Source organism: Xaviernesmea rhizosphaerae (assembly GCF_001938945.1).
In the GTDB taxonomy this organism is placed as follows: domain Bacteria; phylum Pseudomonadota; class Alphaproteobacteria; order Rhizobiales; family Rhizobiaceae; genus Xaviernesmea; species Xaviernesmea rhizosphaerae.
In genome coordinates this window covers 94268-150813 of the sequence record NZ_MKIO01000033.1, presented here as the reverse complement: position 1 = coordinate 150813, position 56546 = coordinate 94268, and the positions used below count along the sequence as shown (strand labels likewise).

Here is a 56546-nt window from a genome sequence, read left to right as displayed (position 1 = left end):
TCAGTTGTTGGTCGCCGGAGCAGCCGGAGCCGGAGCTGCGCCGCCTGCGGGAGCCGCCGTCGACGAGGTCGTCGAGGCATCGACATTGCCGTTGTTCGATTCCGCCATCTGCTGCGAGCGGGTCTTGAACTCCGGCGCATTGCGCAGCGAGTCCGAGGTTTCCTGCGTGGTCAGCTTCATGTCGTTGGAATTCGGCACTTCGGCTATGGTGATGGTTTCCAGCGGAACGGCGACGTTCTTTTCGCCGATACCCAGGAAGCCGCCGACACCGATCACGGCTGCCTCGACCGAGCCGTCGGTCGAGAAGATCACGTCGTTGATCTCGCCGATGCTCTCGTCATTGGAGTTGTAAACGGACTGGCCGATATAGCGGTTGGCCGAAACCTGGTTTGCACCCTGCTCGGTAATGTAGTTGCCCGTCTTGGCGCCGGCATCGGCAGCCTGGCCAGCAAGCGGTTTGGCGGCGTTGTCGCCCATCTGGCCGGTGGTGGCGTCATTGGTCATCGGCGCGGGCTGCATGGCGTTCGGCTGCGCCGGCTGAGCGGCGTCCTGCGCGAAGCTTGCGGGAGCGAAAGCGACGAGACCGGCGAAGAGGGCGCCTGCGGCAACAGAAGCAGTGAGTTTCTTGGTCATTTCCAACCTACCTTTCCTTGTTCTTTGTCGATCAGGGCGCGGGTTCGTTTCCGCACCGGTGATGCCTTGAGAACGCCAAAGGCTGGAACTGGTTCCGATAAAAATGTCGACGAAAATCGAGTGGAATCAGCGAAATTGCATGGAACTTTCGGAAAATGCGGGACGAGCGATGCGGGCGTTTCGGTCACCTCTTCGTGAGATTTGCGTGTCCAGCGCGCTGGCGCCGCACAACCTTTGCGGTGCGGCGCCGAAAAGCATGCGAGTACCGCCGTGCTCAGAGAATGTAGGCCGGCTCGAACCTTCCCTCGACCGAACGGCCAAGCTCGAAAGTCTTGCCGGCATTCGGATCCTTGTCGCGGGCGGCGGCATCCATGCCTTCATAAGCAGAGGTGACGAGCATCCGGTCCGCCTTGGCGCCGATGAAGGCGGGGCAGCTGGTCTGGCTGGCGGGAAGATGGTGGCGTTCGAGCCGCCGGCCGCTGTCTGCGTCATAAACATCGACCGCGCCGGCACCCCAGCGCGCCACCCACAGCCGGCCGTGCGCATCGCAGACCGCGCCGTCGAACCCGCCCTCGGCTTGCCCTTCCTCAGCCAGCAGCGTCGGCGCGCCGGTCGGCAGGCCCGTCGCCGGATCGAGCGCCACTTTATAGAGCCGGTTGGCCATGGTGTCGCTGTAATAGGCCGTGGCGCCGTCGGGCGAGAAGCAGATGGCATTGGGAATGGTGATGTCGCCGATCAGACGGGTGACCTTGCCGCGCGCCACATGATAGATCGCGCCGGCCTTGTCCTCGGCCTTGCGGCCCATGGTGCCGATCCAGAGCGCGCCGCTCTGGTGCACGCGCCCGTCATTGGAGCGGTTGGCCGGATTGTCCTCGATCGTCAGGAGCTTCTCGAAGCGCCCGTCGGCGCGATGGCGCAGGAACAGGCCCTGATCGCTCGCCACCACCTGGCTCTCGGCATCGACTCGGGCCAGCACGCTGCCGAGGAAGGGCAGGGACTGCACCGCGTGGCGGCCGCTCTCCAGATGCAGCGAATGCAGTTCGCGGCCAAGGATGTTGAACCACCAGGCCGTGCCGGTGTCCGGGTCGTAGCTCGGGCCTTCGCCCAGCTCCAGCGTCTCGTCAAAGAGGATGCGGCCGGCAAATTCGGTTTCGAGGGTCATCGTCGTCATGCTCCGTAGACGGCGTCATAGGCCTTGATGGTCGCGTCGGCGCGTGCGCGCACCTCCGTCGCCGTCATCCCGGGTTTGAACAGGCTGGAGCCGAGGCCGAAGCTCTTGACCCCGATCTTCGCATAGTCGGCGAAGTCGGTCTCCGAGACTCCACCGACGGCCGCGATCTCCAGCTCCTTCGGCAGGACCGCGCGGATGGCGGAGATGCCGGAAGCGCCGAGCACGCTGGCGGGAAAGAACTTCAGACCGGTCGCGCCGGCCCGGGCGGCAGCCAGAGCTTCCGTCGGCGTGAAGACGCCGGGCAGCGTCACCATGCCCTTGGAAGCGGCATGCGCGATCACGGGCGCATCGACATTGGGCGAGACGAAGAGACGGCCGCCGACCTGATCGAGCCGATCGACATCCTCCGTGGTCAGCACCGTGCCGGCGCCGATCAGCGCATCCTTCGGCGCCATTTTCGCGGCGATTTCGATCGAGCGGAAGGGATCCGGCGAATTGAGCGGGATCTCGATGGCGCGCAGGCCTGCCTCCAGCAGCGTGCCGACGACGGCCTCGGCCTCCTCCGGCTTCAGGCCGCGCAGAATAGCGACCAGCGGATAGCGCATGGGCGGAAAGGGAATACGGGACATCATAACACTCCTCAAGATGGCCAGACGGCGCTGGCGGCGGCATGCAGCCCTCGGCGCACAGCCTGATCGGCATCGATCACCGTGGCGCCAAGCGTGGCGGCCTCGAGCGCCGCCGTATAGAGCGCCGCCATGGCGCCCGACGCGATGAGCTGCACATGGAGAGCATCCGGCGCGGTGTCGCGCGCGCCGGCGATTTCAAGCCCGATCAGAAGGCCCGAGAGCCGGGCCTTGGCCGAGGTCGCATCCAGGCCATGTAGAAGCTGGCCCGAGCGCAGCGAGAATACCAGGTTGCTGAAGCGCGCCGACGAGATGCAGGCGGTCTTCACCGCATCGAGAAAAGCCGGATGGCTGCCGTCGAAGGGGCCTGCCCCCTCGATCGCATGGCGCAGGATCGACTGTTTGCCGATGACGTCGAAGAGCTCGCCGGTCATGAAGGTCGAGAAGCCCTCGACCGCCCCGTCGCGCAGGCGCACCCATTTGGAATGGGTTCCGGGCATGCACAGGAGATGGCTGCCGGGCCCGAGATCGCCCGCCGCCCCCATAAGCTGGGTTTCCTCGCCGCGCATCACGTCCGGCGCCGCTTCGAGCCGTTGCGCAAGACCCGGCAGAATGCGGATGTCGCGGTTGGGGTCGGGGACGGTGACCGCGCGGCCGACGATCGCGTCGAGCCGGGCCGGCACGTCGAGATAGCCGGCATCCATCCAGCCCTGGCGCGCGCCGGCCATGCCGCAGATCATTACCGGCAGATGGGCCGGCGCGTCCAGCGCGGCCAGATGCCGCTCCAGAACGGCGGAAAAGCCTTCTTGCGCTGCCGTGGTCATGCCTTCGCCCGCGCGCCGCTCGGCCAGCGGCGTGCCGTCCGCGCCGATCAGCCAGAGGCGGAAGCTGGTCGTGCCCCAGTCCACCGCCGCATAGATTGCCTCAGTCGTCACAAAACCCCTCCGTCCACGATGATGGCCTGCGCCGTCAGCGCCGCAGCGCCTTGCGAGGCGAGAAACAGGCAGGGGCCGACCATGTCGTCGGCCACCAGGCTGCGTTTGATGCATTGCCGGTCGATCATGGCGGCGATCGCGCCGTCGGTCAGCCAGAGCGCCTTCTGCCGCTCGGTCACCACCATGCCCGGCAGGAGCGCGTTGACCCGGATGCCTTTCGGTCCCAGCCGTCCGGCCAGCGATTTCGTCAGCCCGATGATGCCGGCCTTGGCGGCGCTGTAGGCGGGCAGCTCCCCCATGTTCAGGAGGTAGGCGATCGATGAGAAATTGACGATGGCGCCGGCACCCGAGGCTTGCAGATAGGGCGCGGCGGCCTTGGCGGTGAAGAGGAGCGGCTTGAGATTGATGTCCAGCGCCTCGTCCCAGTCCGCCTCCTCCATCGTCTCCAGATCATGGCGGTCGTCGCGCGCGGCATTGTTGACCAGCACGCGCAGCCCGCCGAGCTGCTCTGCCGCTTGCCTGACGCAAGCGTGCAGGCGCACCGTGTCTCTGAGATCCGCATGGAGAAAGAGCGGCGGATGGGCAAGGCCCGGCGAAAGCCGTTCAACCAGCGCCTGCGCCGCTGATGCATCAATGTCGATGAAGGCGACGCGGGCGCCCTGTCGGGCGAAGCCCTCCACGAGCGCCGCACCGATGCCCGACGCGCCGCCGGTGATCAGCACGCCGCACCCCGAAAGATCGGGATGATGCGCGCAGACGGTTTTGCTCATCGGGCGCGCCTCCCTTGCGCATTATCGCCAACTGTTCCATTATATGGAATATACTTCTGTTATCTGGAATATCTGCCGTGACAGGACGCCTTGTCAAGGCTGGCAGCATGACAGGCCGCGTCCGCTGGCGTGATGACGCGCTCGGGTCCTGGCTGGGGTACTGGTTTGACAGACTGCGCGGATTGCGGACGGACAAGCATCAAGCCGGCTTCGGGACGATCCGCTCTGAAGACGGAAATCTGGCGCATCCCGATAGTCCAGTGCGCATGGAAAGGGCGGCTCGGCCGATGGCGGCAGGCGAGAAAGACGATGCGGGGCAGGATGCCGCCGCCCGGAGCGCCACGGGGACGCTGGGCAAGGCCATGGCGCTTCTGGAGCTTGTGGCCATGGCCGACCGTCCGCTGCGGCTCACTGATCTCCTGCATCGCTGCGGCCAGCCGCGCGGATCGTTGCACCGGCAGCTCTGCCATCTCGTCGCCGAAGGCCTGCTGCGTCAGCGACCGGATCTGAGCTACGAGCCGGGCCTGCGCCTGCTCAAGCTGGCGCATCGCGCTTGGAGCCGCAACGATGTGAAGACGCTGGCGCGTCCCTATCTGAGCCGGCTGCATGATGCGACGGGCGAGACGGTGCATGTCGGCATTCTCTCCGGTGTCGAGATCGTCTATATCGACAAGGTGGAGAGCCGCCAGACCGTGCGGATGGACTCGCGCATCGGGCGCTCCGCGCCGGCTTACTGTACCGGACTTGGCAAGGCCGCCCTTTCGGCTCTGCCGCCTGCGGCGCTCGACTCGCTTCTTTCGTGCATGGTCTTCGAGCGATTCACGGCCAATACCCATTCCAGCCGCTCGTCGCTTTTGTGCGATCTGGAGGCGATTCGCCGATGCGGTTATGCTTTCGACCGGGAAGAACACGAAAAGGAGATTCGCTGCGTGGCGGCGCCTGTGCATAGTGTGCAGGGCAATCTCGTCGGGGGGCTGTCCGTGACGGGACCTGCTTACCGTGTCAGCATGGAGCAGCTTGAAGCGTGGTCTGGTGCCGTTTCTTCGGCCGCCCGAGCGCTTAGCGATGATCTATCGGTCGCACTTGGACCGGATATGCGCGGTTTCTGAATAAAGACCGGTTGAAACTGCAGGAAACACGACGGAAATCGTACGTTGCGCCCCCTTTATGACAGGCGGCGGACGCGATATCTGTCATCAGACAATGTAAGCTGTTAATAGCGGATGATGTCGAATCTGGGACGGGATCGACGCATGCGGTAAAGTTTGAGGGTCTTCATGGACGTCACGAGACAGGACCGAGGGGCGCTGGAAATTGCCAGCCGCACCGAGCCGCCGACGACGGAGGCGGACATTTTCACGACGCTTCAAAGCCTGGTCATGGCACATCGCTTTCGTCACTTTCTGGTGATGGCCTTGCCCGGCGCCACGGTGCGCCAGCTTTCAGAGGTTGTGATGATGACGGACTGGCCGGCGACGCTGCTGCGCCGCTATGATGCCGCGAGCCTGTTTACCGGCAGCCCGATCATCAAGCGCCTTCGCCGCTCCACCGTTCCCTTCGTCTTCGACATCGGTCTGCTCCCGCGCAAAGATGAGAAGAGCGATGCTGCCCTCGAGTTTTTCGCGCATGCGCGCCTGAAGCGCGGCATCTATATTCCGGTGCATGATGCGCGCGGCCAGTGCGGCGTGGTCGGCTTCGGTGGCGACCGCGAGCCTGTCAGTCATGAGGAGATGAAGATCCTCACTTTCACCGCTGCCGATCTTTTCGCCAGGCTGTGCGCCATTCGGCGCGAGCAGATCGCCGGCGAGCGGCTGTCGCGCCGCGAGATCGAGTGCCTGAGCTGGGCTGCGGCCGGCAAGACGACGCTGGAAATGGCGCAGATCCTCAATCTGTCGGAATATACCATCAATCATTACCTCAATCGCGCCAGCCGCAAGCTGAACACGGTCAATCGCGTGCAGACCGTGGCGCAGGCTATGCGTGCGGGCTTGATTCACTGATGTCGGGCAAGACGACGGACGGCGCCCCTGCGCGTCGCCCGGAAAAAAACGCGCGGGGAAAGACTGAGCAGGATATGATCGACCAGAAACCGGCGGCCGGCGACGCTGTGCAAGAGCAGCCTGCCCGGCCGGAGCAGTCGGCCAGACCAGAGCAGATGGCGAGCGAAGTTGCGCAACTGCGCACGCAATTCGATGTCATCCGCTTCATGAAGCGTAAGGCTCAGGCCTTCGGCTTCCGCTACTTCATGATCGCCCGCGTCCCGACCGTGGAAATGGAGACGCTGGCGGGCGCCTCGATCGTTTCCAATGTTCCGGTCGAGCTGACCGCGCATTATGACAAGGCCGGCCTGCTGCATTCGAGCGGCGGCATGAAAAGGCTGCGGGAAACCGCCACGCCCTTCCAGTTCGACCTGGACGACTGGTATCGGCAAAGCGTGCCGAGCGAAGAACTCGCCCAGCATATGAAGATCCTGGCTGTTCACCAGATCGAGCAGTCGAACTATTTTCCGGTCCATTATGCTGATGGCAGCCGGGGGGTCGTCATTTTTCTCGGTGCACGGCACAGCTTTTCCATGGCCGAACTCATGGAACTGCAGATGATTTCGATCCATGTCTACAATCGCCTCGCCGAAATCGGCGTGGTGCTGCGCGACAATGGACTCGAACTCACCGAACGTGAGATCGAATGTCTGAACTGGACGGCGGCCGGCAAGACCAGCGCCGAGATCGCCTCGATCATCGGCCTTTCCGAGCATACGGTGAACCACTATCTCAATCACGTGACCCGCAAGCTCGGCGCCGTCAACCGCACCCAGGCCGTGGTCAAGGCTATCCGGCTGGGCTATGTCCGCTAGGGCATCGGACCGAAAACTGGCCACCGGTTCTGCGATGACGACATGCGAAAATGCAAAGACTTCAAGCACGGGCAGCGACTCTGAGATATCGCGCCGCGCTTGATCGGCTTCTGCCTGTCGAGCGGGCAGCTGCCTCATGGCTTTGCTTAGTGTGCAGGCAGGCGGCGGAGTTGGGCGATAGATGCTGTAGCGGCGGCCCTTTGGCGCAGGCGTTCTTTCGATCTGGCACGTTTCCTGCTTCTTTATCACCAGGTCCAGAGGGGACTTGGGGTGGCGCGTGTCGATCCGCGCGGCGCCCGGCCTGAACGAACAAAGCGCGCCCATGAAGGCAGCGCGAACAAAAGACCGCTTTTCGCCCTGGTGTTCCCGGATGTACGGACACCGGGGCGGAAGGCGGCCTTTCTTTTTTTTGACTGCGGCTGTTTTCGCACATCATCGAAGCTTTGCGGTGAGGCCGCCCGCTTCGTCAACTGGTGCGCTTGCCTGCGCTCCCATTTGCCGGCGCTCCGCCCGGCCCGCTCTTGCTTCCATGCTTTTGTCGCATCTGCTCCTTCCGTCTCGCGCCCGGTCTCTTGGCGCGGCCTGCCGCCTCCATTATGTACGAGCCTCACCAAGGGGCAGCGCCGCAGGGCGCGATCCCGGAGCGCATCCTGCGGATCGGGGGACAGCCGGCTCTGGCAGAGGCAGCCCCAGCACGCAAAGGCAAGGAGTTTGGACATGGCGCAGGTCACGCGGGAGATCGTTCTGGACGCGCTAAGGGCGGTGCGCGGGCCGGACCTCGAGGGCAATATCGTCGATCTGGGCCTTGTCTCCGATGTCTTCATCTCCGACGACAAGGTCTATTTCTCGATCACCGTTCCCGCCGAGCGCGCCCGCGAACTCGATCCGCTGAGGGCAGCGGCCGAGCGCTGCGTCAAGGAGCTTCCCGGGGTAAAGGGCGCCATGGTGGCCCTGACGGCCGACCGGCGGGCAGGGCAGGTCGCCCCCCGGCCGGCCCCGGCCGCATCCCCTGCCGCTCATTCCCCCACCGCTCATTCCCATGCGGGCCATTCTCACGCGGGCCACGGCCATACCGGACATGCGCATGCGGCCCCCTCTCAAGGCGGCGGAGCCGCTCCGCGCCAGCCGACGGCGGCGCAGAAGGCCGGCATTCCCGGCGTCGGCGCCATCATCGCGGTCGCCTCCGGCAAGGGCGGCGTCGGCAAGTCCACCACCTCGGTCAATCTCGCCCTTGCGCTTCAGACCAATGGGCTGAAGGTCGGCATTCTCGACGCGGATATTTACGGCCCCTCCATGCCGCGCTTGCTCAAGCTCAGCGGCCGGCCGCAGCAGGTCGATGGCAAGCTGATCCGCCCGATGGAGAATTACGGACTCAAGGTCATGTCCATGGGCTTCCTCGTCGATGAGGAGGTGGCGATGATCTGGCGCGGGCCGATGATCCAGTCGGCGCTGCTGCAGATGCTACGCGAGGTGCAATGGGGCGATCTCGACGTGCTCGTGGTCGACATGCCGCCCGGCACGGGTGACGCGCAGCTGACCATGGCCCAGCAAGTGCCGCTGGCCGGGGCCGTCATCGTTTCCACCCCGCAGGATCTGGCGCTGATCGATGCGCGCAAGGGCCTTGCCATGTTCCGCAAGGTCGAGGTGCCGGTGCTCGGCATCGTCGAGAATATGAGCTATTTCATCGCTCCCGACACCGGAAATCGCTACGATATCTTCGGCCATGGCGGGGCCGAGCGCGAGGCGCACCGCATCGGCGTGCCCTTCCTCGGCGGCGTGCCGCTGACCATGGGCATCCGCGAGACCTCGGACGCCGGAACGCCGGTCGTGGTGTCGGAGCCGGAGGGCGAGCCCGCGCGCATCTATCGCGCCATCGCCACCAAGGTCTGGGAACAGGTCTCCGCCCGCGCGGCCGATTCGGGACGGGTCGCGCCGCGCATCGTCTTCGAATAGGGCCTCGCCGCCTGTGCTGGCTGCCGCTCAGGACAGGGTTTCCGACATCCGCCCGCTTTAACGCCTGCGACGAAAACATGGCAAAAGGTGCGGGCGGCGGTTGATTTCGTCGCCGCATTGGGTCATATGCCCTGCGCTTTCGGCGGGTGTCGCTCTTTGGCGCCGCCGCTTGACGCCGGGTCGCGGGCGCCGGGCTTTCCCGTTCGGGGCGGCGGCAAGCGTATCGGAGCGCGTCACGCTCTGACGATGCCGGATTGCCGCGATCAGGATCGATCCGGAGCAGGGGCTGCGAGCCAGAGCGTGAATGTGACGGTCTCCGCGTTGAGCCGCTTTCGGCGCCGGATGTTGCAAGGCCTTTGAACGTCATGTCCGCTTCGCTCCGGGCAACGCGTCGAAACCAACGGGATGATGCATTTTGGGCAAGCCTGTTTCAGCCGGAGATGCACATGGCCTCGTCGATGAAAGCCTTTCCATGACAGAGCGGGTCTTGCCGATGCCGGCTTTGCCTTTTTCTTTTCCGGCACATGCCGCGTTCTTGGCGATCTCGTGGTTGTGGAGCGCAGGCGCATGATCGTGCTCTATGATGCCCGGGGCGAGAGCCTTGCGCTCGATCCCGCCCATCCGATCGACGCCCTGCCTGAGGATATCGTCTGGATCGATCTTCTGCGGCCCTCGCGCGAGGAGGATGCGCTTGCCGAGCGCCTGCTCGGCATCGAGGTGCCGACCCGGGAAGACCTGAAGGACATCGAGCCTTCGAGCCGTCTCTACATGACCGACCGCGCAATCTTCATGACCGCCTCGCTCGTCTGCCGCGCCGAGGGCGAACATCCCGTTCTCACCGATGTCGCCTTCGTGCTGACCGGCAATCGGCTGGTCACCGTGCGGTATGATGAGCCCCGGGCCTTTGCCCTGTTTCGCGCGGCCATGCCGCGCATCCAGGGCGGCTGCCCCAGCGGCGTCATCCTGGCTGCGCGGCTGCTGGAAACCATCGTCGATCGCACGGCCGAGATCTTGGAAGAGGCTGTCGCCAAGCTCGATGCGCTCTCCTTCAAGGTGTTCGACCGCAACACCGGGCGCAAGCGCCGGCCGCCGCAATATCTGGAGGCGCGGCTGCTCGATGTTGCGCTCCATCACCGGCTGATCGCCAAGACGCGCGACAGTCTCGCCTCGCTGGCGCGTCTCGTCGTCTTCCTCCAGAGCGCCCCGTTCATGGAGAAGGAAAAGGAGGCGCAGGCACTGGTGCTGGTCGTGGCGCGCGACATCCAGTCGCTGTCCGAACATGCCGGCTTCATCTTCGGCAATATCACTTTTCTGCTCGATGCCTCGCTGGGCCTGATCAGCGTCGAGCAGAATGCCATCATCAAGATCTTCTCGATCGCCTCCGTGGTTTTCCTGCCGCCGACGCTGGTCGCCTCGATCTATGGCATGAATTTCGAGATCATGCCGGAGCTGCACTGGCACCTCGGCTACCCCATGGCGCTTATGACCATGCTGATCTCGGCCATCGTTCCGTTTTTCATCTTTCGCTGGAAGGGATGGCTGTGAAACCCCACATGTCCGGCCTGATGCGCGGTAGCGCGCACCCTTCTTTCCTCCAGCTGCCGCCGCAAGCAGGCGTGGTGCGCGTCCGCCACGCCGCCACCGCCTGAGGCAGGGATATCGATCATGTCTTCATCCGCTTCCCCGTCCTCCAGCCCCGCCGAAGGCTCCACCGCGCATGGCGCGCATGAGCCTGCGCATGGGCCGCAGAAACTGCTGGGCGCGGCACTCGGGTCGATCGGCGTCGTTTATGGCGATATCGGCACCAGCCCCCTCTATGCCTTTCGCGAGGCGCTGCGCCCCGTGGCCGGCGATGGCCTGAGCCGGCTGGAAATCATCGGCCTCGTCTCGCTCGTGCTGTGGACGCTGACGATCATCGTCACGCTGAAATATGTGCTGTTCCTGCTGCGCGCCGACAATCATGGCGAAGGCGGCACGCTGTCGCTGCTGGCGCTTCTGATGAAGTCGCGGGGGCGGGCGGTCTCCTTCCTGTTCTTCACCGGCGTCGCCGGGGCGGCGCTGTTCATCGGCGATGCCATGATCACGCCGGCGCTGTCCGTGCTTTCGGCGGTGGAAGGGCTGAAGCTCGTCGCGCCGCATTTCGAGCACTATGTCGTGCCGATCTCGGTGATCATCCTGGTGATGATCTTCGCCGTCCAGTCGCAGGGCACCGATCGCGTGTCGAAATTCTTCGGGCCGATCACGCTGGTGTGGTTCATCGCCATCGCGCTCGCCGGCCTGTCGCATATCCGGGACGATATCGGCATTCTCGCCGCCTTCAATCCGGCCTATGCCATCACCTTCCTGCTGCAGTCAGGCCCGGCGGGCTTCGTCGTGCTCGGCGCGGTGTTCCTGACGGTGACAGGGGCGGAGGCGCTCTATGCCGATCTCGGCCATTTCGGCCGCAGGCCGATCCAGCTCGCCTGGATCGCCGTGGTCTTCCCCTCGCTGGCGCTGAACTATCTCGGCCAGGGCGCGCTGGTGCTGAAGGATCCGGCGGCGATGGACAATCCGTTCTTCCTGCTGTTTCCCGACTGGGCGCTGCTGCCGGCGGTGCTGCTGGCCACGGCGGCGACGATCATCGCCAGCCAGGCGGTCATTACGGGCGCCTTCTCGCTCGCCCGCCAGGCGATCAATCTCGGCTTCCTGCCGCGCATGGCCATTCTCCACACCTCGCGGGTCTCGACCGGGCAGATTTATGTGCCCAACGTCAATTCCGTGCTGCTGTTCGGCGTGATGCTGCTGGTGCTGATGTTCGGCTCGTCCGAATCGCTGGCGACCGCCTATGGCATCTCCGTCACCGGCGCGATGGTGGTGACGACCTTGCTCGCCTTTGAATTCGTACGCCTGCGCTGGCACTGGCCTGTCTGGGCGGCGGCGTCGCTGCTCGTGCCGCTCCTGCTCCTGGAGCTGGTCTTCCTCGGTGCCAATCTGCTGAAGATCCATGATGGCGGCTATATCCCGGTGATGATCGCCGCCGGCTGCGTCGTCTTAATGTGGACCTGGGTGCGCGGCACGCAGCTCCTGCGCGACAAGACGCGCCACACCGACATTCCGCTCGCCTCCTTCATCAAGTCGATCGAGCGCGAGAGCGCCCACGCTCCAGTGGCCGTTCCCGGAACCGCGATCTTCCTGACTTCGGAGCCGGACTCCACGCCCGCCGCCCTTCTGCACAACATCAAGCACAATCACGTGCTGCATGCGCAGAACTACATCCTGACGATCCGCACGACCAACACCCCGATGGTGCCGATCGAGCATCGCGTCAGCGCCAGCCGCCTTTCCGACCGTTTCGGCCTTCTGGAAATGCGCTTCGGCTATATGGAAACACCGAATGTCTCCCAGGCGCTGGGCGTGTTCCGCAAGTCGGGGCTGAAGTTCGACATCATGTCGACCTCCTTCTATCTCGGCCGGCGCAAGCTGGTGCCGGACGCCAAATCAGGCATGCCGCACTGGCAGGACCGGCTGTTCATCGCCATGGCGAATGCCGCCATCGACCCTTCCGATTACTTCCGCCTGCCGACCAACCGGGTGGTGGAACTGGGCTCGCATGTGATCATCTGACCCGGCACGGGGAAGAAAAGCGGGAACCGCTTTTCCGCCTGATCCGATAGCGCCGACGAGCCTGCCGACCCGCCGGGGAAGCGATCTTCACCAAGCATTAAGGTTAATGCTTCATTGTCGCTTCCACAGGGCCACGGGACAAGACCGGCGGCCGCAGCCAGATTTCGTGTCATCGCAGCTTCGGACAGTGCCGGCATCCTCCCGCCGCGCGCATCCCTGCGCCTGCGCGAAGCATACCGGGTGGAGTGCGTTCGGTGCGTCATCAGTCGAAGTCTCGCGGGGGCCGCGTCTCCCGCCCGCCTTTTTCCGCAGGGCCTTTTCTGCGCCGGCTCGCGCTGGGACTGGGCATCACCTTCGCCTTTCCCGTGGCGTCGGGCCATGCCGATATCGCCACCTTTCTGTCCGGCATCAACCGGGGCGGGGAGAACTGGCGGGTGGTGATGACCCGCTCGCCCGCAGGCTCGGTGCATCAGGTGGAAATCGCCTTCAACGATCCGCTGGTCACCGGCGCGCTCGGCGATGGCGCCGGCCTGCGCCTGCCCGATGGCGAACGCGTCGCCCTCTCGCCGATGGAAAAGCAGGCCGATGCCACGCCGGATGAGGAGCGGGTCAACCGCAAGGCCAAGAAGGGCCGCATCGTCGCCGTCACCCCCGTGACGCCGCCGAAGGACTTCACCGCCGGCTCGATCCTGGAGCGCCACAGCGCGCTGACGCGCCCGCTGTTCGAGGGCGAGGAGCGGATGGTCTTCGCCAAGGCCAGGATCAAGGGGCAGGAAATCCAGATCGCTACGGCCTTCTACAAGAAGGCGCCGCCGAAGCCCGACCGCAGCATGTCGCCTGTCGTCGCCAGCCTCGTCACCAGCCAGAAGGCCGATGTTCTCGCCACGGCCTATGCGCCTGCCGCGCCCGACTATGCCCGCGAATCGCCGTTCGATTCGATCCTGACGCGGGATGAGAGCGGCGGCCGCTTCATTCCCGAGATCTCGCCCGAGGATCATGCCTGGGCGGCGACGCCGCTCCCGGCCGAAGTGTTCGGCGAGGCGGAGCAGAAATGCCTGACCGACGCGATCTACTTCGAATCGCGCGGCGAATCGGCCAAGGGCCAGGCCGCCGTGGCGCAGGTGGTGCTGAACCGCGTGCGAAATCCGTCCTATCCCAAGACCATCTGCGGCGTGGTCTACCAGAACAAGGACTGGTACAATCGCTGCCAGTTCTCCTTCGCCTGCGACCGCATTCCCGACATCGTCTGGTCGCGCGCAACCTGGAATCAGGCCCATGAGATCGCGCTGGCCGTGACCGCCGGCAAGATCTGGCTGCCCGAGGTCGGTTCCGCCACCCATTATCACGCCACCTATGTGCGCCCCGACTGGGGCCCGACGATGAAGCGGCTGACGCAGATCGGCAAGCACATCTTCTACCGCACCTATGGCGGCGGCTGGAGCTGAGGCGCGCGCACAGGCCTGTGAAGGCCCGTCACTCCACCGCGCAAGTCCTTCCAGGCCCGCCTGATTCCGCGACAGGGCAGGGCAGACGATTCTCCCTGATGGGCGACGATTGTGTGTGCATTGCAGCACTGTCGGGCGTCTTTTTACGCCGGCGCGGCGGTCTTCGACGCGACCAATGGCTTCCTCTTGCCGCCATTCCCAGGCAATAGGCGTTCAAACTATTGAAAATATTGTGTAATATTGTTGCTGGGGAAGACCTCGCTTCGCCTTGACGAGCGGGACGGCGAAAACTATGGTGCGGCCGACTTCAAACGGTCGACGTTGGCCCCAAATCTGGCCTTTTGATGGCCGCATCCTTGCTGCACAGTGCAAGCTGTCGATGCGGGCAAACGGAGGAGATGCCGATGTCGGACAACCGGAGCGAAGATCTGGAAGGCAGGCTGAAACGCCTTGATGCCGAACTCTCCGCCAAGCGCGGGGATGCCGCGCATCAGGCGGCGCAGGAGGGAAGGGCAGCCGAAACCCGCAAGGGCTATCAGGTCGCGGTCAAGCTCTCCAGCGAGTTTATCGCCGCGATCATCGTCGGCGCACTTTTGGGCTATCTTTTGGATCAGTTCGTCGGTACAGGCCCTTGGGGGATGATTATTCTCCTGCTTTTGGGCTTTTGTGCGGGCGTGTTGAACGTTTTGCGGTCTGCGGGAATGGTGGCCTCGCCCCATCCGGCCGACCGTCATGGCGGAAGCAAAGGCCCCTGAGGGGATCAATGGCGCGCGGCGGCCCCGCCGCGCCTGGCCATTGAAAAGATTGACGTGGCGGGCAACGAGAGAGAGCGGCTGTGGCAGGCGATAAGGTAGATCCGGTACACCAGTTCATGGTCAACACGATCGTTCCGATCCATGTTGGCGGTCTTGATCTGTCCTTCACCAATGCTTCGCTGTTCATGGTCGCCACGCTGGCGCTCGCCGTCGGCTTCCTGGTCCTGACGACCGCGAGCCGCGCCGTTGTCCCGGGCCGTCTGCAGTCCGTTTCGGAGCTTTCGTACGAATTCATCGCCTCGATGCTGCGCGAAGGCGCCGGCAGCCACGGCATGAAGTTCTTCCCGATGGTCTTCTCGCTGTTCATGTTCATCCTGACGGCGAACCTGCTCGGCATGGTGCCCTATTTCTTCACCGTCACCAGCCAGATCATCGTCACCTTTGCGCTGGCGCTGTTCGTGATCGGCACGGTTCTGGTCTATGGTTTCTACAAGCACGGTCTTCACTTCCTGAACGTCTTCGTTCCCTCGGGCGTGCCCGGTGTGCTTCTGCCGCTCGTCATCGCCATCGAGGTGATCTCGTTCCTGTCGCGTCCGATCAGCCTGTCGGTTCGTCTGTTCGCCAACATGCTGGCCGGCCACATCACGCTCAAGGTTTTTGCCGGCTTCGTGGCGACGCTCAGCACGCTCGGCGCGCTCGGCATCGGCGGCGCCATCCTGCCTCTCATCATGACCGTCGCCCTGACGGGTCTCGAATTCCTCGTCGCCTTCCTCCAGGCCTACGTCTTCGCGGTGCTGACCTGCATGTACCTGAACGACGCTGTCCATCCGGGTGGCCACTAAGGAATAACGTCACGGGCTGCGGCCGTCGGCGCCGCATGCCTCACAAGAAGCCGCAACACCCTTTCGAAGGAGACTAACATGGAAGCGGAAGCAGCAAAGTTCATCGGCGCGGGTCTCGCCTGCTTCGGTATGGCCGGTACGGCCCTCGGCCTCGGCAACATCTTCGGCAGCTATCTTTCGGGCGCCCTGCGCAACCCGTCTGCCGCTGACAGCCAGTTCGGCCGTCTGGTTTTCGGCTTCGCCGTGACCGAAGCTCTGGGCATCTTCTCGCTGCTGGTTGCCCTGCTCCTCCTGTTCGCTGTCTGATTTTTCAGCAAGCTGACGGATTTGCCCGAGGCGGCCGGCCTAGGCCCCGCCTCGGGTTTCCCATCGTTTTCGTGCACCTGGAGGTGAGTATGTTCGTGACCGCGGCCTATGCGCAGTCAACCCCCACCGAAGGCGCAGAATCCCACGGCGCCGCTCCTGCCGAGGTGCACACCGAGACCGGTGTCGCCCATGAAGGCGGTCACGGCTCCGGCGTATTTCCGCCCTTCGACCAGTCGACCTTCGCATCCCAGCTGCTCTGGCTGGCGATCACCTTCGGTCTGTTCTACATCCTGATGTCGAAGGTCGTCCTTCCGCGCATCGGTTCCATTCTCGAATCCCGCCAGGACACGATCGCGCGCGATCTCGACGACGCCAGCCGGGCGAAGTCGGAAGCCGACGCTGCCGTCGCTGCCTATGAGCAGGAACTTGCCGCCGCCCGTGCGAAGGCAAACCAGATCGCCAACGAAGCGCGCGAGGCCGCCAAGGCCAAGGCCGCTGCCGAGCGCACCGCGATCGAAACCGAACTCAATGGCAAGATCGCTGCCGCCGAGGCACGGATCGCCGAAATCAAGAGCCGCGCGCTTGCCGATGTCGGCGCGATCGCCGAAGAGACGGCCAGTGCCGTCGTCGAACAGCTGATCGGTGCCCGCGTTCCCGAGACCGAGATCGCCGCGGCGGTCAAGGCTTCGGCCAATTAAGGAGATGCGCGGATGACCCTGACTTCTCTCGCGACGTTCTGGGCCTTTGTCGGCCTGATTCTCTTTCTCGCGCTGATCGTCTACCTCAAGGTTCCCGGCATGATGGCCAAGGCGCTCGACGAGCGTTCGGCCCGCATCACCGAGGAACTGGCCGAGGCCAAGCGCCTGCGTCAGGAAGCCCAGGCGCTGCTGACCGAGTATCAGCGCAAGCGCAAGGATGCCGAAGCCGAAGCCGCCGCCCTCGTGGCTGCCGCCGAGCGCGAGGCGCAGGCCATTACGGCTGAAGCCAAGCAGAAAAGCGACGAATTCGTCGCCCGCCGCACGGCGCTTTCGGAAATGAAGATCAAGCAGGCCGAGACGGACGCGATCAACGCCGTGCGCGCCACCGCCGTCGACCTCGCCATTGCCGCAGCCGAACGCGTCATTGGCCAGCAGGTCAGCGCCTCGACCGACGGCGCGCTCTTCGCCAAGTCGCTCGGCGACGTGAAGGCTCGCCTGAACTAAGGCGATCGCTCCAGCGGAAATGTTGCATGAAGGCCGTGCCCCCCGGGGCGCGGCCTTTTTGATTCGCCTGGGCTGCGTGATACGAAATCGTGATGATCACGTCGGACTTTTGAGATTTCCGACAAAGAGGATCATTACGCGCGACGCGATCCTTGGGCTTGTCCCGAGGATCTGCCCATTGTCAGTGATACGAAGACATATCAGCCGTCTGCATATGCTGGGAACAGGCCGGAGCGTGAGGAAATCAGGACTTGCGCGTCCACGAAGACGCTCCAGACAGCGCAAAACGTTCAACCGGATTTCGTATGAGCTCTGCGGGGAGCAATTCAGCAGACCGGCCGGTCTCCTTGACATGAGGGAGTGCTGATATACAACTTAGACTTCACGCTCGACTTGCGGAGCTCTGCGATGGATCGTCTAAAGGCAAAGTTTCCGGTTGGCATTCTGGGGCAGGTAGTCCTCGCCATTCTGTTGGTCTTCCCGCTGGCATCCTCGACCCCAGTCGTGCTTTTTCAGACGGCGTTGATCATCGGTCTTTATGGCCTTGCACAGGAAGGGCTGGGGCGCTGGCTTAATCCATCTCCTGGGACAGTGCGATCGGTCTGGTCGACGGCGAAGACAGTCATGGGCCGGAGCATCACCTTCGGCGCCTGCGTGGCGCTCATCCATTCGATCTCGCGGTCGCCAGCGGAAACAGGCCTTCCTGCGGCGCTGACGGACATGCTGACAAGCGCGCTGGTGATGGCCAGCGGCATGATCGCGCTGGTTTTGAGTCTGTCTTGGCTGTGGCGTTCATCGGGTGCGCCGGCGACCGGCCGCGGTAACAGTTCCTGATGAAATGCCGCCATGATCGCCGCCGCTTTCTGAAGGCCGCCGGAACGAAAAACGCCGCGCCGCCATCGGGCGGAGCGGCGCATCTCTGTTCTGGCGCGGGATGAATCAGGCGGCGGCGCGCTGCATCTTTTCGCGGACCATCGAGCGCAGGGCGGTCAGGTCCTTGGCGAAGGAGCGGATGCCCTCGGCGAGCTTCTCGGTCGCCATGGCGTCCTCGTTCATCATCCAGCGGAAGGTCTTCTCGTCGACCGAGAGCGTCTTCTGCGTGCCACGCTGGTCAGGCGAGAGCTTGCGGGCCAGCGTGCCCTCGGCCTTGTCAAGCTCGTCCAGAAGATTGGGGCTGATCGTCAGACGGTCGCAGCCGGCAAGGGCTTCGATTTCGCCGACATTGCGGAAGGACGCGCCCATGACGATCGTCTTGATGTCATGCGACTTGTAGTAATCATAGATCTCGCGCACTGAGACCACGCCCGGATCTTCTTCCGCGCTGTAATCCTTGCCGGTGGACTTCTTGTACCAGTCGAGGATGCGGCCGACGAACGGCGAGATCAGGAAGACCTTGGCATCGGCGCAGGCAACGGCCTGGGCCTTGCTGAACAGCAGGGTCAGATTGCAGTCGATGCCTTCCTTCTGCAGCACTTCGGCCGCGCGGATGCCTTCCCAGGTGGAGGCGAGCTTGATCAGGATGCGGTCGCGCTCGATGCCGCGCTCCTTATAGGCGGCGATGATGCCATGGGCCTTGGCGATCGAGGCTTCGGTGTCGAAGGAGAGGTCGGCATCGACCTCGGTCGAGACACGGCCGGGCACGAGCTCAACGAGCTTTGCGCCGACGGAGATGGCCAGACGGTCGGCCACGGCGGCCACGGCCGCATCGGAATCGCCGCCCTGGCGCGTGCCCCAGCGCACCGCCTCGTCCACGCTTTCGGCGAACATGTCGGTGCCCAGCGCCTTGAGGACGATGGTCGGGTTGGTGGTGCAATCCACCGGCTTCAGGCGCGCCACGGCTTCGATGTCGCCGGTGTCGGCGACCACGGTGGTCATGCTGCGCAATTGTTCGAGTTTGGATGTCACGGGTCTTCTCCGATCGAATGGGGCGGTGGCCTTCGCAAGACCGGCTCTGACGGCGGCCGGCGGCAAAGGTCGGTCACCGAGAACGTCGGAGGGCAGGCCTCCTAAGGAGAATGTGATGTCGCCGCGCCGGATTGCAATGTCGCCGCCGTGGTTTTTCGGCTGCGCTCGCAATCGCGCCTCGGCGCCGACCCGGCCAGACAGCTGCGAAAGCACGCAGCACCGTCTGTCCTCTCCCGCGCCGCTGGGTCCTCCCTGCCGGAATCGTCCGCGCTGGCGATCAGCGGCGGCGGGCTCCAGGCAGTGCAAACGACGGCGCGTCCGCTCCCACGCGGCAAATCGCGCCTAGAAACAGATCTCGTCTCCATGGCCGCCGCGCACCCGATTTATGCGAAGCCTTGCGACACATGTCAAATGCTAACTTCAAATGTTCCTCTCGGCGATGCGGATGGCGACTGTCTTCGGACGCTGGCAGCGCCGGGGATACCCGCTGTCGCGCCGATGCCGCGCTGCGACGCGCAGGAGCGAACATAACGCCCGGCGGGATGGTTTCCGGGGCAGGCTGGCGGAGGCAATTGCGCGAGGCCCACTCCGGTCAGAGCGCTCAAAGGCCCATGACGTCCTCGGCCGGCAGGTCGACAGGATCGGGGTCGCGGCGCAAGGGCCGAAAGCTCATCCGGTGCAGGTGGCAGGGGCCCATCAGGCGGATGGCTTCGCGGTGCACGGCCGTGGCATAGCCGGCATGCGCGGCGAAGCCATAGCCGGGGAAGTAGGTGTCGGCGCGTGCCATCATACGGTCGCGGGTGACCTTGGCCACGATCGAGGCGGCGGCGATGGACAGCGAGCGCTGGTCGCCTTTCACGACGGCGCGTCCGGCGCAGTGCAGGCCTGGCGGCACATCGCGCCCATCCGCAAGGACCAGCGCCGGGCGCACGGCCAGGCCGAGCACGGCGCGGCGCATGGCGTCGAGGCTTGCCTTGCGGATATCGGTGGCATCGATGCGGCCGGCGCCGGAGGAGGCGATGGAGACAATCGCCCGTGTCAGGATCTGGTTATAGAGCGCCTCGCGCCGCGCCGGCGTAAGAAGCTTGCTGTCGTTCAGCCCTTCGAGACTATGGTCGGGCTCGAGAATGACGGCGGCAGCAACCACCGGGCCGGCCAGCGGCCCGCGCCCGGCCTCGTCGGTGCCGGCCACGGGATAGAGCCCGCTTTCGATCGCGGCGCGTTCCATCGCTTCGTCAGGCGCGATAGGCTGGTCGAACAGGCGGGGAGAATCGGGGTCTTTGCTGCGCTTCATCGGCGGACCCTCTCACGACGCCGCGGCCTGCCGCAAGACCAATGGCCTTTCACCATCGCATTGACGGCCAGCGTCTGCAAAAGCTCCGCTAAGGCGATGCACGCGACGAGGAAGAGAAGGCCGCCCGCTCTTGCGCCGGGGCAGGCGGGCGAAGAGCGGGCGGCAGGCCTCGCCGCGCAGGTGCGGCGGCAGCGGCGAGGAACCGGGAAGAGAGCGGGTTGCCGTTTCTGTTCAAGCGGACAGAAAGCGGCTCTTCCCGACATCGGGCAGGCTGTCATGGCACCAGGGCGTCCGGCCAAAGGTGCCACGGACAACAGCGGATCGGCGACAGGCCGCGCAGGTCAAAGAAGCGAGAGCTGCACCCCCATGCCGAGCGGCGGAACGAAGAGGTCGCAGTTCAGCGCCCGGCGGGTGAGGTTGAGCTCCAGCCGCTTGGCGGCCATGTCGAAACGGCGGCCGATCTGCCAGGCATAGGGTCCGGCGCCCTTCATGCGTTTGGTAAAGTCGGCATCGTAATCCTTGCCGCCGCGCATGGAGCGGACCAGCGACATGACATGGCGATAGCGGTCGGGATAATGGCGCAGCAGCCAGTCGCGAAACAGCGGACTGACCTCCAGCGGCAGCCGCAGGAGCACATAGCTGGCCTCGCTGGCCCCTGCCGTCTTCGCCGATTCGAGGATCCGCTCGATCTCATGGTCGTTCAGCGCTGGAATGATCGGCGCCACCAAGACAGAGGTGGGGATTCCGGCCGAGGACAGGTCTCGGATCGCTTCCAGCCGCAAAGCGGGCGTGGCGGCGCGCGGCTCCAAGAGCCGGGCGAGCTTGCGGTCGAGCGTCGTTACCGACAGGCCGACCTTGACCAGGCCCTTTTCCGCCATCGGCGCGAGCAGATCGATATCGCGGGTGACGAGCGCCGATTTCGTGACGATCATGACGGGATGGTCGGCCGCCTTCAGCACCTCCAGGATCTGGCGCATGATCCGCCATTCCCGCTCGATCGGCTGGTAGGGGTCCGTGTTCGTGCCGAGCGCGATCGGGCGGACCTTGTAGCCGGGCTTGGCCAGCTCCCGCTCCAGCAGGCGCGGCGCATCCGGCTTGGCGAAGAGCCGCGCTTCGAAATCCAGCCCCGGCGACAGGCCCATATAGGCGTGGGTGGGCCGGGCGAAGCAATAGATGCAGCCATGCTCGCAGCCGCGATAGGGATTGACCGAGCGGTCAAACGGAATGTCGGGCGACTCGTTGCGGCTGATGATGGTGCGCGGCTTTTCGATCTGCACCTCGGTCTTGAACGGCGCCAGATCCTCCAGCACGTTCCAGCCATCGTCTTCGCTCTCGCGCGACAGGGCCTCGAACCGGCCCGAAGCGTTGATGCCCGCGCCGCGTCCGCGCCGGCGCGTCTCGTCCACGCGCAGGCCGGTCTCCATCAGCAGCGCTTCGGCCACGTCTGTGCTGTTGCCGGGCGCAAAGGCGCCCCGCCGGATGTCGGACAGGTCGTTCATGCAGGGCTCCGGACGGGCGCAGATCACCACGCCGCCACCTGCATGCAGGCATCGGCTGGCCCTGACCCGATTGTGTCGCTGTTGCGATCCCTTCCGTCCTGATGCTGACGATGCGGAAGGATGCATCAGATTTACCCGCAGGCTCGGAACATTGCAAGAACAAATTCGCCGCTAAGGCCGAAGGCTGCGGAATCTGTCGGGAAAGCGGCGTTGCGGTGCGCATGTGCATGGTCTGGCTGGTTGCGATGCGGTATGACGGCCTATGCTGACCGTCATTCTTCAAAACCGAGATGCCGAGGCCGGGCTGGCCTATACGCTGGCCGGGCTGGTACCCGGTGCGGTGGAGGGGCTCGTCAGCGATGTGATGGTGCTCGATCAGGGATCGCGCGACCAGAGCCGGGCGGTGGCGGATGCCGCCGGCGCGCGCTTCCTTGAGGTCTGGACCTTGCAGCAGGCGCTGGCCGAGGCACGCGGTTCCTGGGTGTTGTTTCTAGAGGCCGGCGCGCGTCCGATGGGCCGCTGGATCGAGGACGTGGCGGAGCATATGGCGCTGCGCGGCGGCACCGCGCGGTTCACCCGCTCCCGCCTGCACCGGCGCAATCTCCTCGATCGGCTGTTGCGGCGTGGAAGCCCGCTGGCGCTTGGCCTGCTTCTGCCCATCGCCACCGCGCGGGCCGAGGCGCGGGACGAAACGCCCGAGGCCTTTGCGGCGCGGCTGTCCGCGCGTCGCAGCCTCGCCTGCGAGCTCGTGCCGGCCGGTATTCTCAAGGATTGAGTATTCTCAAGGATTGAGCCGCGCAGTCCCCGGCCTCTGCCTGAACCCGATCAGCCGCGTTTCAGATGCTCGTCCAGCCGGGGCATGATCTCGACGAAATTGCAGGGCCGATGGCGATAGTCCAGTTGCTGGGCGAGAATGCCGTCCCAGGCATCGCGGCAGGCGCCGGGCGAGCCGGGCAGCACGAAGACGAAGGTGGCGTTCACCACGCCGCCGGTGGCGCGCGACTGGATGGTCGAGGTGCCGATCTTCTCGTAGGAGATCCGGTGGAAGATGGCGGAAAATCCGTCCATGGTCTTTTCAAACAGCGGTTCCAGCGCCTCGGGCGTGACATCGCGGCCGGTAAAGCCGGTGCCGCCCGTGGTGATCACCACATCGATGGCGGGGTCCTTCGACCAGGCGAGAACGGTCTGCGCGATTCGCTCCCGATCGTCAGGGACGATGGCGCGGTCGGCCAGCCGGTGGCCGGCATCGCCGAGGCGGGCGACCAGCGTATCGCCCGAGCGGTCGTCGGCCAGTGTGCGCGTATCCGAAACGGTCAGAACGGCGATCCCGAGCGGAATGAAGGTGCGGTCGGTCTCAGGCTGCGGCATCGGTTGGCTCCCGGCTCGAAACGGTCAGACAGGGCAGGACAAACCAGTCCGGATGGGCATTGGCGATGCGCTCGGCCGCGCGGTCGCGTGCGGTATGGTCCGCGAACAGGGCGAAGCAGGTGGCGCCCGAGCCGGACATGCGGGCAAGCTTCGGTGCATTGGCCCTGAGCGCCAGATCGACAGCGGCGATTTCGGGCTCCAGCAGGCGCGCCGGCGGCTCCAGATCGTTGCGCAGGGGGGCGAGCGCGGAAAACCAGCCGTCGAGGCCCGCAAGATCCTCCGGCAGGATCAGCGGCGGATTGGTCTTTTCGCTCAGACGTCGGAAGATCTCCGGCGTCGAGACCGGTTTAAGCGGATTGACCAGCAGCATGGGCATGACCGGCATGGTTTCGACCGGCGTGATTGTTTCGCCGATGCCGCGGGCGATCAGCGGCCGGCTGGCGAGGCACATCGGCACATCCGCGCCGAGTGCCAGCGCCAGTGCGCTCATCCGCTCCGGCGCGAGTTCGGCCTGCCAGAGGCGGGCGAGGCCCTTCAGCGTCGCTGCCGCATCGGCCGAGCCGCCGCCGATGCCCGAGGCGACCGGCAGATCCTTCACGAGATGCAGCGCGACCGGCGGGGCCGGCTTTCCGTCCTCCGCCAGCGCGGCGCGCAGCGCATCGCGCGCGCGCAGCACCAGATTGCTGCCTTCGAGTGGCACGGCCTCGGCAAAGCGGCCCGAGACCGAAAAGCCATCCTCGGCGGCAGGAGACAGGCCGATCCGGTCGCCCCGGTCGGCAAAGGTCACCAGGCTTTCGAGCAGATGATGGCCATCGGCGCGCTGTCCCACGACATGCAGCGCCAGATTGACCTTGGCGGGCGCGTCGATCCACAGATCTGCCGCGGGCACCGCGCTTTCCTCGCGCGGCTCCCCAAGTCCGTGTGCCGTCTGCGAAAAACCCATGGCCAGCGCGCCGATCAGGACTTCTTTTCAGGCGTGGCCGGTGCTTCGGGCGTTGCCGGCGCCGGCGGCGTGGGGGCCGTCTGCTGTGCCGGCGTCGGCGACGCCTCGGCGGCGGCCGGCACCTTTTCCGCCAGCGGCGGCAGGCCGTTGGCGATCTTCTCCTTGATCTTCGGGATCTCGGAGGCTTCTGGCTTCAGCTCCAGCGCCTGGTTCCACTGATAGACGGCCTCCAGGCGGCGGCCGACGCGCCAGTAGACATCGCCGAGATGGTCGTTCAGCGTCGGGTCGCCGGCCATCAGCTCCACCGCGCGCTCCAGCTCGGTCACCGCCTCGTCGAAGCGGTTCAGACGGTAATAGGCCCAGCCCAGGCTGTCGACGATGTAGCCGTCATCCGGCTTCAACTCGACCGCCTTGCGGATCATGTTGAGGCCTTCTTCCAGGTTGATGTTCATATCGACCCAGGAATAGCCGAGATAGTTCAAAACCTGCGGCTGGTCGGGATTGAGCTCCAGCGCCTTCTTGAAGTTCGGCTCGGCCTTGTCCCAGATCTTCTGGCGCTCATAGGCAATGCCGCGCTGGAAGAAGATGCTCCAGTCGCTCTTGCGCGGGGTGGGGCCCAGGGCCTCGACGGCGCGGTCATAGACCTCGCCCATCGCCTTGTAATCCTTGGCCTCAGACAGCACGCTGCCATAGGCCATGTAGCTGCGCATGTCCTTGGGATCGAGATCGATCAGCGTGCGCAGATGCGTCTTGGCTTCCTCCACCTGGCCGATAGAGGCGAGGCTGAGGCCGAGCTGCATTTCCGACAGACGGCGCATTGGCGAATTGTCCGGCACCATCTTGTAGAAGGAGATGGCGCGATCGGGCTGCTTCAGGTTCTCGGCGATGCTGCCGAGCATGACCAGGATGTCGGCGCTGTCGGGGTCGAGCGCACGCGCGGTCTGCAGATAGAGCGAGACCACGTCTTCCGCGCCTTCCCGGTTCAGCGCCGCGCCAATGGAGAAGAGAACGGCGGCCGCACCCTGCGTGGCGTCGCGCACCTGCTGCTCCTGCGGCTTGCCCTCTTCGATGCTGGTGCGCAGCGCCGAAAGCGGGGCGTAATTGTTGAGGAAGGTCTCGCCAACGGCCACAGCGTCGAGCGCCTTCTGCTTGTTGCCGTCCTGGGCTTCCAGCCGGGCGAGCGCCATCACCGCGCGCAGGAAGGTGTCGGGCGCCGCGCCGCCGCCGGTGCGGTCGGTCACCGCCTCGTTCAGCCGCGTGCGGGCGGTTGCCTTGTCGCCGGCAGCCAGCGCGATGGCGCCGGCATGGTAATTCTTGAAGATGCCGAACCAGTCCGGCCCGTCCATGGCGTTGATCGCGGCGATCGCCTCCTTGGGGCGGCCCTGGCCGGCCTTGGCCCAGGCCACGAGCAGCCCGTTCATCAGCCGGTCGAGATCGTTCGGACCCTTGTACTGCAGGATCTTCTGCGCGTTGCGGTATTCCTTCTTGCGGATGGCCTCGACGCCGCGGGCAATGGTAGTGATCCGCTCGACCGCGCCGTCGGACTTCAGCTGCTCGGCCAGCGTCACGCCTTCCGAAAGATTGCCGTTCATCAACAGGGTGATCATCAGCCGCTGCTTGACCTCGCGATTGCCGGGCTCGAACTCCAGCGCGGTGCGGTAGAGCTTGGTGGCATTGTCGAGATCCTGATCGACATCGGCCGTGCGGGCCGCCAGGAAGGCGCCGGAGAAGCTGTTGACGGAATTGACGTCGAACGGCTCGCTGCGCTTCACCTCGGCCTTTTGCTCCGCATGAGAGGCGGGCGCAGCGGCAACGGTCGCAAGCGCCAGGATGGCGGCACCGGCCATAAGGCGAAGAAAGTGGTTCTGGCGCATGTCAAGCCTTTCAATGCGGCGCGCGCGGTTCCCGCATGCGCCGGCTCAATCCCCGTGATTCACCCGATTCTTACCGCATCCGCGCGCAAGCCGGGAAGATGCCGCGCGATGTTTCTCGCAACGGCGTTGTCATCTCATGTGCCCTTTGCAGGCCGCGCCGCCCGTCTGCCGGAAACGGCATCGGCCGAGGCGCTGATGGCATGAGGCTTCCAGCATGAGGAAACGGCAACAGAATGGCTTTTTTGCGCAAAGCCGTGAAAGATCATGACGCAGTGCACATGGCCGTTATCGCTGGCCTTGCTATTCCTGGCCTTGTCTCGGCTCTTGCCGGTCGCGGCCGTTTCGGGCGCGGAGGCTGGCGGCGGGGCCGCCTGCCTCTTGCTCTCGGCTAGAGCGTCAGACTGAAAATCATGCGCAGTCTGATGCTCTAGGGTTTTGTTTTTGCATCGGAATTGTCCGAAAACCGGTTCCCACTTTTCGGTCCGATGCTCTAGGCTCAGTTGACGCGCTGGATGCAGAAGTCGATGACGTCGAGCAGCGCCTGCTTGTGGGCCGAGGCTGGCAGGGGAGCCAGCGCATCACGGGCGATGGTGCCGTAATGTTCGGCGCGGGCGATCGTGTCCTTCAGCGCGCCGTACCGGTTGATGAGGCCCAGCGCCTTTTCCAGATTGGCGTCGCCGGTTTCGCCGCCTTCGATCGCCCGGCGCCAGAATTCGCGCTCCTCCTGCGACCCGCGGCGATAGGAGAGGATCACCGGAAGCGTGATCTTGCCTTCGCGGAAATCGTCGCCGACATTCTTGCCGAGATCGGCCGAGGAGCCGCCATAGTCGAGCACGTCATCGACCAGCTGGAAGGCGAGGCCGAGGTTCATGCCATAGGATTTCAGCGCGTTGCGCTGGGCGCGGTCGGTCTTGGCGACGATCGGGCCGACTTCGGCGGCGGCGGCGAAGAGGGCGGCGGTCTTGGCGCGGATGACGGCGAGATAGTCGTCCTCCGTCGTCTCCATGTTCTTGGCGACGGAGAGCTGCAGCACCTCGCCCTCGGCAATGACGGAGGCGGCGGTGGACAGCACGTCGAGCGCCTCGAGCGAGCCGACATCGACCATCATGCGGAAGGCCTGGCCGAGCAGGAAATCGCCGACGAGCACACTGGCCTGGTTGCCCCAGATCATCCGCGCCGTAGACTTGCCGCGGCGCATGTCGCTTTCGTCCACCACGTCGTCATGCAGCAGCGTGGCCGTGTGCATGAATTCGACCGAGGTGGCCAGCTTGATATGCGCATCGCCTTCGTAGCCGAGCATGGAGGCGGCGGCGAGCGTCAGCATCGGGCGCAGGCGCTTGCCGCCCGAGGAGATCAGGTGGTTGGCCACCTCCGGGATCATCTCGACATCGGAGCCGGCCTTGGAGAGAATCAGCTGGTTTACCCGCTCCATATCGGCCTTGGTCAGATCGACCAGCGGCTTGACCGACGCCGGTTTGCTCTTCCCATCTTCCAGCGGTATGACGACGCCCAACTTACGGCACTCCTGTTCATTTTTCGCCCACAAGAATAGAAACAGGGGCTTGTCGCGGCAAGGGCGAAATGCAGCCGTTCACCGGAATGCGTTCGTCGGCGCTTGCCCAGCCGCGCTGTCCGCCCCCGGCGGGCATCGCAGGCGGCCGGACGGCGCGAGCGTGAGGTCTTGAAAGAGCATGGAAGAACTGATCCGAACCAATGATGCCGTCGTGCTCTCCTTCGCCGAGAGCCTGCTGCGCGATGCCGGCATCGTCTGTTTCGTCGCCGATCAGGGCATGAGCATTCTCGAGGGTTCGCTCGGCCTCCTGCCGCGCCGGCTGATGGTGGACGGCGAGAGGGCCGGCGCCGCCCGGCGGCTCTTGATCGATGCGGGTCTGGGCGACGAGCTGCGCGAGGCTGCGCCTTGAGCCCGCGCGCGCCGCAAAGCCCCAGCCCCAGGGACGCGATCGCCGCTCCCGCGCAGGAGGCTGCCGACGCGCCGGCGGCGTGCGCCGGAGCGGAGGTCTCGGCCGCGGAGCTTCAGGCGGCGGCGCCGGTAGAGGTTCCTGCCGTGGCCCCGGGAGAGACCCTCGATGCCTTTCACCGCGGCGCCTTCCACCTCCTGCAGCCGGCCCGCCAGGGTCATCGCTCGGGCATGGACGCCATGCTGCTGGCATCGCTGGTGGCGGCCGAAGGCCCCTTTCAGCTCGCCGATCTCGGTGCGGGGGCCGGCGCGGCGGGGCTCGCCGTGGCCGCCCGGCTGCCGCGGGCGCAGGTGATGCTGGTGGAGCGCTCGCCCATCATGGCCGGATTCGCCCGGCGCAGCCTGGACCTGCCCGAAAATGCGCATTTGCGGCCAAGACTGAGCGTGATCGAGGCGGATGTGACGCTGACCGGCCGGGCCCGGCAGGCGGCGGGACTGGCCGACGATCATTTCGACCATGTCATCCTCAATCCGCCCTTCAACCATGGCGCTGACCGGCGCACGCCCGACCGCCTCAAGGCCGAGGCCCATGCCATGGAGGCCGGCCTGTTCGAGGACTGGATCCGTACCGCCGGCGCCATCCTCAAGCCCGGCGGCCAGATGGCGCTGATCGCGCGGCCGGAGTCGATCGCCGAGATCATCGGCGCCTGCGGCCGGCGCTTCGGCGGGCTGGAGGTGACGGCGCTGCATCCGCGCGACGGGGCGGACGCCGTGCGCATCCTGGTGACCGCGATCAAGCAGAGCCGCGCGCGGCTGCGTTTGCGCGCGCCCCTGATCATGCACGAGGCCCAGTCCCATCGCTTCACCGCGCTGGTCGATGATCTCAACAATGGCCGCGCGGCCTATCCGCGCAATGGCTGACGCCGCCGTCCTCCGCCCGGCGCGCGCAGCCGGTTTAACGCATCCGTGACCCACGCACGGGGAAGCGTGAGCGGCACAGGAGAAAGATGGCTTGCGTGCCGCGCGCGGCCACCTACATGCTTGTCGCGCCCCGATCCGGTGTCGCCGCCTTCGCGTCTCAGGAGTTTTCATGCCCGGCTTTCTCGCCTCTCTTCTTCCCCAGTCCCTTCTGCCGAAGCGCCTGCGCCGGGACCGCGTGACCATTCCCGTCGTGCGCCTGCACGGCACGATCATGGCCGGCGGCAGCGCCTTCCGGCCCATGCTGAACCTGGCGGCCGTCGCCTCCAGCCTGGAGCGGGCCTTTGCCGTCAAGGGGGCGCCGGCCGTGGCCATCTCCATCAATTCGCCGGGCGGCTCGCCGGTGCAGTCGCGGCTGATCTACCAGCGCATCCGCGATCTGGCCGAGGAGAAGAAGAAGCGCGTGCTCGTCTTCGTCGAGGATGTCGCGGCCTCCGGCGGCTATATGATCGCGTTGGCCGGCGACGAGATCATCGCCGATCCCACCTCGATCGTCGGCTCGATCGGTGTCGTGTCCGGCGGCTTCGGCTTTCCCGAACTGCTCAAGAAGATCGGTGTGGAGCGGCGCGTCTATACCTCCGGCGAGAACAAGGTGATCCTCGATCCCTTCCAGCCGGAAAAGGAAGGGGATATCGATTATCTCCACGGGCTACAGCGCGACATTCACGAGACCTTCATCGCTATGGTCAAGGCCCGGCGCGGGGCGCTGCTGAAGGACGAGCCGACGCTGTTTTCCGGCCTGTTCTGGACCGGCACGCGCGGACGCGAACTCGGGCTCGTCGACGGGCTGGGCGACATGCGCGGCGAGCTGCGCCGGCGCTATGGCGACAAGGCCGAGCTGAAACTCATCTCGTCCCAGCGCGGCCTGTTCGGCCGCCGCCAGCCGGGAGCGGAGACCGTGCTGCCGGCGTTGGCCTCGGGCGCTGTGGCAGGGCTTGCGGAACTGGCCGAGGAAAAGGCATTATGGGGACGCTACGGGCTTTGAAGACCCCAGCACCTGCCGGCCTGGAAGGCCCGGCTCTGAAGGACCGCCATGCCGAACCTCTTCCTCCTCCTGATCATCGCGCTGGTCGCCTGGCTCGGCTATCGCAAATTTCTGGCCGACGCCGAAAAGCTCGCCCGCCAGCGCGAACGCGTCCGCCGCGAACGCGAGGCCGGCGCGCAGGGCACGCTGGTCAAGGACCCGGCGACGGGGGAATACAGGGTGAAGCAGGATTGATTTGATCGGCACGGTCGAGGCGTAGGGCGAAAGTCAGGTAAGCTCCGTGAAGATCGTTCGCTGCCGCAAGATGGCGTCAGATCCCACAAAACCACAGCTGCTTGCGCTGATCCATTGACCCCCGCCGCCGCCCGTGGCACTCGTCCCGGTCAATGATGAGACCCGTGACGGACGCCATGACCGACATTCCCGCGCATATGAATCCGAAGCGCTCCTTTCAGGCGCTGATCCTGACCCTGCACAATTACTGGGCCGACAAGGGCTGCGCCGTGCTGCAGCCCTATGACATGGAGGTGGGCGCGGGCACGTTCCACCCCGCCACGACGCTGCGCGCGCTGGGGCCGAAGCCCTGGCGGGCGGCCTATGTGCAGCCCTCACGCCGGCCGACGGACGGGCGCTATGGCGAGAACCCCAACCGGCTGCAGCATTATTACCAGTATCAGGTGATCCTGAAGCCGAACCCGTCCAATCTGCAGGAGCTCTATCTCGGTTCGCTCAAGGCCATCGGCCTCGATCCGCTGCTGCACGACATCCGCTTCGTCGAGGACGACTGGGAAAGCCCGACGCTCGGCGCCTGGGGGCTGGGCTGGGAGTGCTGGTGCGACGGCATGGAAGTCTCGCAGTTCACCTATTTCCAGCAGGTCTGCGGTATCGAATGCGCGCCGGTCTCGGGCGAACTGACCTATGGTCTCGAGCGGCTGGCCATGTATGTCCAGGGCGTCGACAATGTCTATGACCTGAACTTCAACGGCCGCGAGGGCGACGAGAAGATCAGCTATGGCGACGTCTTCCTGCAGGCCGAGCAGGAATATTCCCGGCACAATTTCGAATATGCCAATACCGAGATGCTGCATCGCCATTTCAGCGATGCGGAGAAGGAATGCCAGGCGCTTCTGGCCGCCGGCGCGCCTGGCGACACCGACAATCAGCGCCTGCACAAATGCGTCTTCCCGGCCTATGACCAATGCATCAAGGCCAGCCACGTCTTCAATCTGCTGGATGCGCGCGGCGTGATCTCGGTCACCGAGCGCCAGAGCTATATTCTGCGCGTGCGCACATTGGCCAAGGCCTGCGGCGAGGCCTTCCTGCTGACCGATGCCGGCGGCGCCAATCTGGAGCGACCGGCGGCCTGATCCGCCTTGACGGCGCATGAGCCGTGGTTCATTCGACGAGAAACGGCCGACCGATGCTGAGACAGGCATCGGTCGGCTTTTTTCTGCATGCGGTTTGGAGCATCGGACCGGAAACCGGTTCCTGATTCTCGGTCCGATGCTTCAGGTCAGGACCAGCGGCTGGCGGGCTCGGTCGGCTTGCGCAGGCCGATGACGAAGTCGCTGTTTTTCGGCCGCTGGCGCTCGCTGCGCAGGGCGACCAGATGGCTGGCACCCATCAGCGCGACGGCGCCGAGGGCGATGCTGGCAAGAATGGTCATGCGGGATTGCCTTTCTTGAGTGGAAGCCGGTGCCGAGCGCCGCTTCCATCGGGTGGTCGACAAAAGGCATTCATTGCCGGGATCGGCAGGGAAAAGGATTCCTGCCGTGTGCATCGGCCCGAAAGCGGTTTCAGCCTTTCGGGCAGGTCTGATGAAGAACAAGATTTCGAGCGTTGAACCGAATTCGGGCTTTCGGTCTGGCGCTCAAGACGCGGAAACGCACGGAAACAGAACGCGGAGCCTCTCCTGCAAAGACGGGACAGCCAGATCGGCGCGAGAGCCTCGTGCCGAAACGGGAAAACCGGTTTTCCGAACAATCCGATGCCGCTGGGGACAACAGGTGGAGATCGCCTGTCGACGACCGGACCGCATCGGCGGCACCCGGCTTTGCTCCCTGCAGATGAGACGTTCGTCACGCATGCCGGCCCCTTGCACGCGCGCCTTGGCGCCCCTGCAACGACATGCTTTTCGCGTGGCAACTCCCCCTGCCGCCGCGCCTGGCGCTTCCGGTGCCGGCGGGTCAGGCCGGAAAGGACGTGTCGCCCGATCCGGCTTCCGCCGACATGCAGAAGATCGGATCACTCTGCTTGAGCGGTCTTGCGTGGGCCTGATGCGGCCGCATCCTGGTGCCGGCCATGCCCGCGAGAGTATATCGCACGAAGCCGGTGACCAATTTTGCGCGACATGCGCCAAGGCGCAGCTTGCTTGTTCTCGCCGGGTAAAGGCGCTAGAGCCTGACGCCGAAACGTGGAAGCCTATGTCCACATCGCGATGCCCTCAATCAACAATCCCTGATCGAAATCCGGCTTTTGTCGTTGGAAAAGGAAGCCTATGTCCGCGCTGATCGCGCTCATCCTGCCGGTCCTGCTCGTCGCTCTGTGGATGGCGCTGCTTGTCCGCAGCCTCTTGCGGGCGCGGCGGGCGAAGGAGGCGGCCTGGGCGGCCCTCGACCTGCCGCTTCGCCGCCGCATGGATCTGGTGCCGCCGCTCGCCGCCTGGCTCGAAGCCCGTGCCCGACCCGAAGGCGCCCGGCTGCGCGCACTGTATGATCGTGGGAAGGACCTGCCGGAGCACGCGACGGCGGAGCGGATGACGCTCGACACGCATTTGTCGCAGGCCCTGGCGCGTCTCTTCACGCTGGCCGAGACCGATCCCGATCTCAAGCAGGATGCGGAATTTTCGTCCCTGCGTGCCGGCTTTGCCGCCGCCGAGGCCGATCTGCAGGGCGCGCGGCGCGGCTATAATGCTGCCGCGCGCGATCTCAATGCGCTGATCGAGAGCTTCCCCGCCAATCTGCTGGCCGGCTCCCTCGGCCTTGCCAAGGCGCAATACATCGAACTTGCGCCGAGAGCATCGGATTGATCCGAAAACCGTATGCCGCCTTTTGGCCTGGGGCTCTGGCCCCGCTCGGCGATGATCTTCGGCAAGGCATCGCCCGCGCGCTCTCGACCTTTTGCCGCGCGCGTCGTAGAGGCAGGGGGATGATGCGGAGAGGGCCGTCTTCCGAGGCTGCCCGTCCCGCCGGATGAAAGGGCGGTGATCGCCGCCGGACACGACAGGTCGCGGGGCCATGCCGCTTTTGCGGGCGCGCCTTGCGGGGAGAGACAGGCAAGACCCATGGCAGAGACGAAACCCACGCTGACGATCCTTCCGCCCGGCCGGCCGCTCATCGGCCGCGTGAGCCCGCCCGGCTCCAAGTCGATCACCAACCGCGCGCTGCTGCTGGCCGGCCTTGCCATGGGGACGAGCCGGCTGACCGGCGCGCTCAAGAGCGATGACACGCTCTATATGGCCGAAGCGCTGCGCCGGATGGGCGTAGCGGTGGAGGAGCCCGATGCCACCAGCTTCGTCGTGACCGGCACAGGCCGGCTGACGCCTCCCGCCGCCCCGCTGTTTCTCGGCAATGCCGGCACGGCCACCCGCTTTCTCACGGCCGCCGCCGCGCTGGTGGAAGGCACCGTGGTGGTCGATGGCGATGGCCACATGCGCAAGCGGCCGATCCGCCCGCTGATCGCGGCACTCTCGGCCCTGGGTGTGGCGGCGGAAGCCGAAACCGGCTGCCCGCCGGTGACGGTTCACGGCACGGGCGATCTGCCGGGCGCCCGCGTCACGATCGATGCCGGGCTGTCCAGCCAATATGTCTCGGCGCTGCTGATGGCGGCAGCCGGGGCCAGCCATCCGGTCGAGGTGGTGCTGGACGGCACGGAGATCGGTGCGCGCGGCTATGTCGATCTCACGCTTGCCGCCATGCGCGCCTTTGGCGCCGAGGTGGAGGAAACAGGCGAGGGCGCCTGGCGCGTCGCGCCCACGGGCTACCGCGCCGCCGATTTCCTGGTCGAGCCCGATGCTTCGGCCGCGACCTATCTCTGGGCGGCGGAAAAGCTGACCAAGGGCCAGATCGATCTCGGCGTGCCGGCGGATGCCTTCTCGCAGCCGGATGCGCGCGCCTATGCCGTCATGTCCGCCTTCCCGCACATGCCGGCCGTCATCGACGGATCGCAGATGCAGGATGCGGTGCCGACGCTCGCCGTGCTCGCCGCCTTCAACGAGACGCCGGTGCGTTTCACCGGGCTTGCCAATCTGCGCGTCAAGGAATGCGACCGCGTGCATGCGCTGGCCAAGGGGCTGACCGCCATCCGCCCCGGCCTCGGCGTGGAAGAGGGCGACGATCTCCTCGTCGCCTCCGATCCCGCGCTGGCCGGCCAGACGGTCTCCGCTTCGATCGACACCTTCGCCGATCACCGCATCGCCATGAGCTTTGCCCTTGCCGGGCTGATGGTCGCCGGCATCGCCATCGAGGACCCGGCCTGCGTGGCGAAGACCTATCCCGGCTATTGGGATGCGCTGGCTTCGCTCGGCGTCGCCTTTTCCGGCGAGGCGCCCTGATCGGGAACCCGGCGACCGCTCGGGTCACCGGCTGCGATCCTCGGGCCCATCCACGCTCCGACCGGCTGCGCACCTGGCGCAGCCTTCGGCCGGCGGTATGGAAAACCGGCGGCAAAGCCTGAGCCTCGCCGCGGCCATCTCCCGGTCCCGGCCGTTTTTCGATTGTGCCGCCAGCGCAAACTTTGCTAGCAACGCCGGCGAACCTCCCTGTTCCGCGCCCCTTCAAGGGGCCTCTTTTTCCGGCCCGGCCGGATGCGATGGAAACACCGATGCCCGATCTTCTGCTCGAACTCCGCTCCGAGGAAATTCCCGCCCAGATGCAGCGCAAGGCGGCGGGCGATCTGCGCAAGCTGGTGACGGATGCGCTGGTGGAAGCGGGCCTGACCTATGAGGGTGCGCGCGAATACTGGACGCCGCGCCGCTTGACGCTCGACATTCGCGGGCTGACCGCCCGCTCGGCCGACCAGCACGAGGAGCGCAAGGGCCCGCGCGTCGATGCCAATGAAAAGGCGATCGAGGGTTTTCTGCGCGGCGCGGGGCTTGCTTCCATTTCTGAGGCGCATGTCCACCGCGATCCGAAGAAGGGCGATTTCTACGTTGCCCATATCGTCAAGCCGGGCCGCGCGGCGGAAGAGGTGATCGCCGAGGTCATGCCCGGCATCATCCGCAATTTCCCCTGGCCCAAGTCGATGCGCTCCGGCGTCGCCTCCGCCCGTCCCGGCGCGCTGCGCTGGGTGCGGCCGCTGCAGACGATTCTCTGCACCTTCGGCCCGGAAAACGAGGAGACGCAGGTGATCCCCTTCGAGGTCGACGGCATCGTCGCCTCCAACCTCACCGCCGGCCATCGCTTCCACGCCCCCGATCTCTTCACTGTGCGCCGCTTCGCCGATTACGTGGAGAAGCTGGAGCGCGCCTTCGTCGTGCTTGATGCCGACCGGCGCAAGGACATGATCCTGCACGATGCCCGCGATCTGGCCTTCGCCAGCGGGCTGGAGCTGGTGGAGGATGAGGGCCTGCTCGAGGAGGTCTCCGGCCTTGTCGAATGGCCGCAGGTGCTGATGGGCTCCTTCGAGGAGAGCTTCCTGTCGATCCCGGCCGAGATCATCCGCCTGACGATCAAGACCAACCAGAAGTGTTTCGTCACAAGGCCGCAAGGGGCCGAGGCCGGCACGCTGTCCAACCGCTTCATCCTGGTCGCCAATATCGCGGCGAAAGATGGCGGGGCGGAGATCGTCCATGGCAATGGCAAGGTGGTGCGCGCGCGCCTGTCCGACGCCAAGCATTTCTGGACCCGCGACCAGGGCAACCTGCCCGACCTCCACGCGCTGAAGCCCTCTGCCGAGAAATTCGGCCTGGATCTTGCCAAGCCGCTCGACCAGCGCATGGCCAAGCTCGACGCGCTGAATGTGACCTTTCATGCGAAAATCGGCACGCAGGGAGAACGCGTCCAGCGCATCCGCGCGCTGGCGGCAAAGCTTGCTGCCGTCACCGGCGCCGATGCCGCACTGGTCGATCGCGCCGCCGTGCTGGCCAAGGCGGACCTGCGCACCGAGGCCGTCGGCGAGTTTCCCGAGCTTCAGGGCGTGATGGGCCGCAAATATGCGCTGCTGCAGGGCGAAAGCCCTTCCGTCGCCGCCGCCATCGAAGACCACTGGAAGCCGAACGGCCCGTCCGACCGTCTGCCGGAAGACGCCGTGGGGCTGACCATCGCGCTGGCCGACAAGCTCGACACGCTCGCGTGCTTCTGGGCTATCGACGAGAAGCCGACTGGCTCGAAGGACCCTTACGCGCTGCGCCGTGCGGCGCTTGGCGTCATTCGCATGCTGCTGGAGCGGAAAATTCGGCTGCCGCTGCTCGATACGTTCTCCTATGCGGTGCTTGGACGGGCTCTCTCTAATGAAGAGAGAGATTCAATTGCAATAGAAAGCACGCTAGACATCACAAGGCTAGTTGTATCGGTAAATAGAAAATCCGATATAACTTGGGATGAATTCAGTAGTGTTTTTTTGAAGGGAAGTCTCCTCTCCTTCTTCCATGACCGTCTCAAGGTCTATCTGCGCGATCTCGGCGCCCGCCACGACATCATCGATGCCGTGCTGACGCCGGAGGCCGACGACCTCTTGATGGTGGCCCGCCGCGCCGAGGCGCTGACGGCCTTCATCACCTCGGAAGAGGGCAGGAACCTGCTGGCCGGCACGAAGCGCGCCACGCAGCTGCTGGCGGCCGAGGAAAAAAAGGGCGCGGCGGTCGCGGCTTCCGTCGATCCCGCGCTGTTGACGCTGGATGCGGAAAAGACGCTCCATACCGCCGTCGTCACCGCCGCCGCCGAGGCGGCCAAGGCGGTCGCCGCGGAAGATTTCCGCGTCGCCATGGAGGCGCTCTCGGCTCTGCGCGGTCCTGTCGACCGCTTCTTCGACGATGTGCTGGTCAATGACGAGAACCCCGCCATCCGCGCCAACCGCCTGGCGCTGCTCGGCCAGATCCGCGCCGCCACGGGCACCGTCGCCGATTTCTCCAAGATCGTCGGCTGAGGCCATGGAGCCGGCGGGAGGCCCCAAGGCGCGCATTCTCGTCAGCGCCTGCCTGCTCGGCCAGGCCGTGCGCTATGATGGCAGGGGCAAGCCGCTTCTCCACCCGCTGATGACCTTGTGGCAGGCGGAGGGCCGGCTGGTGCCGCTCTGCCCTGAAGTGTCCGCTGGCCTGCCCGTTCCCCGTCCTCCGGCCGAGATCGCGGCGGGTGCAGGCGGCGCGGCCTTGCTGTCCGGCATGGCCCGTGTTGTGGAAAAGACCGGCGGCGACGTGACCGCAGCCTTTCTTCAGGCGGCGGAAAACGCGCTGGCGCTCGCAACGAGCATGGGCTGTCGCCATGCGCTGCTGATCGACGGCAGCCCCTCCTGCGGCACGCTGGCGATCTATGATGGCAGCTTTGGCGGCCGCAAGGTGGCGGGCGAGGGGGTGGTGGCCGCGCGATTGCGCCAGGCCGGCATCGCCGTCTTTGCCGATCGCGAGATCGAGGCTCTGGCCTGCGCACTGGCGGAGGCGGACCGCCGAGCCTTGTGAGCATCGAGTCCGCTTGTAGCGCACGTGACATCGACATGACCCGAGGATCAGGTGGAGGGTGTCGTTCAGCCCATCAGACGAGATCCGGTTGATCCGTTTGCGATAGTTGGTGCTTTCCGGCAGACGCGCAAAGCCCTCGTTTCGTCATGCTCGGGCTTGTCCCTGATATCTGCAAACCTCTGACATCGCTACGACGAATGGCCATGGCCGATCCTTTGGACAAGCCCGAGGATGACGTTGCGCGTTATGGTCATCTTTGCCGGAAATCTCAAAATTCGGACGTGATCTTCAAGATCCCGTCTCAGACCGCTGCACGATCAACGGCATCCCAACCGCATGGGAGCAGAGAAGCCCGATACGTCATTTGCCGTCAGCAAACAAAAAAATGCGCCCCTGCTTCTCTTCAGGGGCGCAATTGCTCATCTCCGAGGAGATGGTCGGGCCCGAAACAGCGCTTTGCGCGCTGCCAGTGGGCAGGGAACTTTGGTTGGCGTCAGTTTAGACGAAGTTGGAAGCCTGTCCTATCAAAAACCTGTGAAGAGGCAGATTTTTCGGATGCGAGATCGACCGAATCAGCTTTCAGCGGTTCGGCCGGCGCAAGCGCGGCGGTGGTGTTCAGGCTGTCGATGCCCGCTGCGGCAATGGTGAAGCCCGCGCCGGTTTCGCCGGGATTGCCCGCCAGCGTGTCGCCGGCGACGATGTTGCGGGCTTTGAGATAGGCTGCCATCGCTTCCGGCGTGGGCTTGGTCACGATGCGTACCGGCGAGCCGCCGAACCAGGCTTCCGTGCGCACCAGCATGAGGGCGCCGTGGATGCGCTGCAGTTCGATCTTCTCGTCGCGTGTGCCGAGCTCCGGCACGAGATAGGTCGGCGCTCGATCCTGGGCGCGCGGATGATCGGCGCAGGTCGAGCAGACGATCTCGAACACCGCCTGCACCACCGGCGGCTCAGTCGAGTCGATCCTGTCGATCGAGCCGGCGAGGGCTGTGCCAGCGCCGAGGAAAAGGCCGGGCAGACCCCACAGGATCAAAGAGAAATGTCGCATCGGCATCATCCCTGTTCTTTGCCGGTCGAACCGCAGGCCGGCCGGCGGGCGTCTCATGCGCATGCCTCATCCCAGGCCCTTGCGCCTGGTCGCGGGCCTCTTGTGGTCAGGGCGGAGGATCCCGTCTCGGATGGGGCGCGCGGCATGGATAGCATGCGCCGGCAGCGCGTTCATGGCTGAAAGCACTATGCGGCGGGGGTCTTACAGCTCCGTCAGGAAGGCTGGTAAACGGGGCGTTAAAGCATGCGGCGAAAAAGCGGGCACCGGCTTTGCGATGACGGCATGCGACGAGATAAGGAGGGAAAGCGCACGAGGCATCGCTTAGAGCATCGAACCGAAAAGTGGGAACCGGTTTTCGGAAAAATCCGATGCAAAAACAAAAAATTAGGGCATCGAACTGCGTACGATTTTCAGTTTGATGCTCTAAAGATCGCGCCGCCCTTTTGAGGATCGGGCCGAAACCCGGTTCCCCCTTGTCGGTCTGATACCCGATGATTGTCAGTCAGATGAGCGGCAAGATCAGCCCTCTTCGCGGGCGATGGCGCGCCAGCCGATATCGCGGCGGCAGAACCCGTTGTCCCAGACGATTCGGTCGATGGCGGCATAGGCCGTGTCATGGGCGGCGCGCACGCTCCTGCCCATGGCGGTGACATTGAGCACGCGCCCGCCGGTGGCCACCAGCTGGCCATCCTTCATCGCTGTGCCGGCATGGAAGACCTTGGCGGAGGCATCCTCGCGCGCCAGCGCCGCAATCGGCGTGTTGCGCTCGAAGCTGCCGGGATAGCCCTTGGAGGCCATCACCACCGTCAGAGCCGGCTCCGGGCGCCATTCGGCCGAGAGCCCTTCCAGCGTGCCGGTGGCGGCGGCATGGAGCAGCGGCAGCAGATCGCTCTTCAGCCGCATCATCAGCACCTGGGTTTCCGGGTCGCCGAAGCGGACATTGTATTCGATCAGTTCGGGGCCCTTGTCGGTGATCATCAGACCGGCGAAGAGCACGCCGGTAAAGGGCATGCCGCTTTCGGCCATGCCGGCGATGGTGGGGGCGATGATGCGCTCCATGGTCGCCTGCGTCATCGCCTCGGTCATGACAGGGGCCGGCGAATAGGCGCCCATGCCGCCGGTATTGGGCCCGGTATCGCCATCGCCCACGCGCTTGTGGTCCTGGGCGGAGGCCAGAGGCAGGGCGGTCTTGCCATCGCACAGGCAGAAGAAGCTCGCCTCCTCGCCGTCGAGATAGGCTTCCACCACCACCTCGGCGCCCGCGGCGCCGAAGCTGCCGGAAAAGCAGTCGTCGATGGCGGCCAGCGCCTCGTCCAGCGTCATGGCAACGGTCACACCCTTGCCGGCGGCCAGCCCATCGGCCTTGACGACGATCGGAGCGCCCTGTTCGCGAACATAGGCCTTGGCCGGCTCGGCCTCGGTGAAGCGGCGATAGGCGCCTGTGGGAATGGAATAGCGGGCGCAGAGATCCTTGGTGAAGCCCTTGGAGCCTTCGAGTGCCGCGGCGGCCTTGGAGGGACCGAACACGGCAAAGCCTGCCGCGCGCAGCGCGTCCGAAAGGCCGGAGACCAGCGGCGCCTCGGGGCCGATCACCACGAGATCGATGCCGCGCTCGACTGAGAAAGCGCAGACGGCCGCGTGGTCCTCGATATCGAGCGCCACCAGCGTCGCCTCCTCGGCGATTCCGGGGTTGCCAGGGGCCGCGAACAGCTCGGTCAGGCGCGGCGACTGGGCGATTTTCCAGGCCAGCGCATGTTCACGCCCGCCGGACCCGATCAGCAACACCTTCATTCCCGCCTCCGTTCTGATCGCCATTTCCCCTGTCGCGCGAGACCTTTGAGTGGTGCGCGATCGCGAGAGCCTTGACGCGCCTGGGGCGAACCGGAATTCGCGCCGCGCTTCAATCCTTCACGCGTGGCGTTACGGCGCGACGGCCCTCCGGGTCAAGGACAAAAGCGCCGGCGCGCGCGGGCTTTGTCCGCGAGAAGCGCAAATGGCGGCCTGGCCCGGTTATCGTCGTGATTTTGACCTTGGCGCGCAAGGCTTCTGCGATCGGTCGCAAAGGTCAAAACCAGGCTGCTCGCCGTCAGGCGATCAGCAGCGGGGCCTGCGGCTCGGTCGCGATGATGCCATAGCTGGAACTGCGGGTCAGCGCCCAGGCGGCAAGCTCGGTCAGAACCAGCGGCCGGCTGATGAGATAGCCTTGGAACAGGTCGCAGCCGGCATGGCGCAGCGCGCTGAATTTCTCGTGCGTGTCCACGCCTTCGGCCACCACGGACATCTCGCGCGCGTGGCATAGCGCGATCAGCGCCGTCAGCGCCTCGATCTGGCCGGTGCCGGCCAGTTTCTCGACGATGCCGCGATCGAGCTTGATCGCGTCGGCGCGGTAATCGATCAATTGCTGCAGGCTGTTATAGCCCGCGCCGAAATCGTCGATCGAAATCCCGAAACCCTTGCCCGCCAGCCGCGACAGCACCCGCTCCGCCGTGGCCGACAGGGAGACCGAATAGGTTTCCGTCAGCTCGATCTCGATCAGGTGGGGATCGACGCCATGGCGGGCGACGGCTTCGATGAAGCGGTCGGCAATATCGTCCTGGTGCAGTTCGGCCGAGGAAATATTGATGGCGAGGATGGTGTCGCTGCCGAAAAGGCCGGCCAGCGCCGCATGGTCGCGGATCGCCCGGTCGATGACCCAATGGTCGATCTTGCTGAACAGGCCCGAGGTCTCGGCGATCGGGACGAACTCGTCCGGGCCGACGCGTCCGAGAATCGGCGATGTCCAGCGCAGCAGCGCCTCGCAGCCCATCACCTTTCCGTCCGGATCGACCACGGGCATGTAGACGAGGTGGAATTCGTCGTCGGGATCGATCTGCTGCAGCTCCTCGCGGATCTGCCGCACGCGGTCGCGCTTGTCCTGCAGCACGCGCGAAAAGCGGGAGGACCTGTTCTTGCCGCTGGTCTTGGCCTGGTACATGGCGGCATCGGCATTGGCGACGAGCTCGTTCAGGCTCTGCGCATCATGCGGGCAGAGCGCAACGCCGATGCTGGCGGTGACGGGATAGCTCTTGTCGCGCAGGAGAAAACCGCCCTCGAACAGATCGAGGATCGCGTCGCAGGCGGCCCGTGTCGCGCCTTCTCCCGGCGGGGCCAGGATCATCACGGCGAATTCGTCGCCCGAAAGCCGCGCCAGGATCGGCGGCGGCAGGGCGCGGGCGACGGTGATGCGGCTGACCGCCTCGCTGATGCTGCGCGCGAGGTGGCGCAGCAGCTCGTCGCCGACGCCATGGCCATATTTGTCGTTGACGAATTTGAAGTTGTCGATGTCGATGAACAGGAGGCTGCAATGGCCGCCATAGGTCATCGCCCGCTCGATGGCCTTGGCCGCGAGCGTCTGGAAATGGCTGCGGTTGCTGATGCCGGTGAGCGAATCGGTCCAGGACGCCCGCTGGATCAGGTTCATCGACTGTTGCGACTGTTCGTGCAGGGCGCGGATGTTGCGCGTCAGCCGTCCGACCTCGACCGTCGCGCCGGTTTCGCCGATTGCGTCGATCTCGCCATTCATCACCCGCGTCACTTCCTGGTCCAGCGCGGTGATCGGGCGGATGACGAAGCGGCGCATCAGCAGGAGCGTCAGGCCGATCGAGACGAAGGCCATGGCCAGAACGCCTGTGACCAGCAGCCATTTCAGGCGGCGCATCGCCGCGCTGATATGCTGCGGCGCAATGGTGACAGACAAATATTGCCCTGTCGGCAGCTGCACACTGGACAGAGTGTCGGCCACCTTTGGCGGCGCCTCGTCCGAGAAGACGGCGCGACTGCCATAATCGGTCTCGATCTGGCGCACGAGCCGCAGAAACTCCTTCGGCTCGGTGCCGACCTGCATCAGGAGCGCCTGCGACCGCGCGCTGGGAATGGGGCGGGTGAGGGTGATCGGGTCCAGCAGCGCGGAATAGACGATGATCGGCTGGGTCGGCGCGTCGGCCAGATAGGCGAAGGTGCGAACCTCGCCGCCCTCCTGCAGCTTACGGCCCAGTTCGATCTGTTGCGGGCTCAGCTCGGCGAAGGGATTGTTGCTGTTCTCGAAATAATAGGCTTCCTCCATGTCGGGCCGCAGCACGGTGAAGGACAGGAAGACCTTGGGATCGTCCAGGAGCTGGCGGATGGACTGCTGCAGGCGCATGCCCAGTGAACGGCTGCGATAGGCGGCATCCGGTTCCGATACGAACTGGTGCACGGCATCGCTCTCGGCGATCGTATAGTAGAAATTGCGGGCCTGGCTGACCGTGTTGGCGAAAAGGGCCGCGGCATGGTCGAGCTTTTGTGAGAGGCGCGCCTGTTCGAGCGCCAGCATCGCCCGGCTCTGCGCATTGTACACGAGCACGGCGGCCAGCATATAGCCGAACAGAACTGTGGGGAACAGCAGCAGGAAGGTGCGTTTGCCAAGCGTCATTGGAAGCTCGCCACGGCGGTGATGATGCGTCGGCGCAGCTGGATCGATTGGGCCGAAAGCTCCGTCTGGAACTGGATGCGCGCCAGGGCCTCGTCCGGCGGATAGATCTCTGGATCGCCGCGCTGCGCCGGCGGCACGAAGGCCAGCGCCGCCTGGCTGACGACGGGCATGCGCAGGGCGACGGCGTTCTGCGCGGCCTGGCGCGGCTGGCTCAGAAACTCGACGAGATCCAGCGCCAGCGCCTTGCGTGGCGAATGGGCCATGACGGCGATGCAATCCAGCCAGGACAGCGTGCCTTCCTTGGGGACGGCATAGCGCCAGAAGTTCTTCTGGCCTGTCTTGTCGTTGAGCGTTTTCTGGTCGCCGCTATAGCCGAGCGCCATGTAGATCCGGTCGCCAAGCTTCGGATCCTGGACGGAGGAGATCACATAGTCATAGGTCAGCACAAAGGGAGCCTGCCGCTTCATCAGCTCGAAGGCGGCTTTCAGCACCGGCTTGTCATTGGTATTGATCGACTGGCCGAGATAGACGAGCGCGGGCACGAAAGCCTCGCTGTGGTCGTTGTACATGGCGATGTGCTTGCGCATGCCGGAGGAGGGCAGCAGCAGATCCTCCCAGGAGGTCGGCGCCGAGGTGACCTGATCGGACCTGTAGAGAATGCCCATGGTGCCCCAGAGATAGGGAACGCCATAGCCGCCGCAACGCTGGCGCCAGCTGGGCTCGTAGCTCTCCAGTGCGGGAATGGTCTCGACGCTCAGCGGTTCGAGCAAGCCGCGCTTGCCGAAGATCGCGCCGCCGCCTTCGCCGATCACCACCAGATCGGCCTTGCTCTCGGGATCGGCCAGCATTTCGTCGCGCATGTCGCCGCTGTCGTAATAGCTCTGCTTCACGCTGATGCCGGTGCGCGCGCTCCAGCTGTCGAGGAGCGACTGGTCGATATAGGATTCCCAGATCAGGAGATTCAGCGTCTCCGCCTGCGCCTGGCCTGGGGCAGCCAGCCCAACCGTCAAAGACGCAGCAAGCAAAAGAGGGCGCATTTCTCAATATCCAACAGCAATAAGGTCAGGATGCAGGCCAAAGCTTGATGAATGCTTATCGTGCAGGGGCTGTATCTGGCGTGCTGCGATGTGCTTTAAAAAGTCTTTCAATGTCAGGGCGATCCATGGCTCCAAGCGTGCGCTGCATCGATCCGATGCGCATCTGTCTGCAATTTTCAGGTGTGGCGCCGGAGAGGACGGGCGATCGCGTGCGGCTGGGCCGAATCGAAGGGACGGATCTTCGCATGATTGCCAGCTTGACGCATGAAGCTTGCCGCTGCATGGAGTAGGCATGAGCCTTACGTCCCTCGACAATGGCCGCGTGGCCGATGCCCCCTCGAAGAACTGGGTCTATCGCGCGCTGCCGCGCGCGCTCTGGCCGCATGCGCAGCTTGCGCGCTGGGATCGGCCGATCGGCTGGCAGCTGCTGATGTGGCCCTGTTTCTGGTCGGCGGCGCTGGCCGCCAATGTCGCGGCCGAGTCCGGCTCTTCGCAGCCCGGCCGCTTTCTCTGGCATCTCGTCTTGTTTTTCATCGGCTCCGTGGCGATGCGCGGCGCGGGCTGCACCTATAATGATCTGGTCGATCACGAGCTCGACGCCTCCGTGGCGCGCACCCGCTCACGGCCGCTGCCGGCCGGGCGAATCAGCCGACGCAATGCCAAGATCTTCATTCTCGTGCAGGCGCTGGTCGGGCTCGTCGTGCTGCTGCAGTTCAACGGCGCGTCGATCCTGCTGGGCATCGCCTCGCTCGTCATCGTCGCGGCCTATCCCTTCGCCAAGCGGGTGACCAACTGGCCGCAGCTGGTGCTGGGTCTCGCCTTTTCCTGGGGTGCTCTGATGGGCTGGTCGGCGGAATTTTCCACCATCGGCCTGCCAGCGGTGGCGCTCTATCTGGCCGCCATCGCCTGGACCATCGGTTACGACACGATCTACGCCTATCAGGACCGGGAGGACGATGCGCTTGTTGGCATCGGCTCCACCGCCCGCCGTTTCGGCGAACGCCCCAAGCCATGGCTGACGGCCTTGTACGGCGCCGCACTCGTCTTCATGCTGGTGGCCTTTGCCTCGGCCGGCGTCGGCTTCCTTGCCTATCTCGGCCTGTTGGCCGCCGCCGTGGTGCTGGCCTATCAGATCCTTGCGCTTCGCATTCACGATGCGGAGCAATGCCTTGCGCTGTTTCGCGCCAACAACATTGTGGGGCTGATCATCTTTATCGGCCTGGTGGCCGCCTGGATCGTCCGGCTGATGTGAGCGGCGCTAGAGCATCGGACTGAAAATAGTACTCAGTGCGATGCTCTAGATCTTTGTTCTTGCATCGGATTTTTCCGAAAACCGGTTCCCACTTTTCGGTCCGATGCTCTAAGATGCTGCGGCGCTGTTCCCATGCGTGAAAGCGGGGCTCAGCCCCAGCTCAGCTGCTCGGTGCGACGCGGCGTCATCTTCCGCCGCTGGCGGGCGGCCGCCGTGCGGAACAGGGCCAAGAGTGCCAGAATCATGCGCATGGGAGCCTCCTTCCGTCCTGTTGACGACGCCCTTTGCGGGGATTTCCCGGTGGCGCCTGGGGCCTTTCGTGCCGGGCGCTTGTGGCGCATTGAAGGCAGGCGCCGTTTCCATGGTGGAAAATGACGCAGGACCTTCGCGACGGTAGACGGACTGAAGGAGAGCGCGCGCCCGAAACGAAAAACCGGCCGCAGGGAACGACCGGCTTTTCGCACTGGAGGAGGGAAGGGCGATCCTCGCCCATAAGACATGACGAGATCGGGCCGCAGCCATCAGGTCCTTGTCGGCATCCGGCCGAAAACCGACGGCGACCCGATGGTCTCGATTTCTGTTCTCGCATCGGATTTTTCTAAAAAACCGGTTCCCAGTTTTCAGCCCGATGCTCTGGCCTGATGCTTTAATTGCGGGCGATGATTTCGCGGCCTTCGAGACGCATGGCGACGCCGAGGCTGCCGGGCGTGCGGCGCATGAGGAAACGCGGGCGGCGCATGCCGATCAGGCTGTGGCGGCGGCGCTGACGCAGATCATGCATGCGCGGCTCTTCGAGATGGTCTTCCAGCGGGCGGGCGATGCCGTCGGCCTCGACCATCAGCATAGGAATGCCATAGGCCTGCGACCAGGCGCGCCAGTCGGCGGCGATGTCGCAGAGGTCATGGGCGACCAGAAGCGGAACGCTCAGCTCCGGATCGCTGTGGTGCAGCTCCAGCGTCACCGTCACTTCGCCATCGCCATGGTCGATCGCCCGGGCGGCGATGCCGCGGAAGGCGCGGGCGGGCAGGGCGATCGAAATGGGCAGGCCGCTCGTCGGCAGGCGTTTGCGCATGACGGCGCCACGTTCGTCGAGATGGATGGTCACGTCGCCGGCGGAACTGCGGATGGCATAGCTGATCTTCTGGGGAAAGCGGCGCGGATCGATCCGCAGCGTCGTCTCGAGCCAGGCCGGTTGGGAAAGCGTCTTCAGCATGTTTTTCACCCTTGTTTTCCTTGAGAGCCGGTTTCCGGTCTTTTCTCTTCAGGGACGTTGTCGTCCTCTATGGTCTTGAGGATAGGCATGCCCCGTATGGGACCGCTTAAAAATCTGGGTTAAAAAACTCTGCGCTTTCCAATGGTTAGCAAAAGTCAACCTGTCAGGGTTGCCAAAAGATGAAGCGGGTTGTTGCCGGAAACTGCCGATGGCGGCCGCAAAAGGGCGGTTTTGCGTCCTTCAGCGGCTGCCGAAGAGCGCAGCGCCAGCCGCATGGAGGCACCCCGGCGGCCCTCCTGGGCAGGCTCGCGCAAGTCACTATGCCTAACGTGCAGATGACAGACTTCCGTCCTTCGTCGGCTTGCGCGCGCGGCGCAGATCGGCCTTGGGCGAAGCGGCGGACAGGGCATGGCGCAGCACCCGCAAGCGGCGGCCGTCTTTGCCGCAAGGACTGCAGGAACACAGCAATGGAGCGTGCGCGGCGGATCCGGTTTGCCGGCGGCACTCCGCGAACCGGTCCGGCGGCCTGCTTGCGGCGAGGCGATCCCTTCGCGCGATCGGCTGCCGTGCCACGCCGGAAGGGCAAGCGCCGGAAGGGCAAGCGATGGTCTCGACCTATTTCCAGTATAATTTCGTCACGCGTGACATGAAGGCGAGCCTGGCGCGCACGGCGGGCGATACGCTGGTGGCGCGCGATACGGCGTACTACAAGGAAAACATCGGCAAGGTGAAGACGGTCGACCAGTTCGTCGACGACTACCGCCTGTTCTCCTATGCGATGAAGGCCTACGGTCTCGAAGACATGACCTATGCCAAGGCCTTCATGAAGAAGGTGCTGGAAAGCGACCTCGACGACAAGAACAGCTATGCCAACAAGCTGACCGACACCCGCTACCGCAACTTCGCCATGGCCTTCGGCTTTTCCAAGAGCACGACGGTGGCGCAGAGCAATGCGCAGGAAGACGCGATCATCGGCCTTTACAATCAGACGGTTGCCGATCTCGACGGGGTGATGAAGGCCGATGCCAATTACTTCGACGCGATGACGACGCGAGTCACATCCGTCGATCAATTCCTGCACGACGACCGCCTGCGCAATTACACCTTCACCGTCTTCGGGATCAATGAGGACACCTATGTCTACAAGGATGTGCGCGGGGCCATTGGCAGCGATCTCAACGATCCGAACAGCTACTTCAATCAGAACTGGCAGCCGCATATCGACGCCTTTCAGACGCTGGGGCCGTCGCTGCAGACCGAATATGACAACCGCAGCGAACGCCTGAGCCTGATCCAGCAGATTGATCAGCTCAATACAGCCAAGGCCCAGCCCGGTGCCGATCAGGCGGCGATCCAGGCGAAGATCGACACCGCCCAGGCCCGGGTCGATACGCTGAACCAGTCGCTGCCGGCTTATGTCGACAAGGCCAGCGAGACGCAGAAGATCAACGAGGTCGGCACGCAGTTCAGCACGCTGCAGGCGCGGGCCAAGCTGGCCGATGGCTACAAGGATCTCGCCAGTTTCTTCAAGTTCAACGCCGATGGCAGCGTGACGCCGGGCAACTCGATCATGACGGACGAGAACAAGGCGAATATGCGCGAGGCCTATTACGCCAATGCCAAGCGCGTGACGCCGGGCGCAGCCATGATCAACAAGGCCAATTACGAGCGGGACATCCAGAATGTGACGACGGTCAAGGACATCCTGACCAACACCCGCCTGTTCAATTACATCGTGCTCTCCTACGGCCTTCCGGCGAGCACGCTGACCTCCACGCTCGAAAACATCCTCACGGACGATCCAACCAACCCGAACGGCTATATCCAGAAGTCGAAATCGGATCTGGTATCGGTCTATTCCCAGATCGCCAAGGACTTCAACTTCGACGCCGACGGCAATCTGAAAAGCGGGATGCCGCCGCAGACGGCCGCGCAGATGAAGAGCACGAGCAATGGCTATATGGTGCATTACAATGACAAGGACGATGCCGCCGACGCCACCCTGATCGCCGCCTATAAGAAGAACATCGGCACCATCACCAATGTCGACAAGTTCCTGGCCGACGCCAATCTGAAGAAGCTGGCGCTGACGGCCGTGGGGCTGGACAAGGAAAATCTCACCACGCGCCAGCTCAAGCAGATCCTGACCTCCGATCTCAACGATCCCAAGAGCTTCGCCAATGCGGCCAAGGACGAGCGCTACGTGAAGCTGGCCAAGGCCTTCAACTTCAAGGCCGATGGCTCTCTGGGTTCGCCTATCCTGGCGCAGTCGGAAACGGAAATCCTTCTCGTTTCAAAGAACTACGTGCTGCGCAAGTCGCAGTTCGGCACCGCCGACGACAAGACCAAGGCCGAGGCCGACGCCACCTATTACAGCGACAATATCGCCAAGGTCGAGAAGCTGGACGACCTGCTGAAGGACAAGAAGCTGACCGGCTTCGTGCTGCAGGCCTATGGCCTCGACCCCGAGAAATACGACGCGGAAGAGCTGCGCAAGATCTTCGGTTCCGACCTCTCGGACAAGAACAGCTACGTCAACACGCTGGAGGAGACGAAATTCCGCGACATCGTCGCCTCGTTCAACTTCAACGCCAAGGGGCAGGTGGAGCGCCAGACCGAGGCGCAAATCCAGACGCGCCACGGTCTGATGCAGACCGAGACCATGTATTACAACCAATCGCTGGAAGAGACGCAGGGCGAGGACAATGCTGGCGTCCGCCTGGCGCTCTATTTCCGCCGCATGGCCGATACGATCGGCAGCGCCTACGACATTCTCGCCGATCCCGCTCTGTCGGAAGTGGTGCGCACCGCCTTCGACATCCCCCAGGAAATGCAGGCCGCCGATATCGACATCCAGAAGGCCTATATCGACAAGGTGTTGAAAATCAAGGATCTGCGCGATCCCGACAAGCTCAACAAGTTCCTCACGCGCTTCACCGCGCTCTATGACGCGGCCAACAATACCGACGTCGCCCCGGCGGCGCTGCTTCTGGGGGGAAGCGGCGGCAGCAGCGGCGGCATCAGCGCCGATACGCTGATGACCCTGACGCAATTGCGCACCGGCGGCTTCTGACAAACGGAGCGAAGGATCCCTTCCTGAAATGTTTTTCGGGAAGGGGCGGCTGCGCCCTTTGCCCGTGACGGTTTCGGATTTCTCCGAAAACCGGCCCCCGCTTTTTTCGGTTCGCTGCTCTACAGGCGCTGCGCCAGAAGCTTGCCCGGGTTCATGATGCCGGCCGGATCGAAGGCGTCCTTGATCCGGCGCATCAGCGTGATCTCGATGCCGCCGCGCACCTCGGCCAATTCGTCCCGCTTCAACTGGCCGATGCCGTGCTCGGCCGAGATCGAGCCGCCGAGATCAAGCGCGATGGCGTGGACGATGGCGTTGATCTCGCGCCAGCGGGCCAGGAAGGCCGCGGTGTCGGCGCCGACGGGCTGCGAGATGTTGTAGTGGATATTGCCGTCGCCCATATGGCCGAAGGCGCAGATCCGCGCGCCGGGAATGGCCTGGAGCACAGCCGCATCGGCAGCCGCCATGAAGGCCGGAATAGCCGCCACGGGGACCGAGAGGTCATGCTTGATCGAGCCGCCTTCTGGCTTCTGTGCCGGCGACATGCTCTCGCGCATATGCCAGAGCGCCTTGGCCTGGGCGGCATTGGCCGCCACCACGGCATCGCGCACCAGCCCCGCCGCATGTCCCTCTTCCAGAATCGCCGCCATCAGCGCCTGCGCGCCTTCGGCCGAATCGGCGGTCGACAGATCGATCAGCGCGTACCAGGGATGCACGCTCGCCATCGGATCGCGCACGCCGGGAATGTGGCGGCTGGTGAACTCCACGCCGATGCGCGGCATCAGCTCGAAGCCGGTCAGGGCCGGGCCGGCGTGGTCGGCCGCGCGCTCGAACAGCGCCAGCGCATCCGCCACGGAGCCGAGCCCGGCAAAGGCGACCTGATGGCCGCGCGGGCGGGGGAAGAGCTTGAGCACGGCAGCGGTGATCACGCCGAGCGTGCCCTCCGCGCCGATGAACAGGTCGCGCAGGTCGTAGCCGGTATTGTCCTTCTTCAGCCGCCGCAGGCCGTTCCAGATCTCGCCCGTCGGCAGCACCACCTCCAGGCCGAGGCACAGCTGGCGCATATTGCCATAGGCAAGCACGGCCGTGCCGCCGGCATTGGTCGAAAGCAGCCCACCGATGCGCGCCGAGCCTTCCGAGCCGAGCGAGAGCGGGAACAGCCGGCCTGCCGCTTCCGCGCGGCTCTGGATATCGGCCAGAATGCAGCCGGCGCCGCAGAGGAGCGTGTTGCCGACGGGATCGACATCCTCGATCCGGGTGAGCCGCTCCACCGACAGCATGAGATCGCCGCCGGCCTCGCGCGGGACCCCGCCGGCCACATGCCCTGTATTGCCGCCCTGCGGCACGATCGGCGTGCCGGTTTCGCTGGCGAGCTTGAGAATGGCGGCGACTTCCTGCGCCGAGCCGGGCTTGAGCAGCATCGGCGTCGTGCCGTGATAGAGGCCGCGGCTCTCCTTGAGATAGGGAGCCAGCGCCGCGTGATCGGTCACGGCATAGGCGGGCCCGACCAGGCTGGCAAAGCGGTTCAGGAGATCGGCGGTGGGGGCGTGCAGCAGTGGGGAAGTCATGTCAGGACTTTCGGCGGGCAAGACGGGGGCAAGAGAGAGGCGGGTATAAGTAAAGGGCTGTGCCGGTGCGGGAGGGTACGACGATCGGTCGGCGGACGATCCTTGTCCGGCGATAGACGCCGCCGCACAGGACCACTCAGCCGCGCGGGGCTGCTGCGCGCGCCAGACGGTCGCGGATCGCTTCGCCCAGTCCCTCGCCAGGAATGGGGCCGACCGCGATGCCCTTGGCGGCTGCGGCATCGGCCTCCTTCAGCGCCGAAAACAGCCGCGCGGCGGCGGCGCGCAGGTCGCCTGCCGGGCTGAGATCGATGACGAGCGCGGCCTGGTCTTCGCCGGGCAGGGGCGTTCCGCCAAAGCGGATCAGCGCCTCGCCGGGGCGGACTTCAGTCGCTTCCAGCCGCACCAGCGCCTCCGGCGCATAATGGGAGGCGAGCATGCCCGGCGCCTCGATCGCCGCGCCGGCGGCTTCGGGCCGCTCAAGCGCCCGGCCGGCGATGCGCTCGATTTCGGCGGCCTCCAGCCCGCCAGGGCGCAGTAGGCGGATGCGCTCGCCCTCCACCTTGACGATGGTCGATTCGACGCCGACGGGGCAGGGGCCGCCATCGAGGATCAGCGCGATCCGGTCACCGAGATCTTCGGCCACATGGGCCGCCGTGGTCGGGCTGATGCGCCCGGACGTGTTGGCGCTGGGGGCGGCGAGCGGACGGCCGAAGGCGGAGATCAGCCTGCGGGCAAAGCCTTCGGGCATGCGCAGGCCGACCGTGTCGAGGCCGGCACTCGCCAGCGCGTCGATCGACGGCCCGGCCGCGCCGTCTGCCTGTGGGCGAATCGGCAGCACCAGCGTCAGCGGGCCGGGCCAGAAGGCCTCTGCCAGCCGGCGCGAGATCGGGTCGAACACCGCGTGGCGCTCGGCCATCGCCTTGTCGCTGACATGGGCGATCAGCGGATTGAAGCGGGGCCGGCCCTTGGTCTCGTAGATCGACAGAACTGCGGAAGCCGAGGTCGCGTCCGCCGCCAGGCCGTAGACGGTTTCCGTGGGAATGGCGACCGGCCGCCCTTCGGAAAGCACGGCCACGCCGCGTTGAAGCGCGCGCTCCGGCTCGGCATGGGTGTCGATGATCTCGGCCATGATGCTCATCCGCTGGCTCTCAGGCCTTTGCGGAAGGGAAATTTCCGAAAGGCGTCCTCGTTCGTCTGCCACGGCGGCGGCGTGGCGGTCGCCCGCCAGCCGCAGCGGCGCAACTCTCTTTATCCGCCGGAGACGGAAAAGACCAAACGGGTTTTTTGGCGGATCAGCGCGCGGGGACGCCCGGGCCGGTTCCCGGCTGTCCTCGGGAGGGTTCTGGCGCGGCCCTGGAGGTGGGCGGGCAGGCAGTCGGCAATCGCGGCCCGGTTCAAAGCGCCCGAATGATGGCACGCAGCGCCGCGTTGCGGGCGCCCAGCTGCAGCACGTTCTTCAACGCCACCTTGGAATCGACCGTCCGGAACAGAACGCCATCGTGATGCACCGTCGTGTCGATCACCAGCTTGGCCTGCTTGTCGTCTGTCTTGGTCGCCACGGCGAAGAACATGCGGCCGTTGCTCATCGAGATCCGGTCGAAAAACTGCGCCTCATCGCCGATCTCCGCAAAGAAATTGGCAAAATAGAAGGACCAGGGCACGATGCCGAACTTGTCGAACACGGTGCGCGAGGCGGTCACATGGCAATAGCCCAGATGCGGCCTGCCATCGATGATGTCGTGGAAGATCAGTTTCGGCAGGCGGATTGAGGGGTGGAAGTTGTTCAGCCGCTGATGCGTCACCTCGCCAGCCGCTTCCAGCCGGCGTCCCGTGCGCTCGGCGGCCTCTTCATGCGAGATATAGCGCCGCTCGGCGGCCGGCTTGCGGCGCATCGTCCGGTCGATGCGGCCGGTGCGCAGAAATTCGCTGTGCACGGCGCGCGGTGCCTGGAGAAAGCCAGCCCGCCCACCTGAGACATAATATCGGATCTTCGACATTCCGCGTTCCCCGAACTCTCGCCCGCCCCAAATTCTCGCCTGCCGCAAAGTCTCACGCGCTCAAGGCGGTCACCCACAAGGCCCTGGGCGGATGATCCCGACACTGTCGGCTGCAGCGATAAAGAAAAGGTTAAAACAGCATGCTTGCGCCTGCCCGATCTTAACCTTTTTCTCGTCCGGCACCGCCTCGCCGGCCCACTGCTGTCCGCGCGCGGGGCAGGGCGATCGAGGGAGGCCTTGCCGTTTCCCGCCCGCGCCGTCTCGCCGGCGCGGTCCCGCCTGCCTGATCCTTGCCTCTGTTCTTGCAAGCGGCGCTTCTGTTCTTTCCGCGCCATGTCGCAAAGAGGCATGCGGCGCATGCCGCTGCTTGCTGCAGCAGCAAAAATGGCCTTTCTGCTTAAAAATCCGCCATGATCTTGTTTCTCTTGCGGAATGCGCAGGCGGCAACACCTGGGCGCCAAGTTGAGCCCTTGTCGTCTTCTTGGAATTGCATGTCGCTAACTGGCTGCTGTTAAGCCGCGCGCTCGGGTTAGATGGTGACAGCTTGACGGCGCGGCGTTCGACGGCAGGCGATGGTGACGGTTCGGGAGGACCTGGCGCGGCAGGCGAAAGAATGGAAATTTCGCCTGAAATCGCGCTAGACTTGGTGTCGGAGCATGAAGGCCTGCCGGGCATGTGTCGCCCGGACGCGCCATGGTCCACACGCTCATCCCGGCAGGTCCGCGTCGCTTTTGCAGCCTGACGGAAAACACGCCGGGCGGGCGGTCACCCCCTCTGACGCAAAGGACGACGAGATGGATTTCCGCGGCGACGTGCTCCGCAGACTGCAGAACCGCAAGGACGGCTATAGCCTGGAGCAGGCTTTCTACACCGATCCTGACCTCTACAAGCTCGATCTCGAAGAGATCTGGTACAAGGACTGGCTGTTCGTCGGCCATGACTGCGAGATCCCCAAGGCGGGCAATTATTTCACGCTGCAGGTCGGCGACTATCCTGTCGTGATCGTGCGCGACCGCCAGGGCAGCATTCGCGCCCTGCACAATTCCTGCCGCCACCGCGGCTCGCGCGTGTGCACCAGCCAGAAGGGCGCCTCGGCCAAGCTGGTCTGCCCCTATCACCAGTGGACCTACGAGCTCGACGGCTCGCTGCTCTTCGCCCGCCAGATGGGCGAGGACTTCGACAAGGCCGCGCACAGCCTGAAGCCGATCGCCTGCGAGAGCTTCGGCGGCTATATCTTCATCTGTCTCTCCGAGACGCCGATGGATTTTGCCCCGGTCAAGGAGCTGGTCAACGGCTATCTGGCCCCGCATCAGCTGAAAGATACGAAGGTCGCCTTCGAAAGCACCATCGTCGAAAAGGGCAACTGGAAGCTCGTCTGGGAAAACAACCGCGAGTGCTACCATTGCGCCAGCAACCATCCGGAACTCTGCCGCACCTATCCGGAAGCGCCGTCGGCGACCGGCGTGCAGGGCGCTGCCGACGATCCGGTCATCTCCCAGCACTGGGCGCATTGCGAAAGCGCTGGCCTGCCGAGCGAGTTTCAGATGTCGCCCACCGGCCAGTTCCGCGTGGCGCGCATGCCGCTGATCGAACAGGCGGAGAGCTACACCATGAGCGGCGAGCGCGCGGTCAAGCGTCCTCTGTCCGACGCGGTCAAGGCAAGCCACATCGGCACGCTGCTCCTGTTCCACTACCCCACCACCTGGAACCACGTGCTGGTCGATCACGCGATCTCCTTCCGCGTGCTGCCGCTCGGCCCCGAACTGACCCAGGTCACCACCAAGTGGCTGGTGCACAAGGATGCGATGGAAGGCGTCGATTACAAGCTCGACGAGCTCACCCATGTCTGGACCGAGACCAACGACCAGGATCGCCGGATCGTCGAAGAGAACGCCTTCGGCATCCGTTCGCCCGCCTATGAGCCCGGCCCCTATTCGCCGGAGCATGAAGGTGGCGTGATGCAGTTCGTGGAATGGTACTGCAACTTCATGCAGGACCGCCTGCGTGGCAAAACCTCTCCTCTGTTCAAGGTCGCGTAACATCCCATGACCAACGTTTCATCCTTCCGGCACCTCGACGAACTCCAGCCCTGGAACGACCGCCAGCACCTTCTCGAATGCATCGCGGCCACGGTCGAGACGCCTGATGTGATGACGTTTACCTTCAAGTCCGACCGTGACGGCTGGTTCCGCTATCTGCCGGGCCAGTTCGTCACGCTCGAACTGCCGGTGACGCCGGATGATCCGGTCATGCGCACCTACACGCTCTCCTCATCGCCCTCGCGCCCCTTCGCGGTGGCGGTGACGGTCAAGGCCCAGGCCACCAGCATCGGCACGCGCTGGATGTTCGAAAATGTCCGCCCGGGTACCAAGCTCAAGGCGTTTGGCCCGCTGGGCGATTTTTCCTTCGTGCGCCATCCCGGTGCGAAATATCTGTTCATTTCCGCCGGCTCCGGCGTCACGCCGATGATGTCGATGACGCGCTGGTTCGCCGATTGCGCGCCGGGCACCGATGTCGCTTTCGTGCATTGCGCCCGCAAGCCGGAAGACATCCTCTTCCGTGCCGAGCTGCAGGCGCTTTCGGCGCAGATGCCGAACCTCTCGCTCGGCTTCATCGTCGAGGGCCATGGGCCGCACAATGCCTGGCATGGCCTGCGCGGGCGCATCGACGCCGCGATGCTGCCGCTGCTCGCCTCCGATTTCCGCGAGCGCACGGTGTTCTGCTGCGGGCCGGAGCCTTTCATGCGCGGCGTGCGCGGGCTTCTGGAAGCCGCCGGCTTCCCGATGGGGCAATATCACGAGGAAAGCTTCCAGCCGGCTGCGGCCCCCGCAGCGGAAGAGCTGGCCATTCGCGCCGGCGGCGGCACTGACGGCGAGCAGGCCTCGGCCAGCGCCACCGTCTCCTTCACCATGGCCGGCAAGCAGGCGCTCTGCCCGCCCGGCCAGACCATCCTGCAGACCGCGCGCAAGGCCGGCGTGCGCATCGGTGCGGCCTGCGAAGGCGGCATCTGCGGCACCTGCCGGGTGATGAAAGTCTCGGGCCAGGTGGAGATGAACCATCAGGGCGGCATTCTCGACGAGGAGGTCGACGAGGGCTACATCCTTGCCTGCTGTTCCCGCCCGATCGGCGATGTCGCGATCGAAGCGTAAGCCGTTATCTCTGGCCGCGCGACTACAGCCGGATGCGCCGCTGAAAACGAACTGACGAAGCCATGGGGTTCAGGAGACGCGCCGTCACCTGGGCCCTTTTTGCGAGCGCTTGTCGCGCAAAACTGCGCCGTGGTCTTGCGATCGCGACAAGCGATGAAATATGCCCTTAAAGCGTGGGACGCGAACCCGAGCACAGTACACGACACGAAGGTTCGCGCGCTGCGTCGGCCCCCTCGTCTGCCTACCGGCATCCGACCGGGGACGAGCCACGGGTCTCGTCCCGTCCTTCGGACC

Annotated in this window: 49 protein-coding genes; 28 read left to right on the top strand and 21 right to left on the bottom strand. The window is 65.0% G+C overall.

The window, feature by feature from the left end:
- The 5 genes from BJF92_RS15825 to BJF92_RS15805 form a co-directional block, all read right to left on the bottom strand.
- Positions 1-633 (bottom strand): PRC-barrel domain-containing protein, encoded by a 633-nt coding sequence (locus BJF92_RS15825; RefSeq protein ID WP_075635716.1) that lies wholly within the window; start codon positions 631-633, stop codon positions 1-3.
- A 274-nt stretch (positions 634-907) separates the two neighbouring features.
- Positions 908-1795 (bottom strand): SMP-30/gluconolactonase/LRE family protein, encoded by an 888-nt coding sequence (locus BJF92_RS15820; RefSeq protein WP_075635789.1) that lies wholly within the window; start codon positions 1793-1795, stop codon positions 908-910.
- A 5-nt stretch (positions 1796-1800) separates the two neighbouring features.
- On the bottom strand, positions 1801-2433 hold the full coding sequence (locus BJF92_RS15815) for a 2-dehydro-3-deoxy-6-phosphogalactonate aldolase (RefSeq protein WP_075635788.1): 633 nt from the start codon (positions 2431-2433) through the stop codon (positions 1801-1803).
- Between the two features lie 11 nt (positions 2434-2444).
- A complete protein-coding gene (locus BJF92_RS15810) occupies positions 2445-3365 on the bottom strand; it encodes a 2-dehydro-3-deoxygalactonokinase (RefSeq protein WP_075635715.1) in 921 nt (306 codons plus the stop codon).
- Positions 3362-4135 (bottom strand): SDR family NAD(P)-dependent oxidoreductase, encoded by a 774-nt coding sequence (locus tag BJF92_RS15805; RefSeq protein ID WP_075635714.1) that lies wholly within the window; start codon positions 4133-4135, stop codon positions 3362-3364. The genes BJF92_RS15810 and BJF92_RS15805 overlap by 4 nt, the downstream gene beginning before the upstream one ends.
- Positions 4136-4422: 287 nt before the next feature.
- On the opposite strand from BJF92_RS15805, the gene BJF92_RS15800 reads away from it, so the two are divergent.
- The 13 genes from BJF92_RS15800 to BJF92_RS25245 all read left to right on the top strand — a co-directional run bounded on the left by BJF92_RS15800 (position 4423) and on the right by BJF92_RS25245 (position 17929).
- Positions 4423-5244, top strand: coding sequence for an IclR family transcriptional regulator (locus BJF92_RS15800; RefSeq protein WP_075635713.1), 822 nt, complete (start codon positions 4423-4425; stop codon positions 5242-5244).
- 168 nt (positions 5245-5412) lie between these two features.
- The gene (locus BJF92_RS15795) at positions 5413-6135 is read left to right on the top strand and encodes a helix-turn-helix transcriptional regulator (RefSeq protein ID WP_075635712.1); all 723 of its coding nucleotides are present in this window, start codon (positions 5413-5415) and stop codon (positions 6133-6135) included.
- Positions 6136-6209: 74 nt separating this feature from the next.
- Entirely contained in the window at positions 6210-6989 is a 780-nt protein-coding gene (locus tag BJF92_RS15790) for a helix-turn-helix transcriptional regulator (protein ID WP_245294783.1), read from the top strand.
- Between the two features lie 717 nt (positions 6990-7706).
- Positions 7707-8942, top strand: coding sequence for an iron-sulfur cluster carrier protein ApbC (apbC, locus tag BJF92_RS15785; protein ID WP_075635711.1), 1236 nt, complete (start codon positions 7707-7709; stop codon positions 8940-8942).
- 567 nt (positions 8943-9509) lie between these two features.
- Positions 9510-10487, top strand: a complete 978-nt coding sequence (locus BJF92_RS15780) for a magnesium transporter CorA family protein (protein ID WP_075635710.1) — start codon at positions 9510-9512, stop codon at positions 10485-10487.
- 120 nt (positions 10488-10607) lie between these two features.
- Positions 10608-12545: a potassium transporter Kup gene (locus BJF92_RS15775; protein ID WP_075635709.1), complete on the top strand. Its 1938-nt coding sequence runs from the start codon at positions 10608-10610 to the stop codon at positions 12543-12545.
- A gap of 320 nt (positions 12546-12865) precedes the next feature.
- Positions 12866-13990, top strand: a complete 1125-nt coding sequence (locus tag BJF92_RS15770) for a cell wall hydrolase (protein ID WP_075635786.1) — start codon at positions 12866-12868, stop codon at positions 13988-13990.
- A 404-nt stretch (positions 13991-14394) separates the two neighbouring features.
- Positions 14395-14745, top strand: a complete 351-nt coding sequence (locus BJF92_RS15765) for an AtpZ/AtpI family protein (RefSeq protein ID WP_075635708.1) — start codon at positions 14395-14397, stop codon at positions 14743-14745.
- An 80-nt stretch (positions 14746-14825) separates the two neighbouring features.
- Positions 14826-15587, top strand: a complete 762-nt coding sequence (locus BJF92_RS15760) for a F0F1 ATP synthase subunit A (RefSeq protein WP_280938387.1) — start codon at positions 14826-14828, stop codon at positions 15585-15587.
- Positions 15588-15665: 78 nt separating this feature from the next.
- The gene (locus BJF92_RS15755) at positions 15666-15893 is read left to right on the top strand and encodes a F0F1 ATP synthase subunit C (protein ID WP_003588243.1); all 228 of its coding nucleotides are present in this window, start codon (positions 15666-15668) and stop codon (positions 15891-15893) included.
- A gap of 89 nt (positions 15894-15982) precedes the next feature.
- The gene (locus tag BJF92_RS15750; protein ID WP_075635706.1) at positions 15983-16591 is read left to right on the top strand and encodes a F0F1 ATP synthase subunit B; all 609 of its coding nucleotides are present in this window, start codon (positions 15983-15985) and stop codon (positions 16589-16591) included.
- Positions 16592-16603: 12 nt separating this feature from the next.
- Entirely contained in the window at positions 16604-17095 is a 492-nt protein-coding gene (locus tag BJF92_RS15745; protein ID WP_075635705.1) for a F0F1 ATP synthase subunit B, read from the top strand.
- A 408-nt stretch (positions 17096-17503) separates the two neighbouring features.
- Positions 17504-17929 carry a hypothetical protein gene (locus BJF92_RS25245; RefSeq protein WP_143524059.1) on the top strand — a complete coding sequence of 142 codons (426 nt, stop codon included), beginning with the start codon at positions 17504-17506 and terminating at the stop codon, positions 17927-17929.
- Positions 17930-18034: 105 nt separating this feature from the next.
- Here BJF92_RS25245 and tal read toward each other — a convergent pair whose 3' ends face one another.
- The 3 genes from tal to BJF92_RS15725 form a co-directional block, all read right to left on the bottom strand.
- Positions 18035-19000 (bottom strand): transaldolase, encoded by a 966-nt coding sequence (gene tal, locus BJF92_RS15735; protein WP_075635703.1) that lies wholly within the window; start codon positions 18998-19000, stop codon positions 18035-18037.
- Positions 19001-19601: 601 nt separating this feature from the next.
- On the bottom strand, positions 19602-20294 hold the full coding sequence (locus BJF92_RS15730) for a ribonuclease HII (protein ID WP_075635702.1): 693 nt from the start codon (positions 20292-20294) through the stop codon (positions 19602-19604).
- 341 nt (positions 20295-20635) lie between these two features.
- Positions 20636-21793, bottom strand: coding sequence for a PA0069 family radical SAM protein (locus tag BJF92_RS15725; protein ID WP_075635701.1), 1158 nt, complete (start codon positions 21791-21793; stop codon positions 20636-20638).
- Between the two features lie 262 nt (positions 21794-22055).
- Between BJF92_RS15725 and BJF92_RS15720 the strand changes: the two genes are divergently transcribed.
- The gene (locus tag BJF92_RS15720) at positions 22056-22568 is read left to right on the top strand and encodes a glycosyltransferase family protein (protein ID WP_075635700.1); all 513 of its coding nucleotides are present in this window, start codon (positions 22056-22058) and stop codon (positions 22566-22568) included.
- A 50-nt stretch (positions 22569-22618) separates the two neighbouring features.
- Here the strand turns inward: BJF92_RS15720 and moaB are convergent, their stop codons facing one another.
- The 3 genes from moaB to BJF92_RS15705 are packed head-to-tail and all read right to left on the bottom strand — an operon-like array spanning position 22619 to position 25978.
- Positions 22619-23161, bottom strand: coding sequence for a molybdenum cofactor biosynthesis protein B (gene moaB / locus BJF92_RS15715; protein ID WP_075635699.1), 543 nt, complete (start codon positions 23159-23161; stop codon positions 22619-22621).
- On the bottom strand, positions 23148-24104 hold the full coding sequence (locus tag BJF92_RS15710; protein ID WP_078058104.1) for a 4-(cytidine 5'-diphospho)-2-C-methyl-D-erythritol kinase: 957 nt from the start codon (positions 24102-24104) through the stop codon (positions 23148-23150). The genes moaB and BJF92_RS15710 overlap by 14 nt, the downstream gene beginning before the upstream one ends.
- Before the next feature lie 14 nt (positions 24105-24118).
- Entirely contained in the window at positions 24119-25978 is a 1860-nt protein-coding gene (locus BJF92_RS15705; RefSeq protein ID WP_075635698.1) for a tetratricopeptide repeat protein, read from the bottom strand.
- Here BJF92_RS15705 and BJF92_RS25240 point away from each other — a divergent pair.
- A complete protein-coding gene (locus BJF92_RS25240) occupies positions 25964-26182 on the top strand; it encodes a hypothetical protein (protein WP_143524058.1) in 219 nt (72 codons plus the stop codon). The genes BJF92_RS15705 and BJF92_RS25240 overlap by 15 nt on opposite strands.
- Before the next feature lie 292 nt (positions 26183-26474).
- Here the strand turns inward: BJF92_RS25240 and BJF92_RS15700 are convergent, their stop codons facing one another.
- A complete protein-coding gene (locus BJF92_RS15700) occupies positions 26475-27491 on the bottom strand; it encodes a polyprenyl synthetase family protein (protein ID WP_075635697.1) in 1017 nt (338 codons plus the stop codon).
- Positions 27492-27669: 178 nt separating this feature from the next.
- Between BJF92_RS15700 and BJF92_RS15695 the strand changes: the two genes are divergently transcribed.
- The 5 genes from BJF92_RS15695 to BJF92_RS15675 all read left to right on the top strand — a co-directional run bounded on the left by BJF92_RS15695 (position 27670) and on the right by BJF92_RS15675 (position 31226).
- Positions 27670-27900, top strand: a complete 231-nt coding sequence (locus tag BJF92_RS15695) for a putative signal transducing protein (protein WP_075635696.1) — start codon at positions 27670-27672, stop codon at positions 27898-27900.
- A 143-nt stretch (positions 27901-28043) separates the two neighbouring features.
- The gene (locus tag BJF92_RS15690; RefSeq protein ID WP_075635784.1) at positions 28044-28817 is read left to right on the top strand and encodes a tRNA1(Val) (adenine(37)-N6)-methyltransferase; all 774 of its coding nucleotides are present in this window, start codon (positions 28044-28046) and stop codon (positions 28815-28817) included.
- Between the two features lie 169 nt (positions 28818-28986).
- Entirely contained in the window at positions 28987-29859 is an 873-nt protein-coding gene (locus tag BJF92_RS15685; protein WP_075635695.1) for a S49 family peptidase, read from the top strand.
- Positions 29860-29907: 48 nt separating this feature from the next.
- Positions 29908-30093: a hypothetical protein gene (locus tag BJF92_RS15680; protein ID WP_075635694.1), complete on the top strand. Its 186-nt coding sequence runs from the start codon at positions 29908-29910 to the stop codon at positions 30091-30093.
- 176 nt (positions 30094-30269) lie between these two features.
- Complete coding sequence (locus BJF92_RS15675; protein WP_075635693.1) at positions 30270-31226, top strand: glycine--tRNA ligase subunit alpha; 957 nt, start codon at positions 30270-30272, stop codon at positions 31224-31226.
- A gap of 146 nt (positions 31227-31372) precedes the next feature.
- Here the strand turns inward: BJF92_RS15675 and BJF92_RS25620 are convergent, their stop codons facing one another.
- Complete coding sequence (locus BJF92_RS25620; protein WP_158032238.1) at positions 31373-31525, bottom strand: hypothetical protein; 153 nt, start codon at positions 31523-31525, stop codon at positions 31373-31375.
- Positions 31526-32356: 831 nt separating this feature from the next.
- Between BJF92_RS25620 and BJF92_RS15670 the strand changes: the two genes are divergently transcribed.
- The 4 genes from BJF92_RS15670 (at position 32357) to BJF92_RS15655 (ending at position 37471) form a co-directional block, all read left to right on the top strand.
- Positions 32357-32887 (top strand): LemA family protein, encoded by a 531-nt coding sequence (locus BJF92_RS15670; protein ID WP_075635692.1) that lies wholly within the window; start codon positions 32357-32359, stop codon positions 32885-32887.
- Positions 32888-33142: 255 nt separating this feature from the next.
- Positions 33143-34411: a 3-phosphoshikimate 1-carboxyvinyltransferase gene (locus BJF92_RS15665; protein ID WP_075635691.1), complete on the top strand. Its 1269-nt coding sequence runs from the start codon at positions 33143-33145 to the stop codon at positions 34409-34411.
- A gap of 269 nt (positions 34412-34680) precedes the next feature.
- Entirely contained in the window at positions 34681-36942 is a 2262-nt protein-coding gene (gene glyS / locus BJF92_RS15660) for a glycine--tRNA ligase subunit beta (RefSeq protein WP_075635690.1), read from the top strand.
- Between the two features lie 4 nt (positions 36943-36946).
- Positions 36947-37471, top strand: coding sequence for a 2-thiouracil desulfurase family protein (locus BJF92_RS15655; RefSeq protein ID WP_075635689.1), 525 nt, complete (start codon positions 36947-36949; stop codon positions 37469-37471).
- A gap of 493 nt (positions 37472-37964) precedes the next feature.
- On the opposite strand, the gene BJF92_RS15650 is transcribed toward BJF92_RS15655, so the two are convergent.
- The 4 genes from BJF92_RS15650 to BJF92_RS15635 form a co-directional block, all read right to left on the bottom strand.
- Complete coding sequence (locus tag BJF92_RS15650; RefSeq protein ID WP_280938386.1) at positions 37965-38516, bottom strand: plant virulence effector HPE1-like domain-containing protein; 552 nt, start codon at positions 38514-38516, stop codon at positions 37965-37967.
- A 519-nt stretch (positions 38517-39035) separates the two neighbouring features.
- Complete coding sequence (purD, locus tag BJF92_RS15645) at positions 39036-40307, bottom strand: phosphoribosylamine--glycine ligase (protein WP_075635687.1); 1272 nt, start codon at positions 40305-40307, stop codon at positions 39036-39038.
- A gap of 295 nt (positions 40308-40602) precedes the next feature.
- Positions 40603-42966, bottom strand: a complete 2364-nt coding sequence (locus tag BJF92_RS15640) for a putative bifunctional diguanylate cyclase/phosphodiesterase (RefSeq protein WP_075635686.1) — start codon at positions 42964-42966, stop codon at positions 40603-40605.
- Complete coding sequence (locus BJF92_RS15635; RefSeq protein WP_075635685.1) at positions 42963-44003, bottom strand: polyamine ABC transporter substrate-binding protein; 1041 nt, start codon at positions 44001-44003, stop codon at positions 42963-42965. The genes BJF92_RS15640 and BJF92_RS15635 overlap by 4 nt, the downstream gene beginning before the upstream one ends.
- Before the next feature lie 292 nt (positions 44004-44295).
- Between BJF92_RS15635 and ubiA the strand changes: the two genes are divergently transcribed.
- Positions 44296-45255: a 4-hydroxybenzoate octaprenyltransferase gene (ubiA, locus tag BJF92_RS15630; RefSeq protein WP_075635684.1), complete on the top strand. Its 960-nt coding sequence runs from the start codon at positions 44296-44298 to the stop codon at positions 45253-45255.
- Positions 45256-45901: 646 nt separating this feature from the next.
- Here the strand turns inward: ubiA and BJF92_RS15625 are convergent.
- Complete coding sequence (locus BJF92_RS15625) at positions 45902-46468, bottom strand: DUF6101 family protein (RefSeq protein ID WP_075635783.1); 567 nt, start codon at positions 46466-46468, stop codon at positions 45902-45904.
- A gap of 604 nt (positions 46469-47072) precedes the next feature.
- On the opposite strand from BJF92_RS15625, the gene BJF92_RS15620 reads away from it, so the two are divergent.
- Complete coding sequence (locus tag BJF92_RS15620; protein ID WP_075635683.1) at positions 47073-49541, top strand: DUF1217 domain-containing protein; 2469 nt, start codon at positions 47073-47075, stop codon at positions 49539-49541.
- A gap of 119 nt (positions 49542-49660) precedes the next feature.
- Here BJF92_RS15620 and BJF92_RS15615 read toward each other — a convergent pair whose 3' ends face one another.
- From BJF92_RS15615 to BJF92_RS15605, 3 genes are all read right to left on the bottom strand, one after another.
- Positions 49661-51106, bottom strand: a complete 1446-nt coding sequence (locus BJF92_RS15615) for an FAD-binding oxidoreductase (protein WP_075635682.1) — start codon at positions 51104-51106, stop codon at positions 49661-49663.
- Positions 51107-51242: 136 nt separating this feature from the next.
- The gene (locus tag BJF92_RS15610; protein ID WP_075635782.1) at positions 51243-52235 is read right to left on the bottom strand and encodes an L-threonylcarbamoyladenylate synthase; all 993 of its coding nucleotides are present in this window, start codon (positions 52233-52235) and stop codon (positions 51243-51245) included.
- Between the two features lie 265 nt (positions 52236-52500).
- Positions 52501-53103, bottom strand: coding sequence for a DUF6656 family protein (locus tag BJF92_RS15605; RefSeq protein ID WP_075635681.1), 603 nt, complete (start codon positions 53101-53103; stop codon positions 52501-52503).
- A 794-nt stretch (positions 53104-53897) separates the two neighbouring features.
- Between BJF92_RS15605 and BJF92_RS15600 the strand changes: the two genes are divergently transcribed.
- Both BJF92_RS15600 and BJF92_RS15595 read left to right on the top strand, forming a co-directional pair.
- Positions 53898-55142 (top strand): aromatic ring-hydroxylating oxygenase subunit alpha, encoded by a 1245-nt coding sequence (locus BJF92_RS15600; RefSeq protein WP_075635680.1) that lies wholly within the window; start codon positions 53898-53900, stop codon positions 55140-55142.
- Positions 55143-55148: 6 nt separating this feature from the next.
- On the top strand, positions 55149-56252 hold the full coding sequence (locus BJF92_RS15595) for an FAD-binding oxidoreductase (RefSeq protein WP_075635679.1): 1104 nt from the start codon (positions 55149-55151) through the stop codon (positions 56250-56252).
- Positions 56253-56546 lie beyond the last annotated feature (294 nt).

What these genes read in the sequence shown, in the direction of transcription:
- BJF92_RS15655 (WP_075635689.1), top strand. Translation starts at nt 36,947, where the DNA reads ATGGAGCCGGCGGGAGGCCCCAAGGCGCGCATTCTCGTCAGCGCCTGC.
- BJF92_RS15675 (WP_075635693.1), top strand. Translation starts at nt 30,270, where the DNA reads ATGACCGACATTCCCGCGCATATGAATCCGAAGCGCTCCTTTCAGGCG.
- BJF92_RS15795 (WP_075635712.1), top strand. Translation starts at nt 5,413, where the DNA reads ATGGACGTCACGAGACAGGACCGAGGGGCGCTGGAAATTGCCAGCCGC.
- BJF92_RS15745 (WP_075635705.1), top strand. Translation starts at nt 16,604, where the DNA reads ATGACCCTGACTTCTCTCGCGACGTTCTGGGCCTTTGTCGGCCTGATT.
- BJF92_RS15650 (WP_280938386.1), bottom strand. Translation starts at nt 38,516, where the DNA reads ATGCGACATTTCTCTTTGATCCTGTGGGGTCTGCCCGGCCTTTTCCTC.
- BJF92_RS15725 (WP_075635701.1), bottom strand. Translation starts at nt 21,793, where the DNA reads ATGAACGACCTGTCCGACATCCGGCGGGGCGCCTTTGCGCCCGGCAAC.
- BJF92_RS15820 (WP_075635789.1), bottom strand. Translation starts at nt 1,795, where the DNA reads ATGACCCTCGAAACCGAATTTGCCGGCCGCATCCTCTTTGACGAGACG.
- moaB (WP_075635699.1), bottom strand. Translation starts at nt 23,161, where the DNA reads ATGCCGCAGCCTGAGACCGACCGCACCTTCATTCCGCTCGGGATCGCC.
- BJF92_RS15685 (WP_075635695.1), top strand. Translation starts at nt 28,987, where the DNA reads ATGCCCGGCTTTCTCGCCTCTCTTCTTCCCCAGTCCCTTCTGCCGAAG.
- glyS (WP_075635690.1), top strand. Translation starts at nt 34,681, where the DNA reads ATGCCCGATCTTCTGCTCGAACTCCGCTCCGAGGAAATTCCCGCCCAG.
- BJF92_RS15625 (WP_075635783.1), bottom strand. Translation starts at nt 46,468, where the DNA reads ATGCTGAAGACGCTTTCCCAACCGGCCTGGCTCGAGACGACGCTGCGG.
- BJF92_RS15800 (WP_075635713.1), top strand. Translation starts at nt 4,423, where the DNA reads ATGGCGGCAGGCGAGAAAGACGATGCGGGGCAGGATGCCGCCGCCCGG.
- BJF92_RS15635 (WP_075635685.1), bottom strand. Translation starts at nt 44,003, where the DNA reads ATGCGCCCTCTTTTGCTTGCTGCGTCTTTGACGGTTGGGCTGGCTGCC.
- apbC (WP_075635711.1), top strand. Translation starts at nt 7,707, where the DNA reads ATGGCGCAGGTCACGCGGGAGATCGTTCTGGACGCGCTAAGGGCGGTG.
- BJF92_RS15730 (WP_075635702.1), bottom strand. Translation starts at nt 20,294, where the DNA reads ATGAAGCGCAGCAAAGACCCCGATTCTCCCCGCCTGTTCGACCAGCCT.
- BJF92_RS15750 (WP_075635706.1), top strand. Translation starts at nt 15,983, where the DNA reads ATGTTCGTGACCGCGGCCTATGCGCAGTCAACCCCCACCGAAGGCGCA.
- BJF92_RS15790 (WP_245294783.1), top strand. Translation starts at nt 6,210, where the DNA reads ATGATCGACCAGAAACCGGCGGCCGGCGACGCTGTGCAAGAGCAGCCT.
- BJF92_RS15595 (WP_075635679.1), top strand. Translation starts at nt 55,149, where the DNA reads ATGACCAACGTTTCATCCTTCCGGCACCTCGACGAACTCCAGCCCTGG.
- BJF92_RS15640 (WP_075635686.1), bottom strand. Translation starts at nt 42,966, where the DNA reads ATGACGCTTGGCAAACGCACCTTCCTGCTGCTGTTCCCCACAGTTCTG.
- BJF92_RS15620 (WP_075635683.1), top strand. Translation starts at nt 47,073, where the DNA reads ATGGTCTCGACCTATTTCCAGTATAATTTCGTCACGCGTGACATGAAG.
- BJF92_RS15765 (WP_075635708.1), top strand. Translation starts at nt 14,395, where the DNA reads ATGTCGGACAACCGGAGCGAAGATCTGGAAGGCAGGCTGAAACGCCTT.
- BJF92_RS15665 (WP_075635691.1), top strand. Translation starts at nt 33,143, where the DNA reads ATGGCAGAGACGAAACCCACGCTGACGATCCTTCCGCCCGGCCGGCCG.
- BJF92_RS15815 (WP_075635788.1), bottom strand. Translation starts at nt 2,433, where the DNA reads ATGTCCCGTATTCCCTTTCCGCCCATGCGCTATCCGCTGGTCGCTATT.
- BJF92_RS15805 (WP_075635714.1), bottom strand. Translation starts at nt 4,135, where the DNA reads ATGAGCAAAACCGTCTGCGCGCATCATCCCGATCTTTCGGGGTGCGGC.
- BJF92_RS15780 (WP_075635710.1), top strand. Translation starts at nt 9,510, where the DNA reads ATGATCGTGCTCTATGATGCCCGGGGCGAGAGCCTTGCGCTCGATCCC.
- BJF92_RS15680 (WP_075635694.1), top strand. Translation starts at nt 29,908, where the DNA reads ATGCCGAACCTCTTCCTCCTCCTGATCATCGCGCTGGTCGCCTGGCTC.
- BJF92_RS15755 (WP_003588243.1), top strand. Translation starts at nt 15,666, where the DNA reads ATGGAAGCGGAAGCAGCAAAGTTCATCGGCGCGGGTCTCGCCTGCTTC.
- ubiA (WP_075635684.1), top strand. Translation starts at nt 44,296, where the DNA reads ATGAGCCTTACGTCCCTCGACAATGGCCGCGTGGCCGATGCCCCCTCG.
- BJF92_RS15775 (WP_075635709.1), top strand. Translation starts at nt 10,608, where the DNA reads ATGTCTTCATCCGCTTCCCCGTCCTCCAGCCCCGCCGAAGGCTCCACC.
- BJF92_RS15710 (WP_078058104.1), bottom strand. Translation starts at nt 24,104, where the DNA reads ATGGGTTTTTCGCAGACGGCACACGGACTTGGGGAGCCGCGCGAGGAA.
- purD (WP_075635687.1), bottom strand. Translation starts at nt 40,307, where the DNA reads ATGAAGGTGTTGCTGATCGGGTCCGGCGGGCGTGAACATGCGCTGGCC.
- BJF92_RS15600 (WP_075635680.1), top strand. Translation starts at nt 53,898, where the DNA reads ATGGATTTCCGCGGCGACGTGCTCCGCAGACTGCAGAACCGCAAGGAC.
- BJF92_RS15825 (WP_075635716.1), bottom strand. Translation starts at nt 633, where the DNA reads ATGACCAAGAAACTCACTGCTTCTGTTGCCGCAGGCGCCCTCTTCGCC.
- BJF92_RS25245 (WP_143524059.1), top strand. Translation starts at nt 17,504, where the DNA reads ATGGATCGTCTAAAGGCAAAGTTTCCGGTTGGCATTCTGGGGCAGGTA.
- BJF92_RS25620 (WP_158032238.1), bottom strand. Translation starts at nt 31,525, where the DNA reads ATGACCATTCTTGCCAGCATCGCCCTCGGCGCCGTCGCGCTGATGGGT.
- BJF92_RS15670 (WP_075635692.1), top strand. Translation starts at nt 32,357, where the DNA reads ATGTCCGCGCTGATCGCGCTCATCCTGCCGGTCCTGCTCGTCGCTCTG.
- BJF92_RS15720 (WP_075635700.1), top strand. Translation starts at nt 22,056, where the DNA reads ATGCTGACCGTCATTCTTCAAAACCGAGATGCCGAGGCCGGGCTGGCC.
- BJF92_RS15610 (WP_075635782.1), bottom strand. Translation starts at nt 52,235, where the DNA reads ATGGCCGAGATCATCGACACCCATGCCGAGCCGGAGCGCGCGCTTCAA.
- BJF92_RS15705 (WP_075635698.1), bottom strand. Translation starts at nt 25,978, where the DNA reads ATGCGCCAGAACCACTTTCTTCGCCTTATGGCCGGTGCCGCCATCCTG.
- BJF92_RS15615 (WP_075635682.1), bottom strand. Translation starts at nt 51,106, where the DNA reads ATGACTTCCCCACTGCTGCACGCCCCCACCGCCGATCTCCTGAACCGC.
- BJF92_RS15695 (WP_075635696.1), top strand. Translation starts at nt 27,670, where the DNA reads ATGGAAGAACTGATCCGAACCAATGATGCCGTCGTGCTCTCCTTCGCC.
- BJF92_RS15605 (WP_075635681.1), bottom strand. Translation starts at nt 53,103, where the DNA reads ATGTCGAAGATCCGATATTATGTCTCAGGTGGGCGGGCTGGCTTTCTC.